The 45,303-nt window shown below is 53.1% G+C and carries 36 protein-coding genes, 6 tRNA genes and 1 rRNA gene (2 of these 43 cut by a window edge); 5 read left to right on the forward strand and 38 right to left on the reverse strand.

The annotated features are described in order from the left end of the window. Nucleotides 1–958, forward strand: the 3' portion of a protein-coding gene (locus KJW29_RS24385) for a helix-turn-helix domain-containing protein (RefSeq protein WP_214626592.1). The gene continues 17 nt to the left of window position 1, outside the view; only the last 958 of its 975 coding nucleotides appear in the window; the start codon falls outside the window, past its left edge; its stop codon occupies nucleotides 956–958. 65 nt (nucleotides 959–1,023) lie between these two features. On the opposite strand, the gene KJW29_RS24390 is transcribed toward KJW29_RS24385, so the two are convergent. From KJW29_RS24390 to KJW29_RS24420, 7 genes are all read right to left on the reverse strand, one after another. Next, nucleotides 1,024–3,600: a discoidin domain-containing protein gene (locus tag KJW29_RS24390; RefSeq protein ID WP_214626593.1), complete on the reverse strand. Its 2,577-nt coding sequence runs from the start codon at nucleotides 3,598–3,600 to the stop codon at nucleotides 1,024–1,026. 97 nt (nucleotides 3,601–3,697) lie between these two features. Then, entirely contained in the window at nucleotides 3,698–5,425 is a 1,728-nt protein-coding gene (locus KJW29_RS24395; protein ID WP_214626594.1) for a type 2 periplasmic-binding domain-containing protein, read from the reverse strand. A gap of 65 nt (nucleotides 5,426–5,490) precedes the next feature. Beyond that, entirely contained in the window at nucleotides 5,491–6,369 is an 879-nt protein-coding gene (locus KJW29_RS24400) for a carbohydrate ABC transporter permease (protein ID WP_214626595.1), read from the reverse strand. 16 nt (nucleotides 6,370–6,385) lie between these two features. Beyond that, nucleotides 6,386–7,291 carry an ABC transporter permease gene (locus KJW29_RS24405; RefSeq protein WP_214626596.1) on the reverse strand — a complete coding sequence of 302 codons (906 nt, stop codon included), beginning with the start codon at nucleotides 7,289–7,291 and terminating at the stop codon, nucleotides 6,386–6,388. A gap of 199 nt (nucleotides 7,292–7,490) precedes the next feature. Beyond that, nucleotides 7,491–9,113: a response regulator gene (locus KJW29_RS24410; protein WP_214626597.1), complete on the reverse strand. Its 1,623-nt coding sequence runs from the start codon at nucleotides 9,111–9,113 to the stop codon at nucleotides 7,491–7,493. Between the two features lie 11 nt (nucleotides 9,114–9,124). Further along, nucleotides 9,125–10,984, reverse strand: coding sequence for a sensor histidine kinase (locus KJW29_RS24415; protein WP_214626598.1), 1,860 nt, complete (start codon nucleotides 10,982–10,984; stop codon nucleotides 9,125–9,127). 22 nt (nucleotides 10,985–11,006) lie between these two features. Then, nucleotides 11,007–13,640: a glucosidase family protein gene (locus tag KJW29_RS24420; RefSeq protein WP_214626599.1), complete on the reverse strand. Its 2,634-nt coding sequence runs from the start codon at nucleotides 13,638–13,640 to the stop codon at nucleotides 11,007–11,009. Between the two features lie 325 nt (nucleotides 13,641–13,965). On the opposite strand from KJW29_RS24420, the gene clpP reads away from it, so the two are divergent. The 3 genes from clpP to KJW29_RS24435 all read left to right on the forward strand — a co-directional run bounded on the left by clpP (nucleotide 13,966) and on the right by KJW29_RS24435 (nucleotide 16,478). Then, nucleotides 13,966–14,547 (forward strand): ATP-dependent Clp endopeptidase proteolytic subunit ClpP, encoded by a 582-nt coding sequence (gene clpP, locus KJW29_RS24425; protein ID WP_108993888.1) that lies wholly within the window; start codon nucleotides 13,966–13,968, stop codon nucleotides 14,545–14,547. Between the two features lie 183 nt (nucleotides 14,548–14,730). Beyond that, nucleotides 14,731–15,507: a formate/nitrite transporter family protein gene (locus KJW29_RS24430; protein ID WP_187102522.1), complete on the forward strand. Its 777-nt coding sequence runs from the start codon at nucleotides 14,731–14,733 to the stop codon at nucleotides 15,505–15,507. Between the two features lie 56 nt (nucleotides 15,508–15,563). Further along, nucleotides 15,564–16,478 carry an L-lactate dehydrogenase gene (locus KJW29_RS24435; protein WP_214626600.1) on the forward strand — a complete coding sequence of 305 codons (915 nt, stop codon included), beginning with the start codon at nucleotides 15,564–15,566 and terminating at the stop codon, nucleotides 16,476–16,478. A gap of 112 nt (nucleotides 16,479–16,590) precedes the next feature. On the opposite strand, the gene KJW29_RS24440 is transcribed toward KJW29_RS24435, so the two are convergent. From KJW29_RS24440 to KJW29_RS24555, 24 genes are all read right to left on the reverse strand, one after another. Continuing rightward, complete coding sequence (locus tag KJW29_RS24440) at nucleotides 16,591–16,911, reverse strand: DUF2628 domain-containing protein (RefSeq protein WP_214626601.1); 321 nt, start codon at nucleotides 16,909–16,911, stop codon at nucleotides 16,591–16,593. 253 nt (nucleotides 16,912–17,164) lie between these two features. Further along, a complete protein-coding gene (locus KJW29_RS24445; RefSeq protein WP_068678916.1) occupies nucleotides 17,165–17,434 on the reverse strand; it encodes an HPr family phosphocarrier protein in 270 nt (89 codons plus the stop codon). A gap of 193 nt (nucleotides 17,435–17,627) precedes the next feature. Beyond that, nucleotides 17,628–18,569: a DNA-binding protein WhiA gene (gene whiA, locus KJW29_RS24450; RefSeq protein WP_087571755.1), complete on the reverse strand. Its 942-nt coding sequence runs from the start codon at nucleotides 18,567–18,569 to the stop codon at nucleotides 17,628–17,630. Between the two features lie 6 nt (nucleotides 18,570–18,575). Next, the gene (locus KJW29_RS24455; RefSeq protein ID WP_087571793.1) at nucleotides 18,576–19,562 is read right to left on the reverse strand and encodes a gluconeogenesis factor YvcK family protein; all 987 of its coding nucleotides are present in this window, start codon (nucleotides 19,560–19,562) and stop codon (nucleotides 18,576–18,578) included. Between the two features lie 14 nt (nucleotides 19,563–19,576). Beyond that, nucleotides 19,577–20,464: an RNase adapter RapZ gene (gene rapZ / locus KJW29_RS24460; RefSeq protein ID WP_087571754.1), complete on the reverse strand. Its 888-nt coding sequence runs from the start codon at nucleotides 20,462–20,464 to the stop codon at nucleotides 19,577–19,579. 11 nt (nucleotides 20,465–20,475) lie between these two features. Continuing rightward, entirely contained in the window at nucleotides 20,476–21,426 is a 951-nt protein-coding gene (locus KJW29_RS24465) for an ROK family glucokinase (protein ID WP_214626602.1), read from the reverse strand. 280 nt (nucleotides 21,427–21,706) lie between these two features. Continuing rightward, the gene (trxB, locus tag KJW29_RS24470; RefSeq protein WP_214626603.1) at nucleotides 21,707–22,654 is read right to left on the reverse strand and encodes a thioredoxin-disulfide reductase; all 948 of its coding nucleotides are present in this window, start codon (nucleotides 22,652–22,654) and stop codon (nucleotides 21,707–21,709) included. A 22-nt stretch (nucleotides 22,655–22,676) separates the two neighbouring features. Continuing rightward, nucleotides 22,677–24,431: a tetratricopeptide repeat protein gene (locus tag KJW29_RS24475; RefSeq protein WP_087571752.1), complete on the reverse strand. Its 1,755-nt coding sequence runs from the start codon at nucleotides 24,429–24,431 to the stop codon at nucleotides 22,677–22,679. 330 nt (nucleotides 24,432–24,761) lie between these two features. After that, the gene (locus tag KJW29_RS24480; protein WP_187102527.1) at nucleotides 24,762–25,712 is read right to left on the reverse strand and encodes a ribose-phosphate diphosphokinase; all 951 of its coding nucleotides are present in this window, start codon (nucleotides 25,710–25,712) and stop codon (nucleotides 24,762–24,764) included. A gap of 146 nt (nucleotides 25,713–25,858) precedes the next feature. After that, entirely contained in the window at nucleotides 25,859–26,542 is a 684-nt protein-coding gene (hisIE, locus tag KJW29_RS24485) for a bifunctional phosphoribosyl-AMP cyclohydrolase/phosphoribosyl-ATP diphosphatase HisIE (RefSeq protein ID WP_214631301.1), read from the reverse strand. A gap of 11 nt (nucleotides 26,543–26,553) precedes the next feature. After that, the gene (gene hisF / locus KJW29_RS24490; RefSeq protein WP_087571750.1) at nucleotides 26,554–27,312 is read right to left on the reverse strand and encodes an imidazole glycerol phosphate synthase subunit HisF; all 759 of its coding nucleotides are present in this window, start codon (nucleotides 27,310–27,312) and stop codon (nucleotides 26,554–26,556) included. Nucleotides 27,313–27,727: 415 nt separating this feature from the next. Continuing rightward, on the reverse strand, nucleotides 27,728–28,360 hold the full coding sequence (gene hisH, locus KJW29_RS24495) for an imidazole glycerol phosphate synthase subunit HisH (RefSeq protein WP_214626604.1): 633 nt from the start codon (nucleotides 28,358–28,360) through the stop codon (nucleotides 27,728–27,730). Nucleotide 28,361: 1 nt separating this feature from the next. Beyond that, complete coding sequence (hisB, locus tag KJW29_RS24500; RefSeq protein WP_214626605.1) at nucleotides 28,362–28,961, reverse strand: imidazoleglycerol-phosphate dehydratase HisB; 600 nt, start codon at nucleotides 28,959–28,961, stop codon at nucleotides 28,362–28,364. A 161-nt stretch (nucleotides 28,962–29,122) separates the two neighbouring features. Further along, nucleotides 29,123–30,418 (reverse strand): histidinol dehydrogenase, encoded by a 1,296-nt coding sequence (hisD, locus tag KJW29_RS24505; protein ID WP_214626606.1) that lies wholly within the window; start codon nucleotides 30,416–30,418, stop codon nucleotides 29,123–29,125. Nucleotides 30,419–30,471: 53 nt separating this feature from the next. Continuing rightward, complete coding sequence (gene hisG / locus KJW29_RS24510) at nucleotides 30,472–31,116, reverse strand: ATP phosphoribosyltransferase (protein WP_214626607.1); 645 nt, start codon at nucleotides 31,114–31,116, stop codon at nucleotides 30,472–30,474. Next, nucleotides 31,117–32,376, reverse strand: coding sequence for an ATP phosphoribosyltransferase regulatory subunit (locus KJW29_RS24515; RefSeq protein ID WP_214626608.1), 1,260 nt, complete (start codon nucleotides 32,374–32,376; stop codon nucleotides 31,117–31,119). Between the two features lie 253 nt (nucleotides 32,377–32,629). Continuing rightward, complete coding sequence (locus tag KJW29_RS24520) at nucleotides 32,630–33,151, reverse strand: acyltransferase (RefSeq protein ID WP_214626609.1); 522 nt, start codon at nucleotides 33,149–33,151, stop codon at nucleotides 32,630–32,632. Then, complete coding sequence (gene ppaX, locus KJW29_RS24525) at nucleotides 33,138–33,815, reverse strand: pyrophosphatase PpaX (protein WP_214626610.1); 678 nt, start codon at nucleotides 33,813–33,815, stop codon at nucleotides 33,138–33,140. Before ppaX ends, KJW29_RS24520 begins: the two co-directional genes overlap by 14 nt. A 24-nt stretch (nucleotides 33,816–33,839) precedes the next feature. Continuing rightward, nucleotides 33,840–34,931, reverse strand: a complete 1,092-nt coding sequence (gene lgt / locus KJW29_RS24530) for a prolipoprotein diacylglyceryl transferase (protein WP_214626611.1) — start codon at nucleotides 34,929–34,931, stop codon at nucleotides 33,840–33,842. Between the two features lie 104 nt (nucleotides 34,932–35,035). Then, nucleotides 35,036–35,974: an HPr(Ser) kinase/phosphatase gene (hprK, locus tag KJW29_RS24535; protein ID WP_087571741.1), complete on the reverse strand. Its 939-nt coding sequence runs from the start codon at nucleotides 35,972–35,974 to the stop codon at nucleotides 35,036–35,038. Nucleotides 35,975–36,096: 122 nt separating this feature from the next. Beyond that, nucleotides 36,097–37,569 (reverse strand): DUF4179 domain-containing protein, encoded by a 1,473-nt coding sequence (locus KJW29_RS24540; RefSeq protein WP_214626612.1) that lies wholly within the window; start codon nucleotides 37,567–37,569, stop codon nucleotides 36,097–36,099. Further along, nucleotides 37,544–38,101, reverse strand: a complete 558-nt coding sequence (locus KJW29_RS24545) for a sigma-70 family RNA polymerase sigma factor (protein ID WP_214626613.1) — start codon at nucleotides 38,099–38,101, stop codon at nucleotides 37,544–37,546. The genes KJW29_RS24540 and KJW29_RS24545 overlap by 26 nt, the downstream gene beginning before the upstream one ends. Nucleotides 38,102–38,242: 141 nt before the next feature. Continuing rightward, nucleotides 38,243–39,364 carry an ABC transporter ATP-binding protein gene (locus KJW29_RS24550; protein ID WP_214626614.1) on the reverse strand — a complete coding sequence of 374 codons (1,122 nt, stop codon included), beginning with the start codon at nucleotides 39,362–39,364 and terminating at the stop codon, nucleotides 38,243–38,245. A gap of 90 nt (nucleotides 39,365–39,454) precedes the next feature. Beyond that, nucleotides 39,455–40,600, reverse strand: coding sequence for a PucR family transcriptional regulator (locus KJW29_RS24555; RefSeq protein ID WP_214626615.1), 1,146 nt, complete (start codon nucleotides 40,598–40,600; stop codon nucleotides 39,455–39,457). Nucleotides 40,601–40,767: 167 nt separating this feature from the next. Here KJW29_RS24555 and ssuE point away from each other — a divergent pair, with 167 nt between their 5' ends. Next, on the forward strand, nucleotides 40,768–41,328 hold the full coding sequence (ssuE, locus tag KJW29_RS24560; protein ID WP_214626616.1) for an NADPH-dependent FMN reductase: 561 nt from the start codon (nucleotides 40,768–40,770) through the stop codon (nucleotides 41,326–41,328). Nucleotides 41,329–41,950: 622 nt separating this feature from the next. Here ssuE and KJW29_RS24565 read toward each other — a convergent pair. The 7 genes from KJW29_RS24565 to KJW29_RS24595 form a co-directional block, all read right to left on the reverse strand. After that, nucleotides 41,951–42,026: transfer RNA gene (locus tag KJW29_RS24565), tRNA-Lys, on the reverse strand. A gap of 12 nt (nucleotides 42,027–42,038) precedes the next feature. Continuing rightward, nucleotides 42,039–42,122, reverse strand: a tRNA-Tyr gene (locus KJW29_RS24570). A 16-nt stretch (nucleotides 42,123–42,138) separates the two neighbouring features. Further along, a tRNA-Phe gene (locus KJW29_RS24575) sits at nucleotides 42,139–42,214 on the reverse strand. A 23-nt stretch (nucleotides 42,215–42,237) separates the two neighbouring features. Then, nucleotides 42,238–42,314 (reverse strand) — tRNA-Asp (locus tag KJW29_RS24580). 10 nt (nucleotides 42,315–42,324) lie between these two features. Beyond that, nucleotides 42,325–42,400, reverse strand: a tRNA-Val gene (locus tag KJW29_RS24585). Nucleotides 42,401–42,403: 3 nt separating this feature from the next. Next, nucleotides 42,404–42,480: transfer RNA gene (locus KJW29_RS24590), tRNA-Met, on the reverse strand. Nucleotides 42,481–42,682: 202 nt separating this feature from the next. Beyond that, nucleotides 42,683–45,303, reverse strand: a 23S ribosomal RNA gene (locus KJW29_RS24595); it runs 312 nt beyond the window's last position.

The following is a 45,303-nucleotide window of genomic DNA, read 5'->3' on the forward strand; positions in this document are numbered from 1 at the left end:
GATTCAACATTATATGGAACATCATTTCTTCGGTCGGCATCCCGACGTCTATGTGCAGGAGGCCGTAGAAAACCTGTGGCTGTCCGAGCACGATCACGACTTCGTCGAGCTGATTCTCGTCACCGGGGGAAGAGGTACGCATTACGTGGACGGCGTCCCGCTGCAAGCGGAGCGAGGCGATCTGTTCGCGATACCTGTTGGCATCAGCCATATTTTCCGTCCTTCGGCGAGCGGCTCCCGCTCCTCGCGGAGCTCTCATGGCGAACGCCTGAAGGTGCTGAACTGCCTGATCAGTAAGGCTGCGCTGTCCAGACTGTCCGCTTTTCTTGGCGACGACGGGATAGCGGAATTCCTGAATTGGCTTTCCGGGAACAGCTATCATGACCATGGCCAAGACCATGACGCCAAAAGACGGAGCTGGCTGCGTGTCCGGGACGACTCCGACGAGCTTCGCGGCCTTTTCACCCGCCTTCATGCCGAATACATTGGCCCCGCAGAGCCCTTGTCGCTATGGAGCGGCGTACTAAGTCTGCTCGCCGCCGTCTATCGCCATGCCGACCTTGTTGAGGACGGCGAAATCGCGGCGCCATCTGCCGAGGCGGCTTCTCGTGCGAGTAGCCGTCCCTCTGCCGGCGTTTCCGTACGCAAGGCGCTGGCCTATATGCGAGCGCACTACGCGGAGCCGTTGACGGTCGCCGTCGTCGCCCGTGCCGCGGGCATCGGCGAGCGGCAGCTGTCGCGCTTGTTCGCCGCGGAGACAGGCCGCCCGTTCCGCCGGCATCTGGAGGATATCCGCGTCGAAGCCTGCTGCCGCTGCCTTCGCGAGGGCAGCGTGGCGATCATGGACCTGCCTCCCTTGGTCGGCTACGAGCAGTGGAAGTCGCTGAGCCGCGTCTTCCGCCAAGCCATGGGCTTGTCGCTCGGCGAATACCGCAAGCAGGCGATGCTCAACGATTAATGCGATCAATACGTATAAAACCGCCAGTCCATCCCGGAATCGGGTTGTACTGGCGGTTTTTGCCGTTATAGCTCGTTATAAACTTCGATCTCTCCCAGCTGAAGAACATAATGCCCGTTATTGTCCGGGCGCAGCCCCGATGCGGAAATTCGGATTTTATTCGTCGTATCGGCGTACCCCCAAGTATAGGCAAGCGCCGCTCCCGAGACAGGCTGAGCTTCGTTGGTTCGGGTCACCCGATCCTGCCAATTGACTCCATCCCACACTTGAATCTTAAAGTCTTTCGGGTAACCGTAAGGCTCGGTACGGCCGACAAGAACAACCTTGTTAAAGGCGACCGGAAGCCCCATATCGATTTCTATCCATTCGGCATGGTCGCTCGTTATTCCCGTCTGCGTCGAAAAATTCGTCATTCTGTTTCCGTCCGTAAGCCTGCTCTTCGGCCAGCCCGAATATTCGCTGCTTACCGTGACCGCGGCATGAAGAGCCAGGTTCGAAGGAGCTATCGGCAATGCGTACAATCTGCCCTCTCCCGGAGCAAAGGCAGACGACATTGTACCCGTGGCCGGATTGTAATTCGTGGCTGCTTCGCCTCCCGTCGTTTTGGAGATTTCCGTGACCGTGCCCGGTTTGGAAGAAAGAGTGAACGACACGGTTCTCGAATTGACCGTATCCCGGTTAGTCACCATAACATATCGGCGTCCGTCGGCGTCCGTCGAGTATCCGATTACTAACGGATCCGAAGGATTGGACGGCTGAAGGACAAAGCCCGAAGGCAGCGCGGTCGTGCCCGCGGGCAGCGTTCCGGTATGATAAACGGCCCGGGAGGTCAGCGACAGTAGCTTAGGTCCAAGTTTCAATACCTCCGCGTTCATATTTTGGACATGCGTATACGAAGCGTTTTTGGACCCGTCCGGCAACAAAATGCCGTCATGGAAAGATTCTCCTTGTCCGGACGGGGTCTCGTAGGTGAAGTAATTGATCCCCTTAGCCCCATAGGCTAGGCTCGTGTATACCTGGTACCTCATTTCTCCTTCCGTAGGCGCCCGAAGCGCCCCGGTGATGCCGACCGATTGAATATAGGTCCAAAAGTCGATCGATGCCGCCAGGGACTGCCTGCGGATGATTTCCATATTGGAATAATAATCGGCGCTGATCCCGCCGCTTAAGCTGAACGGATAATGATCGTACATCATGAAATCGGGGTCTTTGCTAGCCCAGCGGTAAACGTAATCTTCGTAGGAGAAAGCCGTCAGGTTTTGATTCAGCGTAAACCAGAAGTCGCCATCCGCGGGGCTGCCCGCCACGTAAGCCGTTCCGTCTTTCTCCCATTCCGTTCCGCTCGCCGACTTCACGACCCAACCGACCGAATCGTCCCCGCCGCCCCCATGGGTAAGCTCCCAGTAATAGGTCGTATGCGGGCTCACGGGCGCGTTCAAAGTAAATTGCGGATAATCCGTGCTCGCCCCCGACAGCGTCTGCTGCGCGATCAATGCCGTTTTGGCGGGAGAATTCCACAGCTTCAGAGTCAAAGGCTCGTTCGCTCCCCATTGGCTCTTGTCGATATTCAATTGAATCGTGGTTATCTCGGTCGTCTTCGAATTGGTCTTGAAAGACTGTCCTACCGATTGGGCCGGACTTACGAATACGCCCGTCCGTCCGCCGAAACCGAGGTTTCCCGCATAGGTAGGAAGCAAGTTCACGTACGTCAAATGACTAGGATCTGCCTGCCTGAAGAGCTCTGCCGTTCGTTGCAGGCCCGTCATGGCTTCGGCCGAGGGTTCGTCCATGAGATTATATCCGAGAAGCGCCGAATTCGTTTTGTAATGATCGGCGATTTCCTGAATTTCCGCCGCCGAAGGTTCCGACCCGCCGCTATACATCTTCTGGCCGTAATGCAGCTTGAACCAGAAATCATAAGTACTGATCGGCGAGCCGCCCTGATAAGCCATACCCCCGCTATACACGTCCGTTATACTTCCGGCCACCAAACCAATGTTAGCGGAGTCGTTGCTCGTAAGTTCCATATAATACGAAGTATTGGGGCTCAACCATTTGTAAAGACCGAAAACGGGATAATCATCGGATACGGGCCCCGTAATGGAGGCGCTGCCGATTAGATTCGTCTTGCCCGGAGAATCGTAAAGACTTAATGTAAGTGTTTTTCCGGCCGTCCACTGCGTTTTATCGATATGGAGTTGAACGGTATCGAGCGCCGTATCCGGATGTGCCGGAGTCGTAAGCGTTTGCCCTAACGACTGAGTGCTCGATACGAACTTTCCGTCGTTGCCCAATGTTTGTTCCTCGTAGAATTTATGCGAGCCTAATCGATTATCTTGAATGACGCATTTCAGCCCGGCCGCCGCACACTGCGTTAATGCCGCGTCGGTCAGTTCATAACCGTAAATTCCGTTAGACAGAAGCACATAAGTCGCGTTCATATCCTTGATCTCTCGATATTTCGCGCTCGTGGTGTTCGCGGCATCCGGAGACCAGAATATGCCTATGGGAAACGGATCGACATTGGGCGTAACCGCATGGGCTGGAGGCCCGCCGATTCCCGTCGCGAGTACGCAAACGGCCAACGCCGCGCACCAAATAGAAATCCTCTTCCTAACGCTAAAAGATAAGGCTTTTCTCATTAATAATTCCTCCTTTATGTTATAATAGCGCTTTCATTTATTGCGGAAAGAGATGCGGAGTTCTGGCTTGGAGAAACCCCGCATCTGAATCATAAACTTATTCCAAATCAGGAACCGTTTTCAAATTGTTCGTTCTTTCCTCCGAAATCTCTTCGTACCCCAGTTTTACTTCCGTTTCCTGCCACTTCGCGATAATGTCCCGGATTTCATCCTCGGATTTCGCAAGCACGCCGGACACGACCATGTCTTTCCAGCGGGTCGCGTAACCTGCCCCCTTCTTCAGTTCGATCGGTCCAGGGAGGACGTACGGGGCTTTATCGGTTATATAGCTATAGACCGGTTCGCCTTCGACATAACCCATATTTTTTAACGTTTCTACGACGTCCGGCCTTTCGTCATACGCGGTCGGAGCATAGTATTTGACCTGAAGATCAAAGTTAGGAGAAGGGCTGTAATAGTAGATCCCTTCCGGAATTTTCGCGACCAGGCTTCCGTTGAACTTTTCGATGCTGGCCTGGGTATCCACGATTTTATTGTTCGCATCGTACTCCCAATCCTTTCCTTCTTCTCCGAAGGTGGTCAACTTCCAACCCTCTTCTCCCATCGTGTACTCCATAAACTTGATAAACGCATTCAGATCTTCATCGCTGATGCTCTTCTTAATAATCCAGTACGAGTTGACTCCCAACAAGGCTTTCTTAATAAACGTCGGATCTAGCGACGGGTTCGTCTTGCTGCTGAACACGGTCGTTCCGACGAACAAACCGTCCGGATCCACGCTCGCCAAGCTATCGTTGACCGTCATGACGTGCGTGCCCCATGTTCCGAACAATCCCACTCGTCCGCTGGACGCCTTCTCGATGTATTGTCCGTACTTCATCGTCAAGCTTTCCTTGTCGATCAAGCCCTCTTTGAAAAGCGAGTTGTAATAGGCCACAAACTCGAACAAATTATCCGAGAAAACCATGTCATGCCGTTTGACTTTGCCGTCCGTTTTATCCGTGAACCAATCGTTTAGACCGACCGTAATGTTGCCGGAGCCCGCATACGAATATTCCGGATTATCGAACATGTACTTGTTGTTCCAGAACATCTCTCCGAAGTCGATCGAAGGAATGACCTTCTGCCCGTCGGGCAGCTTGATGTTATCCCTGAACGCGATCAACGTATCCCGCAATTCGTCCGTTGTCTTAGGTACGGGCAGGCCAAGCTCATCGAGCCAATCTTTCCGAATGAGCGGCGCGGTAGCCGGCTTGGTCCCCTTCGGCGATTCATACCCCTGGGGCACGCGGAACAGCTTCCCGGTCTCCACATCCCTGTTTAACGGCAGCAGTTGGCTAACTTGGGCTTTATACGTTGGCATCCGGTCCAGGATCTCGTTCCAATCCAGCAGAATGTCGTTTCTTCCCAACGCATCGATCGTTTGCGCCGCCAGCGTGGAGCTTGTCGTCATTAAGATGTCCGGCATGTCCGCCGCTTTCGTGGCCGCCCACAGCTGAAGCTTCTTATCCGCTTCGTCGGAGCTTCCTACTTTGAATACGTTTAGCTTCACTTTGAAGCCCAGTTCTTTCGCGAGCACGGGTCCGATTCTGTCCTTCGATTCTTCGACGGTCGGCCATCCCCAGTTGAACATGGACACGGTGAGCTCCGACGGAAGCGCCTCCTCCGGGGGCTCGGCCGAAGCGGTCGCCTCTTGTCCGGACGAAGACGCCGCGGGGCTGGACGCTTTGAGCGCGTCGTTCGTTTTGGCGCAGCCGGCCAGAACGCTTGAAGTCGCGAACGCCAGCATAGCCAGCGAAACCAACATTTTCTTTTTCATCGTCATGCTAACCTCTCCCTTTTGATTTCATTATATATAAATACCGTGAGGTACTCATACCGCCTATCCGATTAACCTTTGACCGATCCTAACATCATGCCTTTGACGAAATACTTCTGAAGAAAAGGATAGACGACGATAACCGGAACCGTCGTGATGACCAGCATGGCCATCTTGACCGACTCTGCCGTCACGGTCGCTTTGAAGCCCGAATCCATCTTGGAAATAGACGCGATGTTGGACGCTTCGTTGGTTTGAATGATTTTCAGCAGCACGTTCTGGGCGGTCCAAAGGTCTTCGCTGGTCATATAGGTAAATCCGGAAAACCAATCGTTCCAGTGGAATACCCCGATAAACAGCGCAACCGTCGCCAGCACCGGCGTGCTCAGCGGAACGACGATTCGCCAGAAAAGGGAAAAATCGCTCGCTCCGTCGATAACCGCGGATTCTTCCAATGCGGCCGGAAGTTCGTTCAAGAAGGTTCGCAAAATCAAAATATGAAAGGTCGCGAGCAAATGGGGCAACACGTAAACCATAACGTTGTTGACCAAACCCAGCATATCCATAACGACGTAAGTCGGGATAAGGCCGCCGGAGAAATACATCGGAATCAGCATCCACCATGTCAGGAATTTGCGGAATACGAAGTGCTTTTTCGTTAACGCAAAGGCAAACATCGCGGTAAGGAGCAAATGCAGAACGGACCCGACGATGACCCGGAACAACGTAATTTGGTAGGCGTTCAACAGCTCCGACGTTTGGAAAATCGCTTTATAATTTTCGAAGGAAAAAACTCTCACCCACAGATAGAGCCCTCCGCGCTGCGCGTCCAGCGGATCGTTAAGGGAAACGATCAAGACGTAGTAGAACGGATAGATGCAGGCCAGCGTGAAGAGCAGCATGACCAGGCCGTTGACCACGGCGAACAGGTCCGGTTTTCGTTTGTTCATAGCCTTGCCTCCGTAATCAGATGATGGAATCGCTTTTGGCCGCTTTCGCCAAATAATTGCACACGATGAACAAAGCCAGACCGATAAAGGCTTGGAAGATGCCCATGGCCGTTCCGATCGAATACCCCATTAAGCCCATATCCTTTAAGTAACGGAGAACGAGCGTGTCCAGAATTTCGGCCTGCTGCTGAACGGTTACGTTGGACATCGTCCACATTTGATCCTGACCCGCCTTTAGCAGGTTCGAAGCATTGAGAATGAACATGAGCACGATCGTGTTTTTGATGCCGGGAAGGGAGATGTGCCAGATTTGCCTGAACCGGTTGGCTCCGTCCATCTTGGCCGCCTCGTACTGCTGGACGTCGATCGCGGACAGAGACGCGATAAAGATAATCGCGCTAAACCCCATGTTTTTCCACGCTTCGGTAAATAGAATGATGGGATAAAAAGCGTCTTTATCGGCCATGAAATGAAACGGCTCTTTCAGGATCCCAAGGGAGACGAGCAGGTCGTTCACCACTCCGCCGTCTATGGACAAGAGTTTGTACCAGATTCCCGCCGCGATGACCCAAGAGACGAAATACGGCAAATAGGAGGTCGTCTGCACGAATTTCCGGAACCATCCCGTGCTAATTTCATTGATCAGGAGAGCAAAAACGACCGTCGCCGGGAAGAGCAGGATTAATTTCAAAGCGCTAATCAGGATCGTGTTCCGAAGCGCGTTATTAAAATCGGGCATATCGAATAACGTGTTGAAATTATCGAATCCGACGAAGTCGCTTCGAAATACGCCTTTGAAGACGTCGAAGTCCTGGAACGAAATGACGATGCCGTACATCGGAAAATAGGAAAACACGAGAAAAAACAGAAATCCGGGCAACGCGAACGCGATCAACCATTTTTGACGATAAAGCTTGTTCATACCTTTCACCTGCTTACTTATAAAATAGTTCCATAAAAATTGTAAGCGCTTTCTTAATAAGCTGAGAAGAATCCGCCGTTCCTCGCATAGCCTTGGTTCTTCTAAAGCGATGCTCGTGACGGACTCGACCTCTCGCCGATTGCGCCCTGCTTATACTTCTACTTTAACGTATCGGACAACCGCTTATCTTGCACGAAACTTACGCGTTTTTTGGACTTTTTTTACTCTTGTTCCGCCATTCGTTCGGCGTCGTTCCCGTCGTTTTTTTGAACACCCGATTGAAATACTGCTGGTCGGAAAATCCGAGTCCGTGGGCGATGTCCGCGATCTCCAGCGTCCCGTTCCCGAGCAGTTCTTTCGCCTTGTCGATCTTGAGCCCGGTCACGTATTTGACGAAGCCCTGACTCGTGGCGGCTTTAAAGATACGCGAAAGGTACGAAGGATTAATGGCGAATTTATCGGATACCGTCTGCAGGTTGATCTCTTCCCCTATATTCCTGGACACGTAACCGATGATTTGATCGATGACCGACGAATGGAGAGCGGCATTCCGCGGGGCGCCTCCTTCCGATCCGGGAGCGGAACGAAACAATCTTTCGATCATCGTCTCGATCGACTTCACGATCGCTTCGCGATCCTCGAATTCGTCCAGAGCTCTCCCCGATAGAACGTCCGGATCGATCCGATCGACGAAATCGTAGCCGTTCTTCAAACAGAACCGGATGACCAGATTAACGTACTCGTTAAACAGGTAGTCGATCGAAATCTCTTCCCGGCATTCGGCTAGCGAACGTACGAATACATCCTCCGCGGTATGGCGGAGAAGGTCGATCGCTTTCGCATTACTTTTGTTTTCCAGGCTTTGTTCGGCCAGCTTGAATTTAAGCGCGAGCGATTGCGAAGCGCTATTGCTGCGAGCCTCGTTCGCGGCATACGGGAAGATGCGGTCCGTTCCGAAACAAAATCGGTTTTTCAATGCCATGGCGGCTTGCCGGTAAGCCGTCCTCGGATCGACGCAAGGTCGGCTTATGCCTATCGTAACCGCCAAGCCGTGCAGGTCGCAGAGCGACGCGCGAAGCCGATGCGCTTCCTTGGACGCCGCGTCGGCGAGCTGATTATCGTCCTCGCCGCCAAATATTAGAATGAACGTATCCTTGCCGAAGTAATTTTCCATCATCCAGCCGTTTCCCGTTTCATCGTCGAATCGTTTGCGCAATTCCCGGTAAACTTCGCCATCGACCGGCCGTTCTCCGGCATGGAGCTTAACCGAGGCTATGAGATAGGAGCCATGTCTGAGAATGGCGTTTTCCCGTTCCGCATCCTTCTTCTCGATCTCATCGTCCCGTCTGTCGGTCAACAGATGATAGATTTCCTTTTCCATCGCCATGCGGCGATTTTCCCGGCTGACCGTTTCGATCCGAATGCTCTCTTCCTTCGCCTGACAGGCTTCCGCGATCGCGTCCCGCATCGCCTCCACCACGGAAATGAGGTCTTGGGCCTTGACCGGCTTGAGAACGTAATCCGTCACTCCGTGCTTCATCGCTTTGACGGCGTAGTCGAAATCGGCATACCCGCTGGTCACGATAAACCGGATGTCCGGATATTCTTCCTTTACGGCCTCGATCAATTCCAACCCGTTCATGACGGGCATCCGGATATCGGTCAGGATCAGGTCCGGAATTACGCCGCCTTTGATCAAATCCAGCGCTTCCCTGCCGTTGCCCGCCGTTAAAACGCTTTCGAACGAAACGGAGCTGCCATGCAAAAAATAAACGATTTTGTCCTTGCTCAATTCTTCATCGTCTACAACCATGACCTTCATCTGGATGCACCTCATTTCATTTTGCGACCGGTAATGACGACCTTTGTCCCGCTCCCCTTGGCGCTTTCGATCGAGATTCCGTAATCGCCGCCGAATAACAGCTTGTACCGCATGTTCGCGTTTTTCAGTCCTACGCCCCCGCGAGCCTCGGAATGAAATAAAAAGGTTTCTCCCTCGATATCTTGCATGATCTTGCGAAGCTTGGACTCCTCGATTCCGATTCCATTGTCCGTCACTTCCAGAACGATCGTATCCTCCGTTTCGTAGGCTTTGATCTCAATGACGCAGGCCATGGACATTTCGTTAAACGCATGTTTGATCGCGTTCTCCACGACGGGTTGAAGCGTGAACCGAATCGTCCGGTATTCCGACATCCCTTCGTCGATCTCATAGTTCACGCTTAAACGGCTGCCGTAGCGAACTTGGATAATTTCAAGATAGTTTTTTACGTGTTGGATTTCGGTTCCGATTTCCACGACGTTGTTGCTGGCGATGTTCATGTTGTAGCGGTAAAAATCGGCCAGCTTTTCCACCATTCCGTTGATTCGGACGTGATCCCGTTTAATGGCCAGCGAGCTGATCGCGTCGAGCGTGTTGTACAGGAAATGCGGATTGATCTGGTCCTGCAAACTTTTGATCTCGGCCTCGTTGCGCAGCACTTGGTTCTCGAGCACGTTCTTGATCATCGCATTAAAGCTTCGGCTGAGATCGCCGATCTCGTCGTTCCGGTTAATGTCGCTTCGGATCTGGTAGTTCGATTTTTCTATGTTTTTCATCGTCTTGGATAACCTTTTGAGATCCCGCGTGCTCCTCGTCACGAATAGATGAACGGCGAGAACCAGGATGGCCATCACGATAATGCCCGTCAGCATGATGATGATTTTCGAATCGTTGATTTGTTTGTCGATCTTGTTTTGGTTAATTAAAGAGACGACGTACCAGCCCGTCGTCGCGGAGTTTTTAACGTTGGCGTAATAGCTTGCCCCATGGAGACGAAGCGTGTCGAATTCGGCTAATCGGCCGATGTCCTTGTCGCTGAATTCGTCGTAAGCCGAGACATCGGAATTCAGGCTGAAAATGACCTTCCCGTCCTCCGTCGTAATCAAAATATCGTCGAATGCCTGGTTGTTGACCCCGTTGAGAAATTGCGAGAACAGGTCTTTGTCGGCGCTCAGCACCATGAAGTCTTTTTCTCCGGGCAGGTTGCCCCATAGCTTGATGGCCTGGGAGAATAACGTATTGTTGTCCTTGCCCGGCAACAGGGAGAATCCCGGCAGCAGCACCATCGATTGCTCGGAATCGGTGATCTCGCGGTACATGTTCGTATTCAGGGCATTGCGAATATACTTGAAATCCTCGCCGTCGTTTAAATCCGTCGTCAGAATTTCCTGTCTGTCGAAGAGGATGACCGATAACGATTTGTACCCTTTGAAAAAAATCAGCGATCGGATGTTATCGTAAAAACGATTGTAAGCCGTATACCCCTCGAAGGTTCCGACGAATTTCTTGTCCGCGATCACGGGGAGGTTCGCGTCCTCGGAGAGGATCATCAGCACCTTCTGCATATCGTCGACGTAGCGGTCGATGCTGTTGCTGATCTGCGCGTTCAGGCTCGTAACGTACTGATTGATGTTTTCCTTCGCGTACTTTTCCATAAAATGCGATAAGAGAGCGCTTAAAACGGTAATAAACACGATGCCGATGACCGTGTTAAACAGGATGAATTTATTGCGTAAGCCAAAAAAGAGGAGTTTCATCCTCTTTTTAATCGTGTCGACGCTATTCGCTTTTATACGATAACCTCCCGGAAAACAAACGTACATCTCATCTTGCAGGCTCAGAGAGACGTAAGCAGCGTCCTTTTCTGTCATTATATCATCGTTTTTGCCATCGTTAATCGAATCGCAGCACGATTTCGGCATTTCCGTCGAATCGTTCGATCAAGACGGTTTGCCCGGTAGGGCAGTAGGTTCCGCCAACGGTCCGAGAGGGAATCGCGCCTTCCGGATGCGGGAGCCGGATGCTCACGGTGCTCGGTTTTCTATCCGACCGGCAGACGACTTTCGCCACGATCTCATGTTGCTCCAAATTCGATTCGACGCTTAGCGTGACGGCTCCGAAATAAGTCGCGATTCCGTCCAACTCGATGATATTGCCATGCTCCAGCCATTTGCTCGGAATTCCCGGCAACAAGTTCAACCGCTCCTCCCCGTCTTCCATGTAAAGCATCCAACGGGTCTGCATGAGGAACCAGCCTTCCTCGTGCGTCTTGTGCGGGCTGGCGTGCCAGAAGTGCTCCCAGAACGTATACGTCTCCCGGTCCGCCAATCCGGAGAAGCCGTTATAGTAGGCTTTCAGGAACGCTTTAACCTCGCCGCGTTTCAGATGCACCCACGGATGAATGCTGTAGTAAGGCTGGCTTAAAGCGACGTTGCGCGTACACATCAATTCCCCATGGTAATGCAACATGAATTCCGCCGCGGCCTCGTCCGGACGAACAACCTCTTGAAAGACGAGGTATAGCGGGCCGAGAAGGGAATCCCGAGTGGCGACCGAACCGTGCGTCAGCCATTTGCCGCCTTCCCCGTTAACGGAAAGCGGTCCTCTGTGCTCTACCCAAGGAGGAACGGTCGGCACCCAGCTTCCGTCGGCCAGAGGGACGACCGGCGAGTTCCCCATCGCGACGAACAAAGCTTGACGGATATCCTCTTTCATGGCCTGCGCCTCTCCTTCGATTCTCGCGGAACGGTCGGGATCGACGTTTGCGAGCATCTCCGCCAGTCGGCTCATTCCCATATAAGCATATCCGTTTAACATGAAGGAGCGGAACGGGTCCTCCGGATCCGCCGTCTTCCCTTCCAGCATGCCGTATCCTTTGCCCTGAAGTTCCTCTGTTTTATTGCGTTCTCTCCACCTCGCCAAATAATCGAACGCCTTTAGCAAACGGTCCTTGATCTCAATAAGCCAAGCTTCGTCCCGGGTATAACGGTAGTGCTCTCCGAGGCTCCATAACGCGGCTCCCGTTTCCAGCATATATCCGCCGTAATTTTGAATCAGGCCGTCCTCGTGCTGCTTATCCAAGAAAAACCTCAGCGCCCTCTCCGCAACGCCGTTCCAACCCATGGACTCCATGAATTGGATGATCGGCGAGCTCTCCGAGCCGATCGCCGTATACACGCCGATCGTCGGAACGATCGTCCCGCCGGGCTCCAGGCCGTATGAGACGAGATCGAGATGAAGCAATCCGGCCTTGACCATCTCTTCGATCCGCGGCTCGGGAAGCTTGATCGACGCCGCTCGGGAAAGCTTCTCCCGCCAGAAAGCGCGGCACTCCGTCCATCTCTCTTCAAAAGATTGCCCTCGCAATCCTTCGGCGCGTTCCTCGGAGATCGGACGGTGGGGCAAGTAGAATTCGAAAGCGATCGACTCTCCCGGAGCCAGGAGAACGGCCGTCTCTTCCGTTCCAAGCGGTTGTCCGCCCAGCTTGGATACGCAGCAAACCCGATTCTCCGAGTAGCGGACGAACCCGTTGCCTCCGTCGAACTCGTATTGCTTGTCGTCGTTTAAGACGAAAGCGTTGGGAACGACGTTCTTGAACCAGGCGTATCTGGGCACTCGGGCTTTATTCGTGGCCACCGCCCGGAAGTAAAGCACCGTCTCCTCTTCCTGGTTCATCTCCTGCGGAAGGAGACGTTCCCGCATCTCCGTCTGCTCTTCCGTCAACATATGAAAGTGGCCGAAGCCGTCGGCGGCCAAATAATGGGTGCCCCTTAACGTATCGGCCCTCAAAGGACTGCTTTCGTAAGAAGCGAAGGATACCGTGTCGTAGACCACGTCGTTATCCGCGATCGAGGCGTGCAGAATCGGGAGCGATCCGTCCTCGAGCCTGCGGGAGACGCCCTCCACGCAGCCGACGCCTCGGCCAAGCATATAACGATAGCAGACGGGCTTGTCCCCGTACTCCGGCAGCTTCGCTTCGAAGCCGTGAAATCTCGGCTGCACCCAATCCCACAGCCTTTCCTCTCCGCCGACTCCGCGAAACCCGACGCCGAAAATCCGCATATCGCGCGACAAGCCGAGCCAAGTCTGCGAAGCGAGCTCCCGGGTATGTTCGGCGGCGTTCTCGTAGGTTTCTTCCGGTTCGTCCTCGATCCGTTGCAGCTCGGTAACCAGGTTCAACGCCTTGACGTCGAGCTCGATTTCCCCGTATGTCCGATCGTCTTCGGCTTGCGTAACGACAACTCCGTATGCGGGTATGTAGATCGGATAAGCCTTGTTGACGTCCCTCAGGAAAAAACTGAACGGATGCTCGGGCGTATCCATCTTCACCAGAATCCCCTTCGAGCCGGTCTCGTCTTCCGTTTCAATGGTTACTTCCAGCCGCGCCGGACCGCCGTCCGTGAAGAAGATAGCCTCATCGGACTTGCCGCTCCCCCGAACGACTGCCGTAACGACCGTGCCGACGGTCGCCGTAACGGCCCCCTCGATCGGCGCTTTCTTCCATTCTATCGCGAATCTCGCAATCATCTTTTCCAGTCCCCCCATAATCCCAAGGATGAACGGTTGCGCCTGTTGATCCAAATCTGAAAGCGCTAACACCAATACCTCTACTATAGGCCGCGAAGGAAGTATCGGATAGCACAAATCTTATCATTTCTTTTGGACTTTTTTGACCTGCATGCCCAGATCAATCGGCTGTTCGGGCGAAGCATTTTTTCATTTGACCTTCTTTGACTTTTTGAAAACAATCCGTTATGATAGGAATACGAAATTTCTACTTATCGTTTCATGATGAGTTTATGCTTACGAAGATGCGTTTGCTGCGCAAACACTTAAGGAGGATTGGTTAAGAATGAATTTTGTGCCTATGGTAATTGAGCAAAGCAACAGAGGGGAACGCTCGTACGACATCTACTCCCGCCTGCTGAAGGACCGCATTATCTTCCTTGGCTCCGGCGTGAATGACGTAGTCGCCAACTCCATCATCGCGCAAATGCTGTTCCTTGCCGCGGAAGATCCGGAGAAGGACATTTCCCTTTACATTAACAGCCCTGGCGGTTCCATTACAGCTGGCATGGCCATTTACGATACGATGCAATATATTAAGCCGGACGTGTCCACGATCTGCGTCGGCATGGCCGCTTCCATGGGTGCCTTCCTGCTGACTGCCGGCGCGAAGGGCAAACGTTACGCGCTGCCGAACAGCGAAGTCATGATCCACCAGCCGCTGGGCGGAGCCGAAGGCCAAGCGAGCGATATCGAGATCCGCGCCCGCCGCATTCTAAAGATGCGCGACAAGCTTAACAACATTCTGGCGGATCGTTCCGGCCAGCCGCTTAGCCGCATCGAACAGGATACCGACCGCGACTACTTCATGAGCGCTGCCGAAGCGCAAGCATACGGACTCGTCGATAAGGTTATCGAGAGGATCTAAAGTAAGGCATCACCTAGAAGAAGCAGATGCTCCATTCGTCTGCTTCTCTTTTTTTTCATCTGTACGCCACATCTGTGACAAAGATCACTCCCCGCCATCGTGCGGCAAGCTATTATGGTTTTAGCAGGATGTTCCATCGCCTGCAGCCGCAACCAGCCCATTATGCATCAAGAGGTGGTACTCATGGAAGTAGAAGCGTTAAGCAAGGTCGAGCAGCTCGCCCTAAAGAAGCTGCGCATATACAAAAATAGCGTCTGGCGTTATCTGTCCCGCTCCATGCTGGCCAGTATGTTCATCGGGTTCGGCGTTATCGTCGCCTTCAAGACGGGCAGCTTCTTCTATTTGGAGAATTCGCCGCTGACCTATCCCATGGCCGCAATCACGTTTGGCGCAGCCATCATCCTGATCAGTTACGGCGGAGGCGACCTGTTTACGGGTAATACTTTCTACTATACCTACGCCGCTTTGCGCAAGCGCATGAGGTGGTTGGATACCGTCAGGTTGTGGGTACTTAGTTACTTAGGCAACATCTTGGGCGCCGCCGCGTTCGCCTTGCTGATTTGGACGACCGGCTTGTTCTCTAGCCCCGACGTTCATGCTTTCTTGCTCGAGGTTGTGCACAAAAAGATGACCGCGCCGACTTCGGAGCTGTTCTTCCGGGCCATTCTTTGTAATTGGCTGGTCTGCCTTGCATTTTTCGTTCCCATGTCGATGAAGAGCGACGGAGCCAAGATGTTCGCGATGATGTTGTTCGTCTTCTGCTTCTTTATCTCGGGCTACGAGCACAGCATTGCCAACCTATGCACCTTCGCCATCGCATTCGTGTTGGATCCCGGGAACTTCTCTTATTCGGGAGGCTTCCACAACATCATCCCCGTCACGCTGGGCAATCTGATCGGCGGCGGCATCCTGATGGGATGGATGTACCACTACGTCAACAAGCCATTCTACGAGGATTAAACGCGGTATCATACGGCGATCGCCGTGAATTCCAATACAAGGAGCGATTTCATTCCATGAAAAAATCCAAAATCGTTATTATCGGCACCGGAGCCGTCGGCTCGACTACGGCATATACGCTTCTGCTTCGCAATCGCGTGGACGAGCTGGTGCTCATCGACGCCAACCATAACAAAGCCGCCGGAGACGCGCTCGACATGAATCACGGCATGCCGTTCCTCGGTCAAGCCTCCGTCTGGGCTGGCACCTATGAGGACTGTGCAGGCGCCGACATCATCATCATTACGGCTGGCGCCGCCCAGAAGCCGGGCGAGCCTCGCACCGAGCTGCTGAAGCGCAACGTCGCTATCTTCGACAGCATTATCGAGCAAGTGCTTCCGTATAATGGAGACGCCATCCTGCTGATCGCTTCCAACCCTGTCGATATTATGAGCTATATGGCGTATAAAAAAGCGGGGCTGCCGATACATCGCGTCATCGGCTCCGGCACGCTTCTCGACAGCGCGCGTTTCCGCTACCTGATTGGCCAGAAGCTGGATATCGACCCGCGCAGCGTGCATGCGCATATCGTCGGCGAGCATGGCGACTCCGAGCTGCCGCTTTGGAGCTTGGCCAACATAGCCGGATCGAAGCTTACATTGTCTGCAGAGGACCGCGAAGACGTGTTCGTCAATACTCGCGATGCCGCCTACCAGATCATCGAAGCCAAAGGCGCGACCTATTATGCCATCGCGCTGGCACTCGACCGCATCTGCACAGCGATCCTGAGTGACGAGGGCGCCGTACTCAACGTCTCGACCCTGCTTAACGACTACCACGGCGTTTCCGACGTCTACCTGGGCGTTCCTTGCATCGTCGACCGCAGCGGCGTCAGACAGGTGATGGACATTACGATCACGGAGCAGGAGCGGGAGCTTCTGCATAAGTCGGCAGACAAGCTCAAAGGGCTGATTTCTTCGCTTCAGCTTTAAGGACATCCCCTCATAAACGCAGCAATGGCGGTGCTCGGGTTATGTTGCTACCCGTTCACCGCCATTTGTTGTCTTCATGGATTGTCTAGGAATGCCTTATGCCGAATGCAGACTACAGGGACGCCGGAGCGGCGACGATGCCGCCTTGGTGCAGAACGCTTTGCGCGTGCGCGTCCAGAGGCCGGTATCCTTTCTCCAGCAGTTCCTTGATGTACATCTTGTTATAGATAAACGAGAAAATGATTCCGGGAACCCAGGCTCCTAAGCCCAGCGTAAATATTCCAATCGCCGTTGCCGTGATAAACATGATCGCGGCCCACTTCAGATCTCCTCTGAACAACGCCGGGAAAAATCCGAAGAAGAAGGTAGTCCAGCTGAATCCAACCTTTACTTCCTTCACTCCGCCTGCCGCATTTACCAATCTTACGTGCATGTTCGTCAACTCCTTCTATGTATTGACATTATTATAGGAAATATTACCTAAAATGTCGATTGTTTTTTTGGTAACTAATGCGCTTACATTACAATTTATTTACAAATATAGTTCCGCTGCCAGGGTGTCTTAGAGCCCTCCCAACGCAACCCCTGCGCACGCAAATAAGAGCCCTCTATGCGACCCTCTGCGTCGCATAAAAGACTCCCTTGCTTTGCTCATGAAAGGACGGAAATCCCATCCGAGCTTGCCCTTATTGGTTCTCGAGCTCTTCCTTGCTGACCAATGCGACTAAAGCGTTTACAGCCTGCTCCGCGTCCGATCCTTCAGCACTTATCGAAATTTCAGTTCCGGAGCTGATCGCAAGGCTCATAATGCCCATAATGGATTTAGCGTTTACTTTCTTATCGTCCTTCTCTACGAATACCTCGGAGGAGAATTTGTTCGCTTCTTGAACGAATAGCGCTGCAGGCCTAGCATGAAGCCCAGTCTTCAACCGAACGACAACCGGAAGCCTTGTCATGGAAACATACCCCCTATATTATACTGAATCATCTAGCGGAAACGCTTGTCTAAGCCCTTTATGCGGGGACGTCGTTCCGCGTTGAATTCTGAGGCTAACATAAGCGCCGTGCGCTTAGTGAAAGCTTAGAATTGAACATATACCGTCAGAAAAGCCAATTACAACTTATTATATCATTTTACAGGCTGTAGCACTAGGCAAAAGTTGAACCGGACCGTATTTTTTCGGCCATTTCGTCAATTTTGCGAAGTCGGTGATTGACGCCTGACTTGCTTACTTGCCCTTTCAGCATCTCGCCTACTTCCGTGAGGTTAAGGTCGGGATGCTGCATCCGAATGACCGCGACCTCGCGCAGCTTGTCGGGAAGGCTGTCGAGTCCGATCTCCTTCTCCAACAGCTTTATGTTATCGATCTGCCGAACGGCAGCGCCGATCGTTTTATTCAAATTGGCGGTTTCGCAATTGACGATCCGATTGACGGAATTTCGCATGTCGCGCATAATCCGAACGTCCTCGAACTTGAACAACGCTTGGTGTGCGCCGATGATGTTCAAAAGTTCGATGATCTTCTCGCCTTCCTTGATATAAAAAATAAAACCTTTCTTTCGCTCGATGCATCTCGCGTTCAAATCGAATTTGTTCGCCAGATCGACGAGAGCGCCGCAATGCTCTTCGTACATCGAAGCAATCTCCAGATGGTAGGACGAACCCTCCGGATTGTTAACAGAGCCTCCGGCAAGGAAGGCGCCGCGCAAGTAGGAGCGTTTGCAGCAAGGCTTGCGCACGATCTCTTTGTCGATACCATCATTGAACATAAAGCCTTCGGAGACGATTCGAAGTTCGGCCAGCGTCTCCTGCACCTTGGCGGGGAGACGTACGATATAGACGTTATTTTTTTTAAGCCTCATCTTCTTGCGTACGAGCAGTTCTACATGCAGGTCGAAGTGCTTCTTGATCAGTGAATATATTCGGCGCGCGATCGCGGCATTCTCCGTCGAGATGTCAAGAACGACCTTGCGGCTGGATAAGCTGACCGAACCGTTCATCCGTATAAGGGCCGATAATTCGGCGCGCTCACAGCAGCTGTCCGCTTCTACCATCGTCAGCTCTTTTTTTGTTTGGGCCGCAAAAGACATTCTGCCTCACCTCTTTCGTAACATCCAATTCTCCACCAGCTTGTAGATATGGTGGCTTAACCGCTCCGCGTCGTGACGCAGGAACGTACGGAACAATACAAGCTTGTCGGCGATAACCTTGTACCCTCTGCGGGTAACCTCGTCAATGTCCAACTGGACAGCCTTGGCCCCAAGCTCGGCGTACTTGCTCTCCACCTGCGGCGGAATCTCGCCGTCGTTTACGATGACATAATCGAATAAATGATGGCCGATATGGGCGTGAATGGCGTCCAGATGATTGCTGACCGTATAGTTATCCGTCTCGCCCGGCTGCGTCATCACGTTGCAGACGAACAGCTTGACCGCCTCCGACTCCACGATCGCCTGAGCCAGCTTGGGAACGATCAAGTTCGGCATGATGCTCGTGTACAGACTGCCAGGGCCGATCAAAATGGCGTCGGCCTGTTCGATGGCTTCCACAGCTTCCGCGAGCGGCACGACATCGGCAGGCTCCAGGAACACGCGCTTTATCGCCTTCCCCGCTTTGGGGATTTGCGATTCCCCCGTCACGATAGTTCCGTCTTCAAGCTCCGCCTTAAGCACGATTGCACGATTTGCCGCCGGCAGCACGCGCCCGCGTACGGCCAGCACTTGGCTAAGCTGACGAATGCCCGTCACGAAGTCTCCGGATAGATCCGTCATGGCGGCCAGCATCAGGTTGCCGAGGCTGTGCCCCGCAAGTCCGTTGCCATTTTTGAAGCGATACTTCAGCATGTCGGCAAGCAGCGGCTCCACGTCGGCGAGCGCCATCAGTACGTTGCGGATGTCGCCCGGCGGCGGAATCTGCAGCTCATTTCTTAATATGCCGGAGCTGCCGCCATCATCGGCGACCGTAACGATCGCCGTTATGTCGAGCGGCTTCTCCTTCAATCCTCGCAGCATGACGGAGAGACCCGTGCCGCCGCCGATGACGACGATCTTGGGACGACGAACAATCTTTTGGATCGTCTGCATGTTCTCCCCCCGAATCAATGCTTATCACGCTCCGAATCCCGATGGCTTACGCGTACCCGCTCCGTGTCGCTGCTGCCGAGCACCTTGCCCAAATATTCCGCAATGGCTACGGAGCGATGTTTGCCGCCTGTGCAGCCGATGCCGATCACAACTTGGCTCTTGCCTTCCTTGCGGTATAACGGGATGAGGAACTGTAGCATATCGATCAGCTTCGCGAGGAACTGATGCGTCTCCGGCCACTTCATCACGTACTCGTAGACATCGGGATTCTGGCCCGTGTTGGGACGCAGATGCTCGACGTAATGCGGATTGGGCAAAAATCGAACGTCATAGATCAAGTCGGCATCGATCGGAATGCCGTACTTGAAACCGAACGAGGTTACATTAACGGAGAGGTTGCTTTGCTCCACATTCGTGAAATGGGTGATGATACGTTCCTTGAGCTGCAAAGGTTTCAGGCTGGTCGTATCGATAACCTGGGAAGCCGAGCCTTTGAGATCCTCCAGCAAGCGGCGCTCGTTATGGATGCCTTCCAGCGGAAGCCCCTGAGGCGCCAGCGGATGCCGGCGCCTGCTCTCTTTGTAGCGCTGGACGAGCACTTCGTCCGTAGCGTCCAGGAACAGGATTTCGCAGCTTATTGTATGATGATCTTTGATATACGCCAATGATTCCGACAGCGCCGTGAAAAATTCGCGTCCCCGCAGGTCGATAACGAGGGCAACTTTGCCGATCTTGCCGTTTGACTGCTCGATGAGCTCCGCGAACTTGGGAATGAGCACCGGCGGAAGGTTGTCGACACAGAAGAATCCAAGATCCTCCAGGCTTTGCACCGCAATGGTCTTGCCCGCGCCCGACATGCCGGTAATGATCACTAGCTTAGCAAGCGTTGCCGTCGTTTCCATGCGTACACCTACTATCCTCTAAGAATGAGTCCTGCAGCGCCTACGACGCCCGCATCGTTGCCCAGCGTAGCCGGCACGATCTTGACGCCTTCCTTGGCTTGGTCCTGTGTATATTTCTCGAACACTTCGCGAATCTGGTTAAACAAGAAGTCGCCGGCCTTCGATACGCCGCCGCCAATAATAAAATATTGCGGGTTTAATACGATGGAGAGCATCGCCATCGATTTGCCGAGATAATAAGCAGCGCGGCTCACGATGCGCGCAGCCACCTCGTCGCCGGCTTTCGCCGCGTCGACAACGTCCTTCGCCATAATGTTCTCCACCTGCGCAAGCGTCGTCCGGTCGCCGCGGGCCACGGCGTCCTTCGCCATACGAATGATGCCTGTCGCGGACGATACGGTCTCCAGACAGCCCATCTTGCCGCAGCCGCACTGGATTGCTTCCAAATCCGGAACGATCGCGATATGGCCGAGCTCGCCCGCCATGCTGTTGAAACCCTCTACGATCTTGCCGTCTATAATAATGCCGCCGCCGACACCAGTGCCGAGCGTATAACATACGCAATGCGCTATGCCTCTGCCTGCGCCTGCCCATGCTTCGCCCAGCGCCGCAACGTTCGCGTCGTTGTTCACTTTAATGGTTTTGCCAAGTTCCCGCTCAAGGAAACCCTTTAAATCCGTATTCTCGATGTACAGGTTTGCCGAATATTTCACGTAGCCCTTCGAGATGTCCAAGAAACCCGCGATACCGACGCCTACGCCGTCCACTTGCTCCCAGTCGTAATTAGACTGTTCTACAATGTTGCGCGCGTACCTCGCGATATTATGAAGAATAGCGTCCGTACCTTTATCCGTTTCCGTCGCCCCTTCATAGGTATGAAGGAGTTGCCCTTCTGCGTCGCACAGGCCTACCTTAATGGTTGTGCCGCCGACATCGACGCCCACGTAAATCTTCTCAGACATGACAATAGCCACCTCGTTTACATAATTAACATTCTCTGTTCCAACTATAAGCGTTGTTTCCGCGTCGGTCAAGGTGAAACGGCTTTCCTCATCCTATGGCGTGCAACGCGTTTCATTCGCCAAAATGAAGAGGACCGCCGCCTGATTATTGCCGACTTCTCAGGTGCAGTCCATCTATGCGGTCGCGGCGAGGACAGCCCAAGCTGCCTGTTGTGCCCAGACGAGCGTCGCGCAGGTCACGCTTTAACGTTCCTCGTCGTTCCCGCCGCCGCATGGTTGATTACAGCGACTGGCTCCAGTCATGCGTTATGGATCCTTCCAGGAACCGTTCGCAGTCGAGCGCGGCCATACAGCCGCTGCCCGCTGCCGTGATGGCTTGACGATACTTGCTGTCCTGCACGTCGCCGCAGGCGAATACGCCCGGAACATTCGTCTCCGAGGTGCCTGGCTTGACCTGAATGTAACCATATTCGTCCGTATCAATCTGTCCGCCGAGGAATTTCGTGTTCGGCGTATGGCCGATCGCGATGAAGATGCCGTTCGTTTCGATAACCTCTTCTTCCCCCGTTGCATTGTCGCGCACCTTGAGGCCCGTTACTCCCATGCCGTTCGCCACGACTTCCACTGGCGTGCGGTTAAGGCTCCAACTGATCTTCTCGTTCTCGCGGGCGCGCTCCTGCATGATCTTGGAAGCGCGCAGCTCGTCGCGGCGGTTGACCAGCTCAACGTTCGTGGCGAAGCGCGTCAGGAAGTTTGCTTCTTCCATGGCGGAGTCGCCGCCGCCGACCACGATGATCTTTTTGCCCCGGAAGAAGAAGCCGTCGCATGTCGCGCAAGTGCTGACGCCTTTGCCCACGTTGTCCTTCTCGCCCGGAATGCCGAGATACTTAGCCGACGCCCCCGTGGAAATAATGACGCTCTCTCCGACGATCTCGCCCTGGCCTTCCACTTGCAACTTGAACGGACGCTGCGACAGATCGATGGAGTTGACCCAGCCCGTCAGGAATTTAGCACCGAAGCGCTCCGCTTGCTTGCGCATATTGTCCATGAGCTCAGGGCCCATAATACCTTCGGGGAAGCCCGGGAAGTTCTCGACCTCCGTCGTCGTCGTCAACTGTCCGCCCGGCTCCGGTCCTTCAATTATGAGCGGATTCATGCTGGCGCGTGCCAGGTAGATGGCAGCGGTCAGTCCGGCTGGTCCCGTGCCGATAATAATGGATTTGTACATTGATTCTCACCTCATGCCAAATTTAGTCTTCGTTGGGTTCGTGCGAGGAGAAAAACGAGCTGATGCTCTTCATTTTCTCCTTGATGCCGCATGCGCTGTCGATCAGCTTTACGTGTTTGCTTACCGTCGCGATCGATGTTCCATAACGGACGGACACCTCGTGGTAAGAGATCGCACGACGATGCATCTTGGCCGTCAAGTATTCGAGAGCCGCCGCCCAGCCTTCCGATTTCGTCAGCTTGGGAACGTCGGGATAGACGCGCGACAAAAACTCCACCCATAATGTCATCATATCATGCTGCTGGACGAGATCATAATGCTTGCTCATCCGGCTCAGCGCGGTTTGGGCCACTTCCTCCCACTTGTCATGCCATTCCGGCAGCCTCGACGGCACGCGATTAGGTTCGATGGTCGTCTCCTTGCCTTCCAGCACGACCTTTAGCGGCTCCTGCACGCCGATCGTGCGCAAGACGAAAATCGCGATTTTTTTTAAATAATCGTCTTCGTCCGACTCCAGGAGGAATGCGCGCAATACGTCCTTCACTTCGTTATCTGCAATCATGCCGAACGCCTGAATGACCTGCAGCTTCGTATGCTGGTCCCCATGCCGCAGCGCCCAGAAGAATGAGGAACGGACAAGCGGATCGCTCTTTAGATGATCGGGAATGCCGTCCGTCGACTTCTCCCATAGCTTGAACTGCTCCTCGAAGGGCAGATGGTAATGATAGCTGATAGGCGCTGCGGCGCGTCCCTGACGGAGCTGTTCGAGCTGCTGCATGTAATAATGAGGAACATCGGAGCTCGGGTCGAGCTTCATCGTCGTCTTCCACAGCCGCTCGGCGTCGTTAAGTCTGCCTATGTTGCATGCCGCTACCGCGGCGTAATGGAACAGGCACGGATCTTGCTGTACCTCAGAGTCCTTGGCGAGACGGATGAAATGCCGGTAGGCAATCTCATGTTCGCCCAAAATGCCCATCGTCGTCGCCAGCTTGAACACATGCTCCTGATGAAACGGCACTGTCTTGGTCAGCAAATCCACCAGCTCCGCGAGATTGTCCTTGTCTCCTTCATGCTGATAGAAAATCGCTAGATTGCAAAGCGCGTGCAAATTGCCAGAATCCTGGGCTAGCACACTCCGAATGGCTTCCTTCGCTTTGTCGAACAATCCCATATAATAATAAGCCAGCGCAAGATTATTGCGAGCCGCAAGAAATTCGGGCTGCCCCTCTACGATATCCTCCAGAATGCGCACGGCCTCGGTAAACTTGCCTTCCTCCAGCAGCGCGCGTGCCTGGTCGTGCTCCACCATGCCTTCGCGAGCCTTAATGCTCTTAAGCTCCATCGGCCGCTCCAGCTCGAATTGAAGCAGATCCATCATCTCTTCGGCTTCATCCAGGTATTGTCCCTCGGGATCCTCTTGCAGGTATTTAACGAGCGATTGCTCGGCGGCCTCATACAACTCCATGTTGGCGAAGTTGTTGGCCATATAGAAGTGGCATTCCGTCATCATAGGGTCGAGATCGTCCATAATTCGGCCCAAAATCTCGTTGGACTCCTTATAGTTGCCCATCTCCGACAGAATACCCGCCATATTGCAATGATTCACGGGATTGTCCGGTTCGTATTCTACGGCTCTCCGGAAATATTTGAGTGCCTTGTCATAATGGAATCGGTCCAGCGAGCGTACCGCGCGCTCGAAGAAGAATGTAGCGTCCCACTGTATAGAGATAATGTTCGTATTCGCGCCTTCGCCGACCGCCATTCTTTTTTTGTTCATTTGCAAGGCACCTCCTTTTCTATCCTTCGTCAGCACGATTATACCATAGCCGGGCATGTCCCAACATGCTAGAATATGTGGGAAAATCGCGGACAGCCTCCAGGCCGCCCGCGATTTTCGCAATTGGAATACTTATAGAGGTTGTTCAAAAAGTCCGCTTTTGATCACGAAGTATGCCACGAGGCCTACTCGACATCGAATCTTGAATTCAGGCGAAACTTCCGGTGCTCACGTAGCTTCCACTACGCTCCGCTCCTCAGTTTCTACCTTCATCCAATCTTCTCGGTGCTGAAAACCGAACTTTTTGAACTCTTACTTATAATGTTCCGATTATACGCCTTTGTTCTTGAACAGCGTGCTGATAGAGCCGCCGTCCAGAATGATCCGAGTCGCTTCCGCGAGCAACGGCGCAACGGACAAAATTTTAAATCGTTCCGGCGTCTCCTCGGGCAGCATGATAGAATCGGTCACGATCACTTCTTTTATAGATGGATGGTCTAAACGCTCGATGGCCGAACCGGAGAACAGCGGATGCGTGGCGCAGACATATACATCCTCGGCCCCGCGTTCCTTAAGGCTTTCGACTACGTTCACGATCGTACCGCCCGTATCGATCAAGTCCTCGATAATGATCGGCGTCTGCCCTTCAACGTCGCCGATGACGTGCGTAATGGAGGACTCGTTGTGCGCGGAGCGCTTCTTGATCATGATGGCGAACGAGGTGTCCAGGTAGTTGGCGAGCTTCTCCGCCGTAGACGCGCGGCCCGCATCCGGAGATACGACAACCGGGTTCTTAATGTTCTTGGACTTCAGGTAATCGCTGATCAGGTCCAGCGCCGTCATATGGTCCACAGGAATGTTGAAGAAGCCCTGGATCGCCGGAGCATGAAGATCGATCGTTATGACGCGAGTCGCTCCGACCGTCGTCAGTACATCCGCCAGCATCTTCGCCGAGATCGGCTCTCGTGGCGCAGCCTTCCGTTCCTGACGAGCATATCCGTAGTACGGCATAATGATGTTGACCGTTCTTGCGGAAGCACGCTTCGCCGCGTCGATCATAACCAACAATTCGACAAAGTGCTCATTGATGGGATGCGAGAACGACTGAACGAGAAAGACGTCGCAGTTCCGAATCGTCTCTTCGTAGTGAACGTAGATCTCACCGCTCTTGAAACGGGACAGTTTGATGGAACCTAGGTTCAAACCAAGCTCTTCGCTAATTTTCTGAGCCAATACCGGGTTTGACGAACCTGAAAAAATACGCACCTTGTCGCTTAACATGATACCCTCCTGAGCGTTTCGACCAAATAATTTATTACTCCAATCAAGCTTACCTGTCCTATTATACATTGATTTATGAAGATTTCAAAAATGTAAATGCACTATTTTTCGACAAAGTCATGAATTTGGGCGATTTGACTGCCCTTTTATCGCATTTTGTTCGTCGTCGGTTTGCCGTGACGGTTGTTCAGCTCGCTCATAATGTCGTCGAGCGGCAGCCCTCGTTCGCGCAGCAGCACCATTAAGTGGAAAAGCAGATCGCCGGCTTCGCTGCGAAGTTCGTCGTTGTCCTGGTTCTTCGCTGCGATAATAACTTCAGCGGATTCTTCTCCGACCTTCTTGAGAATTTTATCCACGCCTTTATCGAACAGGTAGGTCGTATATGCGCCTGCCGGACGCTCCGCATATCGCTGAGCGATGATGGTCTCCAGCTTGCCGAGAATGCCGAAACGGTCGGAGGACTCTTCTTTGTCATCGGCGGAATCGGCTTGCTGCGCGCCTGACTCAAGCTCGATGCCGTTATAGAAGCAGCTATACCGTCCCGTGTGGCATGCAGGACCCTGCTGAGCTACGCGAACCAATAGCGTATCTCCGTCGCAGTCGTAGCTCATCGACTCGATGCGCTGCGTATGGCCGCTTGTCGCGCCTTTATTCCACAGCTCGTTGCGGGAGCGGCTCCAGAACCAGGTCGTCCCGGTCGAGACGGAGAGCCCCAAGGACTCCTCATTCATGTAAGCGAGCATGAGCACTTCCTTGCTTTGCGCATCCTGGACGATCGCGGGAACGAGGCCGTCCTCGCTCCACTTGATGGCAGCCTTCAATTCATTCATGTTGCTTGTCGTCACCTGACCTCAACTCCTTTGCTCCGCAGATCGTCCTTCACTTGTGCTATCGTGAGTTCTTTGTAATGGAAAATCGTAGCCGCAAGAGCGGCGTCCGCCTGCGCATCCTGGAATACTTCCGCGAAATGCGCAATGTTGCCGGCACCGCCGGAAGCAATGACCGGAATGCCTACGCTCCGAGAGACAGCCCCCGTCAGCTTCACGTCGAAGCCGTCCTTCGTGCCGTCGGCGTCCATGCTGGTCAGCAGAATCTCGCCCGCTCCCAGACGCTCTACCTCGCGCGCCCATTCCAAGGCCCGGATCCCCGTCGTCTGCCTTCCGCCATGCGTATAGACTTCCCACTCGCCCCATTCGGGATTAAACTTTGCGTCGATTGCGACGACGATGCACTGCGATCCGAAGTGCCGCGCTCCGTCTGAAACGAGCGATGGATTTTTGACTGCGGCCGTGTTGATGCCGATCTTGTCCGCCCCCGCTCGCAGAATCCGCTTCATGTCGTCGACATGAGAGATGCCGCCGCCAACGGTGAACGGAATCGTAATTTCGCCCGCCGTACGCTTCACGACCTCAATCATCGTCGCCCGTCCTTCCACCGACGCCGATATGTCGAGAAACACGAGTTCGTCCGCGCCCTCGCGATCGTAGGTCGCCGCAAGCTCTACGGGATCGCCCGCATCGCGCAGGTTCACGAAATTAACGCCCTTCACGACTCGCCCGTCCTTCACGTCCAAGCACGGTATGATACGTTTCGCCAGCATAGGTTATCCCTACCTTTCCATCTTTCATCGAAATGCGCGACAATGGCCGTCTCACCAAGTTACCATTGTTTTGTTAACGGACACAGGGGTCGCTATTTCGATAAAAACGTATGTTTTGTAAATCTAAAGGACACAAACGACGCTATTTCATCCAAAATGGGGGATACCCCCTCCGGTTGAAGTCAATAAGGCATCTGATGTCCGTTAACTATTTCAGTTGATTGAATTTGACCAATTTAGCGTCTCATGTGTCCGTTGTCCGTTGGCAATTAACTCCCCAAGAAGGACTGTTTTCCTTATTGTCGGTTTAATCGCTTAATCGGGACCCGCTAACGAGGCGTCAGCCGGAAATCATTCGCCTTCGTAGCATCGGTCATTCGTTGTTTCGTTGTTTCGTTATTTCGTTATTTCGTTGTTACGACACATTCGCTGCTATTTTGGGGCTGCCCGTCAACGCCAGGAAATTATCCAGCAGCTGCATGCCGAGCTCTCCGCTTTTCTCAGGATGGAACTGCATGCCGTAGACGTTATTCCGACCTACTATCGCGGTCACGTCGCCATTGTAGTCTGTTGTCGCCAGCAAGTCGGAAGCTTGCTCCGGCTTCGCGTGGAAGGAGTGGACGAAGTAGACATGCCCCTCTTCTAGTCCGCGAAACAACGGCGATTCGTTTTGTCGGAACTGCAGCTTATTCCAGCCCATATGCGGAATTTTGTAGCTGCCGTTGAAGCGGATGACTCGGCCCGGCAGCAAGTTCAGTCCTTCATTGCGGCCGTATTCCTCGCTTTCGCCGAACAGCAGCTGCATGCCGAGACAAATGCCCAGCAGCGGCTTGCCCGATTCGGCATAAAACTTCACCACGTCGTCGAGCTTCGTATTACGCAGGTTCTGCACCGCGTCTCCGAACGCGCCGACGCCTGGCAAAATGGCTCCTTCGGCCTCCACGATCGTCTCGGGATCCGCCGTCACGATAGCCTCGTAGCCGAGTCTTTCTACTGCCTTGCTTACGCTGTGCAGGTTGCCCATCCCGTAATCGATGATTGCGATCATGCTACAATACTCCCTTCGTCGAAGGCACTCCTTGCACGCGTGGATCGATGCTGGTCGCCTCGTCAAGCGCGCGTCCCAGCGCCTTGAATACGGCTTCGATCATGTGATGCGTATTTTGTCCGTAGTGTACGATAACGTGCAGCGTAATCCGCGCCTCAAGCGCCAGCTTCCACAGAAACTCGTGGACAAGCTCCGTCGAGAAGCTTCCGACTTGGGCGGATGGATACTGTGCGCGATATTCGAAGTGCGGCCGGTTGCTGACGTCGATCACCACTTGCGCAAGCGCCTCGTCCATAGGCACGAACACGCTCGCGTAACGCTTGATGCCGCGCTTGTCGCCCAGCGCTTCGCGCAGCGTCTGCCCCAGGCAGATACCGATATCCTCGACCGTATGGTGGTCGTCGATATCGATGTCGCCTTGCGCCTCTACGCTCAGATCGAACTGTCCGTGCTTCGCGAACAGGTCCAGCATATGATTCAGGAACGGTACATCCGTCTCCAGCTTCGCCGCGCCCGAACCGTCTACCGAAAACGCCAGCTTGATGTCCGTTTCATTTGTTTTGCGCGCTACCGACGCTTCACGTTTGTTATTATCAGTCATCTTCGTATCCTCCTGCTTGGTATATGTTTTATCTACTCTATATCCGACGTGCGGCGAGGTTTTAAGTCGGTCCCAACGACTGACTTAACTCTCCTCATACGCACCGTTCCGGACATTTATGTCGGTCTCACCGACAAAACTGCCTCGCCAGTCGGGCCGACCTATGCGCCCGATCCGCCTTCCTTCTCCAAACGGATCTCGATCGCTCGGGCATGGCCTTCCAGCCCTTCGTGGCGCGCGAGCGTCATAATTTTGTCGCCATTCGCGAGCAGCGCTTCCTTGCTATAGTAGATCAGACTCGACTTCTTCATGAAGTCGTCTACGTTCACCGGAGACGAAAATCTCGCCGTACCGTTCGTCGGAATAATGTGGTTCGGACCCGCAAAATAATCCCCCACCGGCTCCGAGCTATACGGTCCCAAGAAAATCGCCCCCGCGTTTTCGATGTAACCCAGCAGCTTCATGGGATCGGCCGTCAGCACCTCCAGATGCTCCGGCGCGAGCTGGTTCACGACCGCGATGCCCTCATCGATGGAGTCCACCAGCAGCACCGCTCCGTAGCTGTCGATGGAAGCCCGCGCGATCTCCGCGCGCGGCAGCGTCGCCAGCTGGCGCTCTACCTCGGCGGCCACGGCATTCCCCAACGCCTCGGACGGCGTTACGAGCACAGCCGAGGCCATCTCGTCATGCTCCGCCTGCGACAACAGGTCCGCCGCGATATAGGCCGCATCGGCATTCTCGTCGGCGAGCACGACGATCTCGCTTGGTCCGGCGATGCTGTCGATATCGACAGCGCCGAATACCGCCCGCTTCGCCAGCGCCACGTAAATATTGCCCGGTCCCGTAATCTTGTCGACCGGAGCGATGCTCTCCGTGCCATACGCAAGCGCAGCGATGGCTTGAGCGCCTCCGACCCGGTACATCTCCCGCACGCCCGCCTCAGCGGCAGCGACGAGTATATACGGGTCGATCCCCGCTTTACCGCCCGTTGCAGGAGGCGTCACCATGACGATCTCCGGCACGCCGGCCACCTGCGCCGGAATGACGTTCATCAGCACGGACGAAGGGTACGCCGCCTTGCCGCCGGGCACGTAGACGCCGACACGCTTCAGCGGCCGCATAATCTGCCCCAGCATGGTACCGTCCGATGATAAGTCCATCCACGAATTTCGTTTTTGCTTCTCGTGGAACGTCCTAATATTAACGGCAGCCTCGCGAATCGCCGTCAGGAACCTCTCGTCTACATCGCTGTATGCCGCTTCGATTTCCTCTCGCGTCACACGAAGCTCTTCCGCTACCATCTTCACGCCGTCGAACTGCTCGGAGTACCGCAGCAGCGCAGCATCGCCCTCCGCCTTCACGTCTCCGACGATCTTCATGGCGCTGGCATTCTGCTCGGGCGTTCCGTATTCCACCTCGCGTTTCAATCCGAATTGCTCGGCTCGCATAATTCGCATCCCGCTTCCGCTCCCTCCATCTAACTTTGTCTCCACCACTCGCCTGTGCCGCTCTAAACTTTAGCCGAAATCGCCTCATGAAGCTTGTCGCATAAGCTTTGGATGCTGTCGTTCTTCATCCGGTAGCTGACGCGGTTCGCGATCAGTCGGCTCGTAATGCCGAAGATGGATTCCATCTCGACAAGGCCGTTCTCCTTGAGCGTCTGCCCCGTCTCCACCATATCAACGATACGGTCGGCCAACCCGATCAGCGGCGCCAGCTCGATGGAGCCGTTCAGCTTAATAACCTCCACCTGCTGACCTTGCTCGCGGAAGTACGCCGATGCCACGTTGGGATACTTCGTCGCCACGCGCGGATGAATCGTCGGCTTCCAGTCCGGCAGACCAATGACGGACATGCGGCACTTCGCGATACCGAGATCCAGCAGCTCGTAGACGTCCTTGTTCTCCTCCATCAGCACGTCCTTGCCAACAATGCCGATATCCGCCACGCCGTATTCCACGTAAGTCGGCACATCGACCGGCTTCGCCATAATGAACTCCATATTCGCCTCCGGCAGCTCGATGATCAGCTTACGCGTATCGTCAAAATCGCTCGGAATCGGCAAACCCGCTTCCCGAAACAGCTTGGATGCCTGCTTATAGATCCGCCCCTTAGGCATCGCGACCTTTAATATTTCCTTACTCAATCCGTTCATCTATACGCCGCCTCCTTCTACGCCAAGGAACACGCCAAGCTCGCTATACCGCAAGCCTTTGTACGAAAATGTCGCCGCCCCTGTACCGTTGTCCGCATCCCCTATAACCTCGGCTTGTTTGTCCGCGACTACGGCAGTCAACTCGCGATCCAGGCTTTCTACCCGCTCCGTCACGACAGCTGCTCCCTGACCGCGAAGCCGCTGGGCTTCCGCCAACGCATCCTTGCGCCCTGCCGTGTTGTATACGATCAGCGTACGCTCTTCGGCAACATTATCCTCTGCTCCCAGCAGCTCCAGAATACGCGTAGTCTTAAGCGCGAAGCCTGTCGCCGGCGCCGGGCGTCCGAACTGCGATAACAGATTGTCGTAACGCCCTCCGCTAACGACAGGGAATCCAAGATCCGCCGCATACCCCTCGAACGTCATGCCCGTATAATAAGAGAAGTCGCCGATCATCGTCAGATCGATCAGAACATGATCGCATACGTCGTACGCCTTGAGCACTTCCCATGTTTCACATAGATGATTGATCGCGTCCTTGGCGGTCTCTCCTCCATGCAATTGCATCGCCTGTTCGCAAATTTCGGCTCCGCCGCGCAATCTTAGAATACTTTCCAGTTCGCGGCGAACCGGTTCCTCCAGAGACAGCTTGCCAAGCTGCTCGCGATACCCGACATGGTCTCGGCCAAGCAAACAAGCCTTCAGCAGTTCCTGCTCCTCCTTGCGATCTTGCAGCGCTTCGCCGAGCAAGCCATTGAGGAAACCTACATGGCCGATTGCAATTTTGAAGCGATCCACGCCCTGAGCCTTAAGCGACGCAATCGCCAGCGCGACCACCTCGGCGTCCGCCTCCGCCGACGAATCGCCGACGAGCTCAACGCCCGTCTGGAAAAACTCCGCTTCCCTGCCGGCTTCCTCCTCGATGGAGCGGAATACATTGGAATGATAAGACAGCCGCAGCGGGAAGCTGGACTCCTTGAGAAGCGACGATACAACGCGGGCGATCGGCGCGGTCATCTCGGATCTCAGCACCAGCGTCGTGCCTCTATTGTTGAGCAACTTATATAGTTTCTGATCGGAAGTAGAGCTTGCAACACCAACCGTATCATAGAACTCCATCGTTGGAGTAATGATTTGTTCGTAGCCCCACCTCTCCATGCATGCGAGCGCCTCGCGCTCGATATGGCGCAGCTTTTTGACTGCATCTGGCAAATAATCCTTGACGCCGATTGGCTTTTCGAACATTTTTGGCTTTGACATATCCGGGTCTCCTTCGGTTTGCTGTATTGTCTTTGAGGAGCTTCTTTAAAGGTTTTTCACATTTATCTCAATCAATCACCTTAATCACTTTAGTACATTAAATCGCTAATATGGTACCTTGCTAATAAAATAAAGAATTTCAATCGATCTTAGCATGCACATCGGCCTCTCGTCAAGCTAACCGCGCAAAAAATAGACGTCCCATCTGGCTGCTCCCGCTCCCGAACGGAAATCGGCGCAGCCTGCTGGACGTCTAGCTTTCGCCATCTCCAGCCATGTTGCTGGCTGACGATGGTTTTGATTCGATGAGGCGCATCGGATTGCCTCCTACGAAGGCGGATGCGGGTACGTCCTTATGTACGAGCGTACCGGCGGACACAACCGCATGATCGCCGATTCTCACGCCGGGCAAAATGGTGCAATTCGCTCCGATCATGACGTGATCGCCAATGACGACGTCTCCGATCCGGTATTCGTTGATGAGATATTCATGAGTCAATATCGTCGTGTTGTAGCCGATAATCGAGTTGCGTCCGACTGTAATCCGTTCGGGGAAAAATACATCCACCATCACCATGAGCGCGAAGGCGGTATGCTCGCCTACCTTCATCCCGAGCACCTTGCGGTAAATCCAATTTTTCCACGATAATTCAGGGCAATAACGAGCCAATTGGATCGCGATAAAATTGCGGACGGCTTTCGCGCGGCTGACCGTTTTATATACCTGCCACAGCGCGTTAGGGCCGTCCACGGAATGCCGGTCAACGTTCCGCAAGGATCTCCCGCTCCAATCCGGCGAAGGCGTACAGCTCCCGCATGTCGTCGATGACATAAGCGGCTCCGGCATCGCGCAGAATTTGTCCGCCTTTCATCGACCATGCCACACCAACCGGAAGAACACCGGCGGCCGACGCCGCCCCCATGTCAACCGTGCTGTCTCCAAGCATCAGCGCTGTCGCCGGATCGGCTCCAAGCAACTCCAACGCCTTGAGCACCGGCTCGGGATGCGGCTTTGCATTCGCAACATCATCGATCGTGATAACGACGTCCATGTATGAATGGATGCCGACGAACTTAAGTCCCCGCTCCGTTGTCAGTCTCATCTTCGTCGTCACGACACCCAGCTTGACGCCATTCGCCTTAAGCCTCTCGAGCACTTCCTTCACGGCTTCGAACGGCTTCACGTAATCGTCATGCAGCCTAAGATTAACTTCGCGATAGGCATCCACGAGATGATTGACATCCTCTAGTCCGGAGAAACGCCTCATCTGATCGACTAGCGGCGCCCCCATGCTCGGTATAATATGGTCCCGGCAGAACCCTTCGGGCACAGATCCCTTGAGCGCCTCCAGAAACGAAGTAATAATCAATTCGTTCGTATCCAATATAGTACCGTCCAGATCGAACAGCATCGTGCGAATATCGTTCCTTACCTCCATGCTTTGTTTACCTCCTGCTGTCTGTTAACTATCCTTGCGGGTATCGTCCGGTGTTATAATGGGGCTCTCTGACTCCTCTTGCCGGTCAGCCTGCTTGGCTACTACACTTGACTCGTCTTTCTTAGCAGCGATTTCGTTGTTATCGGAATCAGCGCCAGCACCTTCGATCAGACCGTTGCGTTCAGGCTTGGTCGTGACGATCGGATCAAGGTATCTGACAGTTGCATTACCCGTTGCACGTCTAATTATAATGAAGGCGATCGCAGCGACGATCAACAGCAGCGCCAACATTTGCGAAATTCTAATATTGCCGTAAGCCGGATCCAGATACCCTTGATCGAACACTCCAGTCATTGGCGTCCATAGTGCATTAATGAAGTCTGCGACCCACTTCGGTCCGATAAATGCCAGACTGTCTATGCGAAGCGCCTCAATAAAGAAACGGCCGATGGAATACCAGATAAAGTAAGCGGCCATAAGCTCGCCGGCGCGCAGGAACTTCTGACGGCGCAGGATGAACAGAATACCCAGTCCCACCAGACTCCACAGCGATTCGTACAAAAATGCGGGATGGCGGAATGCGCCTTCCGGAATAGCGGAATCCACAATGAACATATGGTTTACGATGAAGGAAGGAATGTGCAGCGTGTTGCGCAGAAATTCCTCGCTGACCGGTCCGCCGTAAGCTTCTTGGTTCATAAAGTTGCCCCAGCGGCCGATCATCTGGCCAATTAACAGAGCCGGTACGCAAATATCAACGATGCGCCAGAAGCTGTAGCCCTTGTACCTGGAGTAAACAATGCCGCAAATAAAGGCGCCGATAATCGCGCCGTAAATAGCGATGCCGCCCTCCCATATTTTGAAAATATCGAGCGGGTTGTCCTTATAATCTTCCCACATAAACGCCACATAATAAATTCTCGCTGCAATAATAGCCGACGGAGCGCCAATCAACAGCAAGTCCATAAAGAAATCCGGCTTGATGCCGAACCGTTTGCCCTCGCGCACCGCGAGCAGAAGCCCCGCCAATGCAGCTAGTCCCAAAATGATGCCGTACCAGCGAACCGACAGCGGCCCGAGTGTGAATACGACAGGATCAATCGCAAGCATGCTCATCGTTTTCAATTTCCCCTTTTCTACCTTTAGTGAATTGAATTGCCGCCTTGCCTTCCCGAGAGAGCTGACGGTCCCGTTGGGGAAGCGCCAGCGCCCTCCTTCAATCAATCATAGTCGTCCATGTCGTCGGCGATTGTCTCTGTCAGCTTGTTCGTGAATTGCAGCGCGGCGTTGTAGCCCATCCGTTTCAGTCGGAAGTTCATCGCAGCCACTTCGATAATAACGGCAAGGTTACGCCCCGGGCGAACAGGTATCGTCACCAGAGTTACGTCGGTGTCGATAATCCGAGTCGTCTCCTCGTCCAACCCCAGCCTATCGTATTGTTTGTCCTGTTGCCAGTTCTCCAGCTTGATAACCAGGCCGATCCGCTTCTGCGAACGAACGGCACCCGCTCCAAACAACGTCATGACGTTAATAATGCCAAGACCGCGAATCTCTAACAAATGCCGAATGAGCTCAGGCGCCGAGCCATGCAGCTGACCGTCCGAAGTTTGTCGGATCTCGACCGCATCATCCGCGACAAGGCGATGGCTGCGTTTCACCAGCTCAAGCGCCGTCTCGCTCTTGCCGATTCCGCTGCCGCCGGTAATCAGCATGCCTACGCCATACACATCTACCAAAACGCCATGAATCGTGGCTGTCGGAGCAAGTTTGCGCTCAAGGAAATCCGTAATGCGGCTTGTCAGAATCGTCGTGGCGATATTGCTGCGCAGCACGGGGATATTCGTTTCATTCGACTGGTCAATCAGCTCCTGCGGCGCATCCAATCCCCTGGTCAGAATAATACATGGCGTCTCTTCATTACATAACCGAATCATTCTGTTCTTGCGTTCCTCGCTGTCGAGCATGCTAAGGAACGAAATTTCAGTCTTGCCAAGCAGCTGCACGCGCTCCACGGGATGATAATGGAAGTAGCCGGCCATCTCAAGCCCTGGTCGATACAGATCATCCACTGTAATGTTGCGCTTCAAACCGTCTTCGCCCGCCAATATTTCCATCTGGAAATGGCGGACCAGCTCGGATACTTTCACTTTCTTAGCCAATGGTTCGGCCTCCTTCTTAAAGCAGCTATGTGATAGGGCGTTATGTATGTGTATTTCCAATGTCTTCATCGTAATGCAAAAAGACGCCAAACGCAACGTTTCCGCCGCGCGGCGTCTTCTTCTTATTTGATGGGAATCGCAATTTCCTTAAAAGCATGACCGAGATATTGTTCGATCTCGATAGTCAAAGGCTGAACATACTCTTCGTTCGGGATATTATAATAATAGGTTACTCGATGCCTGTCACCTGCTCCGAACCGTGAAACCGTCGTACCGTTGGTGCCATAGCTTGTTCCTCGTGTGATCGAATAGGCAGTTCCTTCGGCATCTCGCACAACGCCGTTAAAACCAAATAAAAGAATATCTCTCATAACCGTCTGTGGATCATCCGCCTGCGACAATTCAAACGACAGATCTATCGCTTCACTTGACTGCCTTGCCTCGCCAAGCTTCAACCGTCCATCAGGCGCCTCTAGCAGCTTCCCTTGCTCCGTATCGATTACAACCTTCATTCCGCGATCGGACATCAGCAATCCTTTCGCCTTCAACGTTAAAGTCTCCGGCTTCTGGAAGTACGAACTTTGGAAATGACGGACGATCTTCGTGTCGAGATCCCCCATTCCCGATTTCGTCTGATAGCTTCGACCTCGTTCATCCACGAGCTCCAGATCGATAAAGTCGTTCAGCCTTTTCTCATTTCCGGATGCACTTTCAAACGTAATCGACACCTGCAGCGGCGTTATAACGGCTTTCTTGATCTCGATCCGCTGCCCCTCAACCTCGATCGTCTGATTCAAGTCAATGACTTCGGTCATCTCATCGAATCGGCTATGGTCGATCGGAACCTGCACCTCCAGCCATTCGCCGCCTAACTCCAGCTTAAACTGTATTTCGTGCGGCACGGGTTCGCCAGGCGCCATCATAATGTCCAGATAATCCTGTACAACACTGTCCTTATTATCCTTTTCCCGAAAATAATGAGCAGAGCCGATTGAGGCCACCACATTTCCGCCGTTCTCATTTTTGAGCTCATAGGACAGAGACGGTGTATCCTCCTCACTAATCCCCGGCCCTTCAGCCGTATACAACAACACAACCCGCTGTGCATCCGCTATAACGCCGTTCACCGTAAATGTATATCCATTCCGTTCGTCGGACTTGCCCACGACCTGAATGTATTCGTTGTCGATCGCCGATTGCAAGGAACCATCGTAGCTTACCAACTCCACAAATCCGGCAAAACCGGGTATATCTTTGACTATAGCAGCGAAGCCAGGAGAGATTCGTACAAAAGCCGTTAATACAAACAACATCGCAAGGACTGCGGCGCTTAGCTGAAGGCTCATTCGCTTCCCGCGCTGCCGTGTGCTTCTCCTGCGCCCTTGTTCCATCCCGTAAACCAATGCCTGATCCAGCTTCGAAGTTAACAAAGACTTCTCGCTTAATTGGATGCTCTGTCTCACCAGATCCGCATCCTTTAATAAGACGGCAACCACCTCTCGGTCTGCTTGTTCTGTATCCCTTTCATCGATTCCAGTATCGTCCGAGCACTTTTCCTCTTCCGACGCTCTATCCTTCTTCAGCCAATCGCTCATGCCGAATCCCCCCCTCCCTTTCGCCGATTTCCGCTCTTAATTGCTTCAGTGCTTTGTGAAGCCATGTACGTATTGTTCCATCCGGTTTCTCCATCATTTCTGCGATTTGCGTAATGGTCATGTCCCTGTAATACTTTAATACAATCACCATTTTGTAATGGGGAAGCAGCTTTGCCAACTGCTCCTCTATACCGAGACGTTCGATCGATTCTTGACCAGGGCCTGCAACATCTTTTATTGCCGAATCCGAAGGCATTTCCCGCTTTCTTTTTTTCCTTTCGTCCATACAGACGTTTATTAAAATTCGAATCATCCAAGTTGTGAAATATCTACTGTCTTTCAAGCTTTTTCTTTTGCTCCAAACGCGGCACACCGTTTCCTGTATGGCTTCCAGCGCGTCATCCTCATTACGCAAGTAAGCAAAAGCAATGCCGTACATTTTGTCCTTTTCCGACTGAATTCGTGCCAGCAGCGTTTCTTGGCTCCAATTCTTCAGCCCTTGGACATGCGTTGAATCCTCATTCTCTTGCACGACATCCCTCCTCGACAACCTCTCTCGACTCTTTCCCGTTAAGTATTAGACTCTTTAGGAAAGCAAACGGTTTTCCCCTCCGAAAAAATAAAAGAACCTCAGGCTTATGCCTAAGGTTCTCTATTATAAGGGGGATTAGAATTAGCTTTCGAAAATGTTCAGTTCGGACTCTTTGTCGAAGAGGTGAACTTTGTTCATGTCCAGAGCCAGCTTTACGCTTGCACCGTCACGGATTGCAGAACGGCCGTCTACACGAGCGATTACTGTATCGTTGCCGATACCGTTCAGGTACAGATACATTTCGTGACCAAGGTTCTCGGCTACCTCTACGTTCGCGTTTACGATCGTGCCAGGGGAAGCTTCCAGGAACACAGGCTCTTCGTGGATGTCCTCAGGACGAATGCCAAGGATGACTTCTTTGCCGATAAAGCCTTTGGAACGAAGCGTTGCTGCTTTGCCTTCTGGTACAACTACGTCTACGCCGGAAGCTTTGAACTTAACCGCGCCGCCTTGCTCGCTCAGAGTGCCCGTAATGAAGTTCATGGAAGGAGCTCCGATGAAACCTGCAACGAAAATGTTAACCGGATGGTTGTACAGTTCCTCTGGGGAAGCCGTTTGTTGAATGAAGCCGTCTTTCATAACGACGATGCGATCGCCCATTGTCATGGCTTCGATCTGGTCATGCGTAACGTAGATCGTTGTTGTTTCCAGACGTTTAGTCAGCTTGCTGATCTCCGCGCGCATTTGGCCACGAAGTTTGGCGTCCAAGTTGGAGAGCGGCTCATCCATCAAGAATACTTGCGGTTCACGAACGATTGCGCGGCCCAAGGCAACACGCTGACGTTGACCGCCGGAGAGAGCTTTTGGTTTACGGTCGAGCAAATGCTCGATATCAAGAATTTTAGCAGCTTCACGAACGCGTTTGTCGATGTCTGCTTTTTTGAATTTACGAAGTTTCAGACCGAACGCCATATTTTGGTACACGTTCATATGCGGGTACAAGGCGTAGGATTGGAATACCATCGCGATGTCGCGATCTTTAGGAGCTACGTCGTTCACGAGACGGTCGCCGATGAACAATTTACCTTCCGAGATTTCTTCAAGACCTGCGATCATACGAAGCGTCGTCGATTTACCGCAACCGGATGGTCCTACCAATACCAAGAATTCTTTGTCCTTGATATCAAGATTTACGTCGGTTACAGATGCTTTATCGGAACCCGGATATTTTTTGTAAATGCCTTCTAAGCGTACGCCTGCCATGATCAATTTCCCCCTAAGAAAAGAATTTCGATATGCATCTATCTTATCCCACAGACGGGCAGATGACTATGCACATACTTTACAAAAAAACTAATTCCTTTTCGTAACTTTGTACAATAGCAAAATGATCTTAACAAGCACGGCATCTCTAAACTGCCGAACATCAAGCCCCGTCTCCTGCTTGAGCTTGTCCAGCCGATATAAAAGCGTGTTCCGGTGAATATAAAGCCTCTTCGCCGTCTCGCTGACATTGCAATCCAATGAGAAAAACGTCTCCAGCGTAGCCAGCATCTCCGGCTCCACAAATAGATCGGCACGCTTCAGCGATTGCTCCAGGTACTTCGCGCGATAGCTCTCCGGAATCGTGTTCAACAGCCTTTCGAGCTGCAGCATCCATGGAAGATGAATATTCGTCCCCACATGGAATTTCCGTCCGAGATTGATCGTTTCGCGCAGCAGCATCGTCACCTCTACCATTCCTTTGGACGGTGTTACTGGAAGCCCGACGGCCAGATGACACTCGCCCAGCCACTCGCTTGCCAACATCTCATGCAGACCGGATGTAATGGAAGCAAGACTATCCTCCATCGATTCCTCTTCTGTCGCATCATAAGGTTCGGCATCCTCATCTCTGAGCAATGCCATCGGTCCCCAGATCAACCATTCCTGACTCTTGAGCGGAATAAGCAGAATATCCTCCGACAAAAACGACTTGAGAAGTTTCTCAAGCTCGGTGTAAGCCGCCGCCTTCGTGGTCGTTGTCTGCTCCGTTATTAGAAGGAAAGGAATCATGTCGTAATACAATCGGCTGCCCACTGTGAGATGATCGGGCAAGGAATAAGCCGGTTCATCGGAGTCCAGCTGCTGCTGGAGCCATTCGCTTAACCGCTCGGCGAACCGTTCCGAATCGCTAATGTTAGCATTCGGCTTCGCGGGCGGGTTGCGCACCGTCATGTAAAGCGTCCAACTGATCAGATCCTTTTCCTTCGTCGTCAACGAAGTGTCCGCGATTTCAAGCACGGACAGCTCCTGTTTCTGCCTTCCTGCAATAAACCAGGTCGACGACTCTGCCTTTTCGATTCTTGTACCGGGGGCAAGTGCTTCGCTCTTATCGGGCTGCCACTTTACATCGGCTTCTTGTACGAACGTTTCCCATTCCTGGACCGTTCTCGTTTTCAATTGAATAGGGCTATTCAGAATGTGCTGCAGCGGCATCAACCAGTCTGTCTTGCTCATTACTTAATCTCCACTCTCCATGAATAGACGCTTTTTTATCATTGTACCATAACCCTGCGATGAATATTAATTAGCATCCGTTTGACCCTACTCCCGATTCATGATACTCTACTGCCAAACGATTCCTGGGGGCAATATATGCCCCAGCCACGAAGGAGAACTGTTCTATGTCCACAATCGCAATCATTTCCGGTAGTCCCAATGCAACTTCCCGTCTCAACGGCATCATCGATTACGCCCGTAAGGAAATAGAATCCCTTGGTCACACGACTAATACGATAACCGTAGTATCTCTGCCTGCTGATGATCTTGTCCATGCCAGATTCGGCAGCGCCTCCATTGTAGAGGCCAACCGGATCGTCGAAGAGGCGGATGCCGTCATCATTGCCAGCCCAGTATACAAAGCTTCCTACACTGGCGTATTGAAAGCTTATATCGACCTGCTCCCGCAGAAAGGGCTGGAAGGCAAACTTGTTGCCCCTCTCTTCATCGGCGGTACGCTTGCTCACTTATTGAGCATCGATTATTCATTAAAACCGGTCCTGTCTTCCATGGGAGCAAGACACTTCGTTCGTGGCGTCTATGCGACAGACGAACTGGTGACACGCATTCAAGACGGCTCAGTCGAAACCAAATTCGAGCTCGGCGCCGAGCTGCAAGGACGTCTTCAAGAGACGGTAAAGGAGCTCGATGCAGAATTGCGTATGAGAGCGGCGTTTAATAAATAGTACGTGGCGATAATAAAAGGGCCGACGCATGATGAAATGCGTCGGCCCTTTTCATGTAAGAAAATCCGTGTAGACATCCGTCACTCAGCGCTTAACGGACATAGGAAAAAATATTGGCATCTTCCGAGCGCCTGTTATCTTCATCATGAACAAATAGCTTTTCTCCTGAGGCTGTCGATTCATTCATTGTGAGTAACGGAGCTGAAACGTTCTTCTTTCGCTAACGGACCTCTGCGCCTCTATTTGCAGCATTTTCGCGATATTGAAAATCTAACGGACTTAGATGACGCTATTTGGTGCATTTCCGCCCATTCTATGCGATTTTGACGGAAGTAAGGTCGTCTGTGTCCGTTACCATTTGAACAGGCCCCATTTTTGCGAAATAGCGACTGTGGTGTCCGTTACGATCAGCCTTTACTTCACTGCGCTGCCGTCCACAATGAATCGACAGCCTCCTGTCCGCTAGATTGGTTAGAAGTCAAAATACGGGCACATAATGTCGTTGATGTCCGTTAGATTTATAAGCTAATATAAGCTGCATGTAGAAATCGCCATATTGCGTCATTTCCATACAACAAAAAAAGAGGCATCGCCTCTTGTCTGGTTAATTAGTAATAAAAACTGGTGAGCCATGAAGGACTCGAACCTTCGACACCCTGATTAAAAGTCAGGTGCTCTACCAACTGAGCTAATGGCTCCTGTTAAGGAACTGGTGGAGGATGATGGATTCGAACCACCGAACCCGAAGGAAGAGATTTACAGTCTCCCGCGTTTGGCCACTTCGCTAATCCTCCACGTTATAAATCCTAATGGTGGCTCGGGACGGAATCGAACCGCCGACACGAGGATTTTCAGTCCTCTGCTCTACCGACTGAGCTACCGAGCCTTACTTGCTAAGTTATAAAGAAATGGCGGAGCTGACGGGATTCGAACCCGCGGTCTCCTGCGTGACAGGCAGGCATGTTAGGCCTCTACACCACAGCTCCAGGAATTGAATGGTGGAGGATGACGGGATCGAACCGCCGACCCTCTGCTTGTAAGGCAGATGCTCTCCCAGCTGAGCTAATCCTCCATATGGTAGCGGCGAAGGGGATCGAACCCCCGACCTCACGGGTATGAACCGTACGCTCTAGCCAGCTGAGCTACACCGCCACATGTTTCCCCGAATTGTGTCTCTTGCAGCGCTCGGGGTCGCTTACAAGGTCAGGCAATGACATCGCCAAATGTCATGTGCAAATCTGTTGTTTGAGATGGAGCTTGTCCACCTGAACAACCGGATTGCGCCCTGAAAACTGGATACGAAAGTGTGCTGAATCTTTAGCTTGCTTACCGGCTGTATGACCAAATAAGCGATTAGGATAAGCCCTCGACCGATTAGTATTCGTCAGCTCCACACATTGCTGTGCTTCCACCCCGAACCTATCAACCTCGTCGTCTTCAAGGGGTCTTACATACTGGGAAATCTCATCTTGAGGGGGGCTTCACGCTTAGATGCTTTCAGCGCTTATCCCGTCCGTACTTGGCTACCCAGCGGTGCTCCTGGCGGAACAACTGGTACACCAGCGGTACGTCCATCCCGGTCCTCTCGTACTAAGGACAGCTCCTCTCAAATTTCCTACGCCCGCGACAGATAGGGACCGAACTGTCTCACGACGTTCTGAACCCAGCTCGCGTACCGCTTTAATGGGCGAACAGCCCAACCCTTGGGACCTACTTCAGCCCCAGGATGCGATGAGCCGACATCGAGGTGCCAAACCTCCCCGTCGATGTGGACTCTTGGGGGAGATAAGCCTGTTATCCCCAGGGTAGCTTTTATCCGTTGAGCGATGGCCCTTCCATTCGGTACCACCGGATCACTAAGCCCGACTTTCGTCCCTGCTCGACTTGTAGGTCTCGCAGTCAAGCTCCCTTATGCCTTTGCACTCTTCGAATGATTTCCAACCATTCTGAGGGAACCTTTGGGCGCCTCCGTTACATTTTAGGAGGCGACCGCCCCAGTCAAACTGCCCGCCTGACACGGTCCCCGTACCGGATTCACGGTACCAGGTTAGAACTCCGATACGATCAGGGTGGTATCCCAACGGCGCCTCCACCGAAGCTGGCGCTCCGGCTTCAAAGGCTCCCACCTATCCTGTACAGATCGTACCAAAGTCCAATATCAAGCTGCAGTAAAGCTCCATGGGGTCTTTCCGTCTTGTCGCGGGTAACCTGCATCTTCACAGGTATTAAAATTTCACCGGATCTCTCGTTGAGACAGCGCCCAATTCGTTACGCCATTCGTGCGGGTCAGAATTTACCTGACAAGGAATTTCGCTACCTTAGGACCGTTATAGTTACGGCCGCCGTTTACTGGGGCTTCGGTTCACAGCTTCGGGTTGCCCCTAACCGCTCCCCTTAACCTTCCAGCACCGGGCAGGCGTCAGCCCGTATACTTCGCCTTACGGCTTCGCACAGACCTGTGTTTTTGCTAAACAGTCGATTGGGCCTTTTCACTGCGGCCCCCTCGGGCTATTCACCCTACCGAGGCACCCCTTCTCCCGAAGTTACGGGGTCATTTTGCCGAGTTCCTTAACGAGAGTTCTTCCGCGCGCCTTAGCATGCTCTGCTCGCCTACCTGTGTCGGTTTGCGGTACGGGCACCATCACCTGGCTAGAGGCTTTTCTTGACAGCCGGAGTACATGACCTTCGCTACTGCAATTTTCGCTCCCCATCACAGCCCAGCCTAACGACTTGCGGATTTGCCTACAAGTCAGCCTCACTGCTTGGACGGGCTATTCCATCAGCCCGCGTCACTGCCCTTCTGTGTCACCCCATTGCTCATAACGGCTTACGGTGGTACAGGAATTTCAACCTGTTGTCCTTCCACTACGCCTTTCGGCCTCGCGTTAGGTCCCGACTTACCCTGAGTGGACGAGCCTTCCTCAGGAACCCTTAGGCTTTCGGCGGACAAGATTCTCACTTGTCTTTTCGTTACTCATACCGGCATTCTCACTTGAATACAGTCCACCAGTCCTCACGGTCCAACTTCAATCCGTATTCAACGCTCCCCTACCCAATGCAGCAAGCTGCAATGTCATAGCTTCGGTGGTGTGTTTAGCCCCGTTACATTTTCGGCGCAGAGTCACTCGACCAGTGAGCTATTACGCACTCTTTAAATGGTGGCTGCTTCTAAGCCAACATCCTGGTTGTCTGTGCAACTCCACATCCTTTCCCACTTAACACACACTTGGGGACCTTAGCTGATGATCTGGGCTGTTTCCCTCTTGACAATGGATCTTAGCACTCACTGTCTGACTCCCGGTAAGCATGTCAATGGCATTCGGAGTTTGACTAGACTTGGTAACCCTTGGCGGGCCCCGCACCCAATCAGTGCTCTACCTCCACGACACTCATAACCGAGGCTAGCCCTAAAGCTATTTCGGGGAGAACCAGCTATCTCCGAGTTCGATTGGAATTTCTCCGCTACCCCCACCTCATCCCCGCACTTTTCAACGTGCGTGGGTTCGGGCCTCCAGTGCGTGTTACCGCACCTTCACCCTGGACAGGGGTAGATCACACGGTTTCGGGTCTACGACCACGTACTCAAATCGCCCTATTCAGACTCGCTTTCGCTGCGGCTCCGGCTTTCCACCTTAACCTTGCACGTAATCGTAACTCGCCGGTTCATTCTACAAAAGGCACGCCATCACCCATTGATCGGGCTCTGACTTCTTGTAAGCGCACGGTTTCAGGTTCTTTTTCACTCCGCTCCCGCGGTGCTTTTCACCTTTCCCTCACGGTACTGCTTCACTATCGGTCACCAGGGAGTATTTAGCCTTGGCAGATGGTCCTGCCGGATTCCGACGGGGTTTCACGTGTCCCGCCGTACTCAGGATACACCTCGGAGAGAATGGACTTTTGGTTACAGGGCTTTTACCTGCTATGGCGGGCCTTTCCAGACCTCTTCGCCTAATCCATTCCTTTGTAACTCCATGT

It is taken from the genome of Paenibacillus agaridevorans (assembly GCF_018604145.1).
Lineage (GTDB): Bacteria > Bacillota > Bacilli > Paenibacillales > Paenibacillaceae > Pristimantibacillus > Pristimantibacillus agaridevorans.

Excerpts from the sequence above, each read along its gene's own strand:
- KJW29_RS24390 (WP_214626593.1), bottom strand. The coding sequence starts at position 3,600 with ATGAGAAAAGCCTTATCTTTTAGCGTTAGGAAGAGGATTTCTATTTGG.
- KJW29_RS24395 (WP_214626594.1), bottom strand. The coding sequence starts at position 5,425 with ATGACGATGAAAAAGAAAATGTTGGTTTCGCTGGCTATGCTGGCGTTC.
- KJW29_RS24400 (WP_214626595.1), bottom strand. The coding sequence starts at position 6,369 with ATGAACAAACGAAAACCGGACCTGTTCGCCGTGGTCAACGGCCTGGTC.
- KJW29_RS24405 (WP_214626596.1), bottom strand. The coding sequence starts at position 7,291 with ATGAACAAGCTTTATCGTCAAAAATGGTTGATCGCGTTCGCGTTGCCC.
- KJW29_RS24410 (WP_214626597.1), bottom strand. The coding sequence starts at position 9,113 with ATGAAGGTCATGGTTGTAGACGATGAAGAATTGAGCAAGGACAAAATC.
- KJW29_RS24415 (WP_214626598.1), bottom strand. The coding sequence starts at position 10,984 with ATGACAGAAAAGGACGCTGCTTACGTCTCTCTGAGCCTGCAAGATGAG.
- KJW29_RS24420 (WP_214626599.1), bottom strand. The coding sequence starts at position 13,640 with ATGATTGCGAGATTCGCGATAGAATGGAAGAAAGCGCCGATCGAGGGG.
- clpP (WP_108993888.1), top strand. The coding sequence starts at position 13,966 with ATGAATTTTGTGCCTATGGTAATTGAGCAAAGCAACAGAGGGGAACGC.
- KJW29_RS24430 (WP_187102522.1), top strand. The coding sequence starts at position 14,731 with ATGGAAGTAGAAGCGTTAAGCAAGGTCGAGCAGCTCGCCCTAAAGAAG.
- KJW29_RS24435 (WP_214626600.1), top strand. The coding sequence starts at position 15,564 with ATGAAAAAATCCAAAATCGTTATTATCGGCACCGGAGCCGTCGGCTCG.
- KJW29_RS24440 (WP_214626601.1), bottom strand. The coding sequence starts at position 16,911 with ATGCACGTAAGATTGGTAAATGCGGCAGGCGGAGTGAAGGAAGTAAAG.
- KJW29_RS24445 (WP_068678916.1), bottom strand. The coding sequence starts at position 17,434 with ATGACAAGGCTTCCGGTTGTCGTTCGGTTGAAGACTGGGCTTCATGCT.
- whiA (WP_087571755.1), bottom strand. The coding sequence starts at position 18,569 with ATGTCTTTTGCGGCCCAAACAAAAAAAGAGCTGACGATGGTAGAAGCG.
- KJW29_RS24455 (WP_087571793.1), bottom strand. The coding sequence starts at position 19,562 with ATGCAGACGATCCAAAAGATTGTTCGTCGTCCCAAGATCGTCGTCATC.
- rapZ (WP_087571754.1), bottom strand. The coding sequence starts at position 20,464 with ATGGAAACGACGGCAACGCTTGCTAAGCTAGTGATCATTACCGGCATG.
- KJW29_RS24465 (WP_214626602.1), bottom strand. The coding sequence starts at position 21,426 with ATGTCTGAGAAGATTTACGTGGGCGTCGATGTCGGCGGCACAACCATT.
- trxB (WP_214626603.1), bottom strand. The coding sequence starts at position 22,654 with ATGTACAAATCCATTATTATCGGCACGGGACCAGCCGGACTGACCGCT.
- KJW29_RS24475 (WP_087571752.1), bottom strand. The coding sequence starts at position 24,431 with ATGAACAAAAAAAGAATGGCGGTCGGCGAAGGCGCGAATACGAACATT.
- KJW29_RS24480 (WP_187102527.1), bottom strand. The coding sequence starts at position 25,712 with ATGTTAAGCGACAAGGTGCGTATTTTTTCAGGTTCGTCAAACCCGGTA.
- hisIE (WP_214631301.1), bottom strand. The coding sequence starts at position 26,542 with ATGAATGAATTGAAGGCTGCCATCAAGTGGAGCGAGGACGGCCTCGTT.
- hisF (WP_087571750.1), bottom strand. The coding sequence starts at position 27,312 with ATGCTGGCGAAACGTATCATACCGTGCTTGGACGTGAAGGACGGGCGA.
- hisH (WP_214626604.1), bottom strand. The coding sequence starts at position 28,360 with ATGATCGCAATCATCGATTACGGGATGGGCAACCTGCACAGCGTAAGC.
- hisB (WP_214626605.1), bottom strand. The coding sequence starts at position 28,961 with ATGACTGATAATAACAAACGTGAAGCGTCGGTAGCGCGCAAAACAAAT.
- hisD (WP_214626606.1), bottom strand. The coding sequence starts at position 30,418 with ATGCGAATTATGCGAGCCGAGCAATTCGGATTGAAACGCGAGGTGGAA.
- hisG (WP_214626607.1), bottom strand. The coding sequence starts at position 31,116 with ATGAACGGATTGAGTAAGGAAATATTAAAGGTCGCGATGCCTAAGGGG.
- KJW29_RS24515 (WP_214626608.1), bottom strand. The coding sequence starts at position 32,376 with ATGTCAAAGCCAAAAATGTTCGAAAAGCCAATCGGCGTCAAGGATTAT.
- ppaX (WP_214626610.1), bottom strand. The coding sequence starts at position 33,815 with ATGGAGGTAAGGAACGATATTCGCACGATGCTGTTCGATCTGGACGGT.
- lgt (WP_214626611.1), bottom strand. The coding sequence starts at position 34,931 with ATGAGCATGCTTGCGATTGATCCTGTCGTATTCACACTCGGGCCGCTG.
- KJW29_RS24540 (WP_214626612.1), bottom strand. The coding sequence starts at position 37,569 with ATGAGCGATTGGCTGAAGAAGGATAGAGCGTCGGAAGAGGAAAAGTGC.
- KJW29_RS24550 (WP_214626614.1), bottom strand. The coding sequence starts at position 39,364 with ATGGCAGGCGTACGCTTAGAAGGCATTTACAAAAAATATCCGGGTTCC.
- KJW29_RS24555 (WP_214626615.1), bottom strand. The coding sequence starts at position 40,600 with ATGAGCAAGACAGACTGGTTGATGCCGCTGCAGCACATTCTGAATAGC.
- ssuE (WP_214626616.1), top strand. The coding sequence starts at position 40,768 with ATGTCCACAATCGCAATCATTTCCGGTAGTCCCAATGCAACTTCCCGT.